This is a genomic window from Streptomyces globisporus (assembly GCF_003501885.1).
Taxonomy (GTDB): Bacteria; Actinomycetota; Actinomycetes; order Streptomycetales; family Streptomycetaceae; genus Streptomyces; species Streptomyces globisporus_D.
Map to the genome: position 1 here is coordinate 1 of NZ_QWFA01000101.1, position 47,046 is coordinate 47,046.

At 72.6% G+C, this 47,046-nt stretch carries 36 protein-coding genes and 1 riboswitch; of the genes, 14 read left to right on the forward strand and 22 right to left on the reverse strand.

Annotated features, from left to right (window positions below):
- A partial coding sequence (locus D3105_RS19325) for a sensor histidine kinase (protein WP_240646957.1) occupies window positions 1-503 on the forward strand: 503 nt, incomplete at its 5' end.
- Here D3105_RS19325 and D3105_RS19330 read toward each other — a convergent pair.
- On the reverse strand, window positions 437-2,035 hold the full coding sequence (locus D3105_RS19330; RefSeq protein WP_118904378.1) for a VWA domain-containing protein: 1,599 nt from the start codon (window positions 2,033-2,035) through the stop codon (window positions 437-439). The genes D3105_RS19325 and D3105_RS19330 overlap by 67 nt on opposite strands.
- A gap of 294 nt (window positions 2,036-2,329) precedes the next feature.
- Here D3105_RS19330 and D3105_RS19335 point away from each other — a divergent pair, with 294 nt between their 5' ends.
- Together D3105_RS19335 and D3105_RS19340 are read left to right on the forward strand one after the other, a co-directional pair.
- Window positions 2,330-4,399 (forward strand): PhoX family protein, encoded by a 2,070-nt coding sequence (locus D3105_RS19335; RefSeq protein ID WP_118904379.1) that lies wholly within the window; start codon window positions 2,330-2,332, stop codon window positions 4,397-4,399.
- 83 nt (window positions 4,400-4,482) lie between these two features.
- Window positions 4,483-4,884, forward strand: coding sequence for an RNA-binding S4 domain-containing protein (locus D3105_RS19340; RefSeq protein WP_118904380.1), 402 nt, complete (start codon window positions 4,483-4,485; stop codon window positions 4,882-4,884).
- A 50-nt stretch (window positions 4,885-4,934) separates the two neighbouring features.
- Here D3105_RS19340 and D3105_RS19345 read toward each other — a convergent pair whose 3' ends face one another.
- Together D3105_RS19345 and D3105_RS19350 are read right to left on the reverse strand one after the other, a co-directional pair.
- Complete coding sequence (locus D3105_RS19345; protein WP_065482508.1) at window positions 4,935-5,180, reverse strand: DUF2630 family protein; 246 nt, start codon at window positions 5,178-5,180, stop codon at window positions 4,935-4,937.
- A gap of 78 nt (window positions 5,181-5,258) precedes the next feature.
- Window positions 5,259-6,188 (reverse strand): hypothetical protein, encoded by a 930-nt coding sequence (locus D3105_RS19350; RefSeq protein WP_240646958.1) that lies wholly within the window; start codon window positions 6,186-6,188, stop codon window positions 5,259-5,261.
- 131 nt (window positions 6,189-6,319) lie between these two features.
- Between D3105_RS19350 and D3105_RS19355 the strand changes: the two genes are divergently transcribed.
- The 5 genes from D3105_RS19355 to D3105_RS19375 all read left to right on the forward strand — a co-directional run bounded on the left by D3105_RS19355 (window position 6,320) and on the right by D3105_RS19375 (window position 10,609).
- Window positions 6,320-6,727, forward strand: a complete 408-nt coding sequence (locus D3105_RS19355; protein WP_118904381.1) for a hypothetical protein — start codon at window positions 6,320-6,322, stop codon at window positions 6,725-6,727.
- 94 nt (window positions 6,728-6,821) lie between these two features.
- Window positions 6,822-7,391 (forward strand): NADPH-dependent FMN reductase, encoded by a 570-nt coding sequence (locus D3105_RS19360; protein ID WP_118904382.1) that lies wholly within the window; start codon window positions 6,822-6,824, stop codon window positions 7,389-7,391.
- A 75-nt stretch (window positions 7,392-7,466) separates the two neighbouring features.
- Window positions 7,467-8,438, forward strand: coding sequence for an ATP-binding cassette domain-containing protein (locus tag D3105_RS19365; RefSeq protein WP_118904383.1), 972 nt, complete (start codon window positions 7,467-7,469; stop codon window positions 8,436-8,438).
- Window positions 8,435-9,292 carry an ABC transporter permease gene (locus tag D3105_RS19370; protein WP_118904384.1) on the forward strand — a complete coding sequence of 286 codons (858 nt, stop codon included), beginning with the start codon at window positions 8,435-8,437 and terminating at the stop codon, window positions 9,290-9,292. Before D3105_RS19365 ends, D3105_RS19370 begins: the two co-directional genes overlap by 4 nt.
- 126 nt (window positions 9,293-9,418) lie before the next feature.
- Window positions 9,419-10,609 carry a MerR family transcriptional regulator gene (locus tag D3105_RS19375; RefSeq protein ID WP_118904385.1) on the forward strand — a complete coding sequence of 397 codons (1,191 nt, stop codon included), beginning with the start codon at window positions 9,419-9,421 and terminating at the stop codon, window positions 10,607-10,609.
- 94 nt (window positions 10,610-10,703) lie between these two features.
- Here D3105_RS19375 and D3105_RS19380 read toward each other — a convergent pair whose 3' ends face one another.
- From D3105_RS19380 to D3105_RS19395, 4 genes are all read right to left on the reverse strand, one after another.
- Window positions 10,704-14,249: an ATP-binding protein gene (locus D3105_RS19380; RefSeq protein WP_118904406.1), complete on the reverse strand. Its 3,546-nt coding sequence runs from the start codon at window positions 14,247-14,249 to the stop codon at window positions 10,704-10,706.
- 85 nt (window positions 14,250-14,334) lie between these two features.
- Window positions 14,335-14,757 (reverse strand): universal stress protein, encoded by a 423-nt coding sequence (locus D3105_RS19385; protein WP_030585746.1) that lies wholly within the window; start codon window positions 14,755-14,757, stop codon window positions 14,335-14,337.
- A gap of 126 nt (window positions 14,758-14,883) precedes the next feature.
- The gene (locus D3105_RS19390; RefSeq protein ID WP_118904386.1) at window positions 14,884-15,552 is read right to left on the reverse strand and encodes an FMN reductase; all 669 of its coding nucleotides are present in this window, start codon (window positions 15,550-15,552) and stop codon (window positions 14,884-14,886) included.
- 5 nt (window positions 15,553-15,557) lie between these two features.
- A complete protein-coding gene (locus D3105_RS19395) occupies window positions 15,558-16,649 on the reverse strand; it encodes an LLM class flavin-dependent oxidoreductase (RefSeq protein ID WP_003967991.1) in 1,092 nt (363 codons plus the stop codon).
- 357 nt (window positions 16,650-17,006) lie between these two features.
- On the opposite strand from D3105_RS19395, the gene trpS reads away from it, so the two are divergent.
- Entirely contained in the window at window positions 17,007-18,062 is a 1,056-nt protein-coding gene (trpS, locus tag D3105_RS19400) for a tryptophan--tRNA ligase (protein ID WP_118904407.1), read from the forward strand.
- 28 nt (window positions 18,063-18,090) lie between these two features.
- Here trpS and D3105_RS19405 read toward each other — a convergent pair whose 3' ends face one another.
- The 4 genes from D3105_RS19405 to D3105_RS19425 all read right to left on the reverse strand — a co-directional run bounded on the left by D3105_RS19405 (window position 18,091) and on the right by D3105_RS19425 (window position 28,305).
- Window positions 18,091-20,094 (reverse strand): NAD-binding protein, encoded by a 2,004-nt coding sequence (locus tag D3105_RS19405; protein ID WP_118904387.1) that lies wholly within the window; start codon window positions 20,092-20,094, stop codon window positions 18,091-18,093.
- 40 nt (window positions 20,095-20,134) lie between these two features.
- The gene (locus tag D3105_RS19410; protein ID WP_118904388.1) at window positions 20,135-25,138 is read right to left on the reverse strand and encodes a DNA repair ATPase; all 5,004 of its coding nucleotides are present in this window, start codon (window positions 25,136-25,138) and stop codon (window positions 20,135-20,137) included.
- 294 nt (window positions 25,139-25,432) lie between these two features.
- Window positions 25,433-27,550: a flotillin family protein gene (locus D3105_RS19420; protein ID WP_118904389.1), complete on the reverse strand. Its 2,118-nt coding sequence runs from the start codon at window positions 27,548-27,550 to the stop codon at window positions 25,433-25,435.
- Window positions 27,551-27,651: 101 nt separating this feature from the next.
- On the reverse strand, window positions 27,652-28,305 hold the full coding sequence (locus D3105_RS19425) for a hypothetical protein (RefSeq protein WP_118904390.1): 654 nt from the start codon (window positions 28,303-28,305) through the stop codon (window positions 27,652-27,654).
- 362 nt (window positions 28,306-28,667) lie between these two features.
- On the opposite strand from D3105_RS19425, the gene D3105_RS19430 reads away from it, so the two are divergent.
- Window positions 28,668-29,741, forward strand: a complete 1,074-nt coding sequence (locus tag D3105_RS19430; protein ID WP_118904391.1) for a PucR family transcriptional regulator — start codon at window positions 28,668-28,670, stop codon at window positions 29,739-29,741.
- A 55-nt stretch (window positions 29,742-29,796) separates the two neighbouring features.
- Here the strand turns inward: D3105_RS19430 and D3105_RS19435 are convergent, their stop codons facing one another.
- Complete coding sequence (locus D3105_RS19435) at window positions 29,797-30,252, reverse strand: tellurite resistance TerB family protein (protein ID WP_030707613.1); 456 nt, start codon at window positions 30,250-30,252, stop codon at window positions 29,797-29,799.
- A gap of 191 nt (window positions 30,253-30,443) precedes the next feature.
- Between D3105_RS19435 and hemC the strand changes: the two genes are divergently transcribed.
- The gene (gene hemC, locus D3105_RS19440) at window positions 30,444-31,376 is read left to right on the forward strand and encodes a hydroxymethylbilane synthase (protein WP_118904392.1); all 933 of its coding nucleotides are present in this window, start codon (window positions 30,444-30,446) and stop codon (window positions 31,374-31,376) included.
- Between the two features lie 110 nt (window positions 31,377-31,486).
- On the opposite strand, the gene D3105_RS19445 is transcribed toward hemC, so the two are convergent.
- The 3 genes from D3105_RS19445 to D3105_RS19455 form a co-directional block, all read right to left on the reverse strand.
- Window positions 31,487-32,773, reverse strand: coding sequence for a cation:proton antiporter (locus D3105_RS19445; RefSeq protein WP_118904393.1), 1,287 nt, complete (start codon window positions 32,771-32,773; stop codon window positions 31,487-31,489).
- Between the two features lie 2 nt (window positions 32,774-32,775).
- Window positions 32,776-33,246 (reverse strand): cation:proton antiporter regulatory subunit, encoded by a 471-nt coding sequence (locus D3105_RS19450; RefSeq protein WP_118904394.1) that lies wholly within the window; start codon window positions 33,244-33,246, stop codon window positions 32,776-32,778.
- Between the two features lie 64 nt (window positions 33,247-33,310).
- Window positions 33,311-33,868, reverse strand: a complete 558-nt coding sequence (locus D3105_RS19455; protein WP_118904395.1) for a flavoprotein — start codon at window positions 33,866-33,868, stop codon at window positions 33,311-33,313.
- Window positions 33,869-34,044: 176 nt separating this feature from the next.
- Between D3105_RS19455 and D3105_RS19460 the strand changes: the two genes are divergently transcribed.
- Window positions 34,045-34,689 (forward strand): dihydrofolate reductase family protein, encoded by a 645-nt coding sequence (locus tag D3105_RS19460; RefSeq protein WP_118904396.1) that lies wholly within the window; start codon window positions 34,045-34,047, stop codon window positions 34,687-34,689.
- Window positions 34,690-34,861: 172 nt separating this feature from the next.
- Here D3105_RS19460 and D3105_RS19465 read toward each other — a convergent pair whose 3' ends face one another.
- The 3 genes from D3105_RS19465 to D3105_RS19475 form a co-directional block, all read right to left on the reverse strand.
- Complete coding sequence (locus D3105_RS19465) at window positions 34,862-35,767, reverse strand: hypothetical protein (protein ID WP_118904397.1); 906 nt, start codon at window positions 35,765-35,767, stop codon at window positions 34,862-34,864.
- Between the two features lie 4 nt (window positions 35,768-35,771).
- Entirely contained in the window at window positions 35,772-36,167 is a 396-nt protein-coding gene (locus D3105_RS19470) for a peptidase inhibitor family I36 protein (RefSeq protein ID WP_118904398.1), read from the reverse strand.
- A 337-nt stretch (window positions 36,168-36,504) separates the two neighbouring features.
- Window positions 36,505-37,614 carry a cobalt-precorrin-5B (C(1))-methyltransferase gene (locus D3105_RS19475; protein ID WP_118904399.1) on the reverse strand — a complete coding sequence of 370 codons (1,110 nt, stop codon included), beginning with the start codon at window positions 37,612-37,614 and terminating at the stop codon, window positions 36,505-36,507.
- A gap of 17 nt (window positions 37,615-37,631) precedes the next feature.
- On the opposite strand from D3105_RS19475, the gene D3105_RS19480 reads away from it, so the two are divergent.
- Window positions 37,632-38,402 carry a cobalt-precorrin-6A reductase gene (locus tag D3105_RS19480; RefSeq protein ID WP_118904400.1) on the forward strand — a complete coding sequence of 257 codons (771 nt, stop codon included), beginning with the start codon at window positions 37,632-37,634 and terminating at the stop codon, window positions 38,400-38,402.
- A 40-nt stretch (window positions 38,403-38,442) separates the two neighbouring features.
- Here D3105_RS19480 and D3105_RS19485 read toward each other — a convergent pair whose 3' ends face one another.
- Genes D3105_RS19485 through D3105_RS19495 form a run of 3 tightly spaced genes read right to left on the reverse strand, consistent with a single transcriptional unit; the run spans window position 38,443 to window position 41,933 of the window.
- A complete protein-coding gene (locus D3105_RS19485; protein ID WP_118904401.1) occupies window positions 38,443-39,957 on the reverse strand; it encodes a precorrin-2 C(20)-methyltransferase in 1,515 nt (504 codons plus the stop codon).
- Between the two features lie 2 nt (window positions 39,958-39,959).
- The gene (locus tag D3105_RS19490) at window positions 39,960-40,586 is read right to left on the reverse strand and encodes a precorrin-8X methylmutase (protein ID WP_118904402.1); all 627 of its coding nucleotides are present in this window, start codon (window positions 40,584-40,586) and stop codon (window positions 39,960-39,962) included.
- Window positions 40,587-40,631: 45 nt separating this feature from the next.
- A complete protein-coding gene (locus tag D3105_RS19495; RefSeq protein WP_118904403.1) occupies window positions 40,632-41,933 on the reverse strand; it encodes a cobalamin biosynthesis protein CobG in 1,302 nt (433 codons plus the stop codon).
- 286 nt (window positions 41,934-42,219) lie between these two features.
- A riboswitch (cobalamin riboswitch) is annotated at window positions 42,220-42,305 on the forward strand.
- A 94-nt stretch (window positions 42,306-42,399) separates the two neighbouring features.
- On the opposite strand from D3105_RS19495, the gene cobN reads away from it, so the two are divergent.
- Window positions 42,400-46,005 carry a cobaltochelatase subunit CobN gene (gene cobN / locus D3105_RS19500; protein ID WP_118904404.1) on the forward strand — a complete coding sequence of 1,202 codons (3,606 nt, stop codon included), beginning with the start codon at window positions 42,400-42,402 and terminating at the stop codon, window positions 46,003-46,005.
- A 104-nt stretch (window positions 46,006-46,109) separates the two neighbouring features.
- Here the strand turns inward: cobN and D3105_RS19505 are convergent.
- On the reverse strand, window positions 46,110-47,046 hold a 937-nt coding region (locus D3105_RS19505; protein ID WP_276311848.1), incomplete at its 5' end, for a lysyl oxidase family protein.

The following is a 47,046-nucleotide window of genomic DNA, read 5'->3' on the forward strand; positions in this document are numbered from 1 at the left end:
GCTATCCCGTGCTACGGGGCGGGGGCGGGGGCGGCGACGGCCGGGGGGGCCGGGATGCAGACGGCGACGGCCCGGAGGTGAACGTCTCGGTGGCCGCCTGTTCCCTGCGCGGCAACCGGCTGCTGCTCGCCCAGCTGGTGGCGAACCTGCTGGCCAACGCGGTCACGTACAACGTGCCGGGCGGCTCGGTGGAGGTCGCGCTGAGCGGGGAGGGTGCCCTGCTGGTGCGCAACACCGGCCCGGTGGTCTCCGAGGCCGATGTCGCGGGGTTCTTCGAGCCGTTCCGGCGGGGCGAGGGCCGGGACCGGATGGGCCCGGGGTCGGGCCTCGGCCTGTCGATCGTCCGGTCGATCGCGGTGGCCCACGGCGGTACGGTCACGGCGGTCCCGGGCCCGGAGGGCGGCGGTCTCGCCGTGACCGTACGACTGCCGGTCGATCAGGCCCCGGAGCCGGCCTCGCGCGCGGCGGTCCAGTCCGGCAGACCGGCGAGGATCTCCCGGTAGAGCTCGGCGTCCGCGATCTCGCGGGGGGCCGGTCCGGCGTGGAAGAACCCGGCGTTCGGGGCGTCGAGCTTCCGCAGGAAGTCGAAGCCCTTCGCGTCCTGCTCGCCGAAGGCGACGAACTGGAAGAACAGCGGCAGCCGCGCCGCGTCCGCGAGGGCCTGCCGGGCGGCCTGCTTGGCGTCCGGCGGACCGTCCGTCTGGAAGATCACGAGAGCCGGACCGGTGGCCTCCGTCTTCTCGTAGTGCGCGACGACCTCCTCGACCGCGCGGTGGTAGTGCGTCCGGCCCAGTCGGCCGAGGCCCGCGTGGAGCTCGTCGACGCGGCCCTCGTGTCCGGAGAGCTCCAGGGAACCGGTGCCGTCGATGTCCGTCGAGAAGAAGACGACCTGCACGGTGGCGTCCTCGTCCAGGTGAGCGGCGAGCGCGAGCGTCCGGTCGCCCAGGTGCTGGGCGCTGCCGTCCTTGTAGAACGGCCGCATCGAGCCGGAGCGGTCGAGCACCAGGTAGACGCGGGCGCGGAGCCCGGTCAGCCCGTGTGCCTTGAGCGCCGCCTGGGCCGCCTTGTACGGGGCGGCGAGCTGCGGAGCACGCGACTTGACCCGCGCGAGCGTGGTGGCGGGCTTGCCGGGGGCGGGCTCCGACGCGGCCGGGGCCGGCTCCTCCGCTGCGGCCGGGGCCACCGGGGTCTCCGCGACGGCCGGGGCTTCCGCGGCGGCCGGGGTCTCGGGGGCCGCCGCGGGCTCCGGGACGACCGGATCCTCTGCGGCGACCGGGGTCTCCGGAGTGGCAGGAGTCTCTACGACGACGGCCGGGGGCTCGGTGGCAGCCAGGGGCTCGACGGTCTTCGGTGCCGATGCGGCCCCAGGGGTCTCGGGCGCCTCGGTGGCCTTCGGGGCCTCGGCGGCGGCCTGCGGAGCCTCGGGGGCGCTCTGCGGGGCCTTGGCCGGAGCCGCCGCTGCCGGTTCGGGCGCGGTCTCCTGGGCCGGTGCGGGCTTCGCGGCCTCGTCGAGGTCGAGGTCGATCGTGATCGGCTCCGGCGCCGCCTCGGGCTCCTCGGCCTCGACGGGCGCCTCGGCGACCACCGGCTCGTCGGCCTTGACCGGCTCCTCGGCCTTCTCGGCGGCGACCGGCTCCTCGGCCTTCTCGGCGGCGACCGGCTCCTCGGGCTTCTCCGTCTTCGGCGAGTCCTTCGGGGCGTCGGCCGGAGCGTCGTCGAGGGCGCCCTCGGGAGCCGACCCCTGCGTGGGGACGGTCGGGGACGCCGGCGCGGCGGCCGCCTTGTCGAAGGCCTCCGCCACCAGGTCGGCGGCCAGCGAGCCGTCACGGTCCGTGGATCCGGCGGCGGGGGACGAGGGCGAGGCCGGGGCCGGGATCGACGCCTTCGGCTCCGCAGCGGGCTCGACCGCCGAAGTGGTCTCCGGCTCCGTCTCCTTGGGCTGAGTGCGCTCGGCCTGGGGCGGGACGGTGGCCGTGGTCGGCTCGTCCTGCTCCGTGCGGCCGAACACCTTACGCAGCAAGCTCCGAATGCCCATGGGCGAGGCCTTTCGCATGAGTTGAGTGCGGTGAATGTCCGACCTGGGGCGAATTCATCCCTGGCCAGGACGGATACGTAAGGTTAGCGGCCGGATCCGGCCGTTCGCCGGTGCGGCCCACCCCTGCGTCAACCGAGCCGAAACCGTTCCCGGACCGAGTCCACCGCGCTGTCCACCGCCGGCCCTCAAAGGAACAGCGGTGGCCCGGACTTCACCCGCCGTTCACCGGGAGTCCCTCGGACCGGGTGGAGGCGCACCTACCGTCACGCACGACACCAGACGGAGGGAATCCACGTGCGCAATCTGCTGCCGTTCATCAGCTCGCATCCCGGTGGGCGTTCCGCGCTGACCTGCCGCTTCCGCTGTGGGGACGCCTGCTTCAAGGAGACGCCCAACAACAGCGACAACGAGTACGCCGGCGACATCATCGCCGGTGCCGTGTCGCGCCGCTCGATGATGCGCGCCGCCGCTGTGGTCACCGTCGCCACCGCCGCCGGGACCGCCGCGCTGACCGGCCCGAGCGCCCCGCAGGCCGAGGCCGCCGCGCTCGCCGGGCACGGCAACAAACCGGGCCGTCCCCAGAAACCGGGGGCGTCCGGCGCGCGTGGCCTGCGGTTCTCGCCGGTCGCACCCAACAAGGACGACAAGGTCACGGTCCCCGACGGGTACGCCCAGAACGTGGTGATCCGCTGGGGCGAGCCGATCCTGCGCGGCGCTCCCGCCTTCGACCCGGACAAGCAGACGGCGAAGGCGCAGGCGGGCCAGTTCGGTTACAACAACGACTTCCTCTCCCTGCTCCCGCTGCGCGGCGAGCGCGGCCGTCAGGTCATGGTCGCGAACCATGAGTACACGGACGAGATCCTCATGTTCCGCGGTTACGATCCGGCCAACCCGACCCGCGAGCAGGTGGAGATCGCCTGGGCGGCGCACGGACTCTCCGTGGTCGTCGTCCAGGAGGAGCACCGCACCGGCAAGCTGGGCCCGGTCAACCGGCACCCGCTGAACCGCCGGCTGACCGCGACCAGCGAGTTCCGCATGACGGGTCCGGCCGCCGGGAGCACCCTGCTGCGCACGTCCGCCGACCGCACCGGCCGCAAGGTGCTCGGCACCCTCAACAACTGTGCGGGCGGCACCACCCCGTGGGGCACCACGCTGCACGGCGAGGAGAACTTCAACCAGTACTTCGCCAACGGCACGACTGCCATGCACAAGCGGTACGGGATCGGCACGAGCGCCTCCGAGCGCAAGTGGGAGCGGTTCGACCGGCGGTTCGACCTGGCGAAGGAGCCCAACGAGGCCAACCGCTTCGGCTGGGTCGTCGAACTCGACCCGTACGACCCGGACTCCACCCCGCGCAAGCGGACCGCGCTGGGCCGGTTCAAGCACGAGGCCGCGCAGCCCCGGCTCACCTCCGACGGCCGCCCGGTCGTCTACATGGGCGACGACGAGAAGTTCGACTACCTCTACAAGTTCGTCTCCAGCAAGCGCATGAAGAAGGGGAACTCGCGTGCCGCCCGCGAGCACAACCTGACGCTGCTGGACGAGGGCACGCTGTACGTCGCCAAGCTCACCGGCGACTCGCCGGTCAACGAGATCGACGGCACCGGAAAGCTGCCCAACGACGGGGAGTTCGACGGCAGCGGTGTCTGGATCCCGCTGGCCACCGGTACCACCTCGCACGTTCCGGGCATGACCGCCGAGGAGGTGTACGTCTACACGCGCCTCGCCGGTGACAAGGTCGGCGCGACCAAGATGGACCGTCCCGAGGACGTCGAGCCCTCGCCGCGCACCGGCCGGGTCTACGTGGCGCTCACCAACAACTCGGACCGCGGCAAGGAGGGCAAGCCCGGCGCGGACGAGGCGAACCCGCGCAACGCCAACAAGCACGGGCAGATCCTGGAGCTCGCGGAGAACTGGGACGACCCGACGAGCGACGGCTTCGCCTGGCGGCTGTTCCTCGTGGCGGGCGACCCGGACGACCCGGCGACGTACTTCGCCGGCTTCCCCAAGTCGAGCGTCAGCCCCATCTCCTGCCCGGACAACGTGGCGTTCGACGCCCACGGCAACCTGTGGATCTCCACCGACGGCAACGCGCTCGGCTCGCACGACGGGCTGTTCGGCGTGGCCACCCACGGTGACCGGCGCGGTGAGCTGAAGCAGTTCCTCACCGTTCCGACCGGGGCCGAGACCTGCGGCCCCGTCATCCAGGACCGCCGGGTCCTGGTGGCGGTCCAGCACCCGGGCGAGATCGACGGGGCCTCCGTGGAGAAGCCGGCGAGCGCCTGGCCCGACGGACCGGGCAAGATCGTCCGCCCCTCGGTCGTCGCTGTCTGGCGCAAGGACGGGCGCGACATCGGCGTGTGAGGTCCGGCAGGAAGTGGACCGGGCGGCAGGCGGGGGCCCTATTGCCTCTCGCCTGCCGCCCGGTCCGCATTAGAGTCGAAGGCATGGTTTCCGGTGACGCGCCGCAGGCGGAAGGAAGCGTCCGGGTCGACGTGTGGATCTGGTCGGTCCGGCTGACGAAGACCCGTGCCCAGGCGGCCGCCGCCTGCCGGGCGGGACATGTGAAGGTCGGCGGCGACCGGGCCAAGCCCGCACAGGCCGTACGCGTCGGCGACGAGGTGCGGCTCCGGCACGCGGGACGGGACCGGGTGGTCGTCGTCTCGAAGATCGTGAAGAAGCGGGTCGGCCCGCCGGTAGCCGTGGAGTGCTTCGTCGACAACAGTCCGCCCCCGCCGCCCCGCGAGATGGCGATCCAGGTGCCCGTACGGGACCGGGGCGCGGGCCGTCCGACCAAGCGCGACCGCCGGGAGATGGAACGACTTCAGGGCCGCTCGCCGGAGAACTGAGCCCACGGTGGAACGGAACTCCGGCCCGGTGTTTCACGTGAAACACCGGGTCAGCTCTGGTACCCCTCCACCTCGTCGGCGGGGCGGACCTTCGCCGTCGAGGGGTCCTCGCCGTACTCGCTGAGCGCCCGCCGTCGGCGCAGCAGGTCCCAGCACTGGTCGAGCTGGACCTCCACCGCCCGCAGCCGGGCCTTCTCGTCAGTGGACAGGCCCATCTTCGCCACGGAGCGGTCGCGCAGGTCGCGTTCCTCGGAGACCAGTTCGTCGATGTGCTCGAAGATGTCGCTGTCGGCCATGACGCCTCTTTCGGGTTCGTTCGGCGGCGGTCGTCGCTCGGTGGCGGTCCCGGATCCCACTCTCTCCCGGGCACCGCCTCATCGCACGTCGGCCGGGGCCTTCCCACGCCGCAGGAGCACCCGGGCCAGCACCGCTCCCACCAGCAGGACCGCGCCGACCGCCAGCACCCACCACACCGTGGTCCGCAGCGAGGCGGTCAGGGCGTCGACCACCGCTGCGGCCGCGTCCCGGTCGCCGCCCGGTACCTCGTCCAGCACCCGGCCACGGCCGACCGAGACCAGCACCCGGAGCACGATCGCACCGAGCACGAACCCCGCGCCCACGATCGCAGTGGCCCACAATCCGGCCCGCAGCCCGCCCCGTACGGTCGCGATGCCCACGACCAGGACGAGGAGCACGAGCGTGGCGACGGCCGGCCAGATGCTGCAGTAGCGGAGCCAGCGGAACGAGTCCCGGAGCTCGTCGGCCTGACCGGGGCCGAGCAGGGTGATCTCCGTCCGCTCGACGGGGATCTGGTCCGCGAACGGCACCCCGTCGCGTACCAGGTCCTGTTTGACCTGGTCGATCACCGGGGCCAGATCGATCGTGACGGCCTGTCCGCTGTCGCCGTCCAGGGCGGCCGTCACCGCCTCGTGAGCGGTGCGGTTCGCGGTGTCCCAGGCGTCGCGGAAGGCCTCGGTGGTGGTGAACGACCGGACGGTCTCGTGCAGGAAGTCCCGGACCGTGTCCTGGAGCGGACCGAGATCGATCTGCCGCATCGCCTCCTCGGTGACCAGGTCCGTGACGGTGGCCTGGACCGCCGGGTCGGAGGAGAGCGGGGACACGGCGGCGACGTAACGGTCGGTGTCGTCGATCTCCAGGTCCACCCAGGCCGAGAGCGCGCTCAGCGGTACGAGGACGGCGAGCAGGACGAGCAGGACCGCCGAGAGAGCCGCCGGGACCGCCGAGATCGCCGAGGCCGGGGTGGTCGACGGCGTCGGGGAGGTGCCCGTGGAAGAGGTGCGCACTCCTCCAGACAATCCGGTCCGGAGCCGGGCCGCTCCGGACCGTACGCCATTCGAGTTGCCGGGCGACGCGGTCGGGTGTGCTCTGGAGAAACGGGGGCGTGCGACGGGGGCGACGGAAGGAGCTGTCCGCGATGGCCACACACGCAGCCATGCCCGGCCGAAGGGGGGCCCGCGCCCATGCGCGGACCCGTCATCACACCCCGCTCGCCTGGGCGCTGCCTCTGGTGCTCGGCGTGATCTACGGGTTCTACGCGGCGTTCATCCGCCGCGACGGCGGTCCCAGCACCGGCGGGCAGGTCCTGCTCGGTCTCGTCTCCGGGGTCGCTCTGGCGGCCCTCTGCTTCGCGCTGGGCCGGATCCAGCACTCGCTGCCGCGCGAGCTGCGGGCAGCCGCCTACGGCGCCCTGACCGCGTGCGCGATCGGCTTCCTGGTGAGCCTCACCGACACCAGCGTGCTGCGGTCGACCGGCCTGGGGCTGGCCGTCGGGGCCGGCGTCCTCGTCGTGTCGTACTACTACCTCTACTCGCGGGAGACCTGACGGCTCACCGCGAGGCGCGGCCGCCAGATTGAATCTGGCGGCCGCGCCTCTCCGTCTCGCGCCCAAGAGGTGAGAGCGGGAGGAGGAACGAGCGATGACGACGGACAACGCTCCGCTGCGGGTAGCGGTGATCATCGGCAGTACTCGCGAGGGCCGCATCGGCGATGCGGTCGGCCGCTGGTTCATGGAGCGGGCCCGGCACCGGAGCGAGCTGGACCTCGCTGTGCTCGACCTCGCCGATTTCGACTTCCCCGTGCACTACCCGGGGCGGGCGACCGGCCAGATGACGGAGTTCACCGAGGAGATCGCCAGCGCCGAGGCCTTCGTCGTGGTCACCCCGGAGTACAACCGCTCGTTCCCCGCCTCCCTGAAGCAGGCCATCGACTTCGCCTATGACGAATGGCAGACCAAACCGGTCGCCTTCGTGAGCTACGGACACGGTTCCGCCGGGCTGTACGCCGTGGAGCAGCTGCGCTCGGTCTTCACCGAGCTGCACACGGTGACCCTGAGGAACGGGGTCGCGCTCGACGTCCTCCAGCAGCCGCTGGAGGAGCACCCCGGCGACATCGGACGGGACCGGTCCGTGGGTCTCATGCTCGACCAGCTCGGCTGGTGGGGCTGGGCCCTGCGCGAGGCGCGCGCCGTCCGCCCCTACGTCTCATGACCGGCTCCTTCCCACGAGCAGCCGGAGCAGGGTGCGGATCACCGACTTCCACCGACGACCACCAAGGAATGGATCATGAGTACTGAACTGGCCATCGAGACCACGGGGCTGGTGAAGGTCTTCGGCGACAACCGCGCGGTGGACGGCATCGACCTCGCGGTCCCCACGGGCACCGTCTACGGCGTCCTCGGACCCAACGGCGCCGGCAAGACCACCGCCGTCCGCATGCTCGCCACCCTGCTGCGCCCCGACGGCGGCTCGGCCCGGGTCTTCGGCAAGGACGTCGTGAAGGACGCCGACGCGGTCCGCAGTCGGGTCAGTCTGACCGGCCAGTACGCCTCGGTGGACGAGGACCTGACCGGCACGGAGAACCTCGTCCTGCTCGCCCGGCTGCTGGGCCACTCCAAGCCGGCGGCGCGGGACCGGGCGGAGCAGCTGCTCGACGGGTTCGGGCTGAGCGAGGCGGCGGGAAAGCAGGTGAAGAACTACTCGGGAGGCATGCGGCGGCGCATCGACATCGCCGCGTCCATCCTCAACACCCCGGACCTGCTGTTCCTGGACGAGCCGACCACCGGACTCGACCCCCGCAGCCGCAACCAGGTGTGGGACATCGTGCGCGCGGTCGTCGCCCACGGCACCACGGTCCTGCTGACCACCCAGTATCTGGACGAGGCCGACCAGCTGGCCTCCCGGATCGCGGTGATCGACCACGGCAAGGTCATCGCCGAGGGAACCAAGGGCGAGCTGAAGGCCTCCGTCGGCGCCGGCACCGTCCATCTGCGGCTGCGGGACGCCGACCAGCGGGCCGAGGCGCAGCAGGTGCTGGCGCTCGCGCTGAACGCGGACGTCCAGCTGGACGCGGACCCGGTGGCGCTGACCGCCCGGGTCGACGGGCAGAGCACCGAGCAGGGCGCGGCGGAGCACGCCGGGCGTGCCCTGGCCGAGCTGGCCAGGTGCGGCATCACGGTCGACAACTTCTCGCTGGGGCAGCCCAGCCTCGACGAGGTCTTCCTCGCACTCACGGACAAGAAGGGAGTGGCGGCATGAGCACCGCGACCGCCAAGACGGAGCCCGAGGACGTCGCGCTCGCCGCGCCCGACCAGGAGCGCCTCTCGGCGCTCCTGGTGGGCCAGGACCGCCCGCCGAGGCCCAGCGCCCTGTCGGCATCGCTGGCCTTCGGCTGGCGCGCCATGCTGAAGATCAAGCATGTGCCGGAGCAGCTCTTCGATGTGACGGCTTTCCCGATCATGCTGGTCCTGATGTACACGTACCTCTTCGGAGGGGCGCTGGCCGGCTCCACGGAGGAGTACATCCAGTTCCTGCTGCCCGGCATCATGGTGATGAGCGTCGTGATGATCACGATGTACACGGGTATCGCGGTGAACACGGACATCGCCAAGGGCGTCTTCGACCGGTTCCGCACACTGCCGATCTGGCGGCCCGCCCCGATGGTCGGCTATCTGCTCGGCGACGTCCTGCGCTATCTGCTGGCGTCGGCGGTCATGCTCGCCATCGGCATGCTCATCGGGTTCCGTCCCGAGGGCGGGGTGCTCGGAGTGCTGGCGGGCATCGCGCTGCTGATCGTGTTCTCGTTCGCGTTCTCCTGGATCTGGACCATGTTCGGGCTGCTGCTGCGCTCCGAGAAGTCGGTGATGGGCGTCAGCATGATGGTGATCTTCCCGCTGACCTTCCTCAGCAATGTCTTCGTCGACCCGAAGACGATGCCGGGCTGGCTCCAGGCCTTCGTGAACAACAGCCCGGTCACCCACCTCGCCACGGCGGTGCGCGAGCTGATGGCGGGCAACTGGCCCGCCGCCGACATCGCCTGGACGCTGGGGTGGTCCGGGGTGCTCATGGCGGTCTTCGGCGTCGTGACGATGCGGCTGTACAACCGCAAGTGACCGACGGTGGGCGCGCCCTCCGGTGGTATCGGGAGCGTTCTCCCCGCCATCCTTGACCTTCCCTGTGGGGGAAGCCCCAGCATCGGTGGGGCCGGGCGGAAGGCGCCCGGTACGAGGAGGTACGGGGTGGAACGGGAAGGCCGTGCGGTGGGCGCCGCGAGCGGGGATCTGGTGACGATCGGGGAGTTCGCCCGGTCGTCCCGGCTCTCCGCCAAGGCGCTCCGGCGCTACGACGAACTGGGCCTGCTCCGGCCCGCCCTGGTCGACCCGGTGAACGGCTACCGGTACTACGACCCGGCGCAGGTGGAGGGGGCCCGGCTCGTGGCGTGGCTGCGCAGGATCGGCATGCCGCTGAACCGGATCGGCCGGGTGGTGGCGCTCGACGCGGGTGCCGCGGCCGTGGAGATCCGGGCCTACTGGGCGCGGGTGGAGGCCGAGACGGCGGCCCGGCGCGATCTGGCGATGTACCTCGTCGACCATCTGTCAGTGGAGGGCAGGACGATGGCGCGGATGCCGGACAACGCAGAGGACACGGGAAGTTCGGGAAGTGCGGGGGCGGGCGCGGGGGCGCTTGCGATCCGGTGCGCAGCGCTGACCGATATCGGGGTGGTGCGCACGGCGAATCAGGACGCGGCGTTCGCGGGGCCGCGGCTGCTGGCAGTCGCGGACGGTTTCGGGGAGGGCGGGGCCGAGGCGAGTGCCGCGGCGATCGAGGCGCTCAAGCCGTCCACGTGGGGCAGGGAGGGCGCGCTGTCCGCCGCGGACCTGCTGAACGCCCTGGAGGACACGGCGGATTCGGCTGCGCGGGCGGTCCGGGAGGCGGTCGCGCCCTGTGCGGCTCCGGACGGTTCGGGGACCACGCTCACCGCGATGCTCTGGACCGGTTCGCGGCTCGGGCTCGTGCACATAGGGGACTCGCGGGCCTATCTGCTGCGGGGCGGGGAGCTGTTCCGGATCACGCACGACCACAGCCTGGTCCAGTCGATGATCGACGACGGTTCGCTGAGCCCGGAGGAGGCCGCTTCGCACCCGGCGCCGGCCCTGTTGCTGAAGGCGCTGGTCGGCGAGGCACGCCCGGCGGCGGTGCCCGTTGCGAGCCGCCCGGACGTTCGCCTGCGGGAGGCGCAGGCGGGAGACCGCTATCTGCTGTGTTCGGACGGCCTGTCGACGGTGGTGGACACGGCGGACCTGCGGGCGGCGGTCGTCACGGCGGACGACCCGCAGGAGGCGGTACGCCGGTTGGTCGACCTGGCCCGCGAGGCGGGCGGGCCGGACAACGTGGCGTGTGTCGTGGCCGACGTGGTCGTCGAGGAGTGAGGAGCAGCGCCGCCAGGAGGACGGGCCCGGGGGCCGGCCGGGGCGCGGGGCGAACGGCCGGGCCGGAGCGCTCCGGAGGCCGGAGGGGCGCGGGTCAGAGCCGCCAGTCGGGGGAGTGCTCGGGGCGGTAGGCGCAGGTGGTCCCGGTTGTGACGGAGGCCTTGAGGTGGGCGGCCAGCGCGGGGTGCAGGGTGTCCAGCTTGCGCAGGGTGTCGCGGATCCGGGCGGTGACCGTCTTGCGGGCCCGCTCGGTCTGGTCGCCCAGTCGGCGGGTCCGGCCGCCGAGCCCGGCCGCGGTGCGCAGCTCGTCGAGGAGGGCCTGCCGCTCCCGGCCGTACTTCTCCACCTGCTGGGTGTCGTCCCGGGCGGCTGCGCGGTCTATCTCGGCGTCCAGCCGGTCCAGGTGTTCCTTGTAGCGGCGCTTGGCCTCCTCGTCGAGCACCGGATCGCCGCCGAGCTGCCCGGTGGCGACGACGAGGTCCCCGCCCTCGGGCGCGAGGAGCCGGACGGCCGGGACGTCGGCGCCGGGGAGCCCCAGCAGGCTGTGCAGGTCCCGCAGCCCCTTGGCGTCCGGGACGTGCACGGTCACCCCGCCCCACCGCAGCTGCCACACCGGCCCGTTCCGCCGGAATTCGGCGGGCGCCCCGTCCGGCGCGGCGGCCCTCTCCCGGCCCGGCGCCGACGCGTCCCGGCCCGGCGCCGCTGCCGTGTCCCGGCCCTCTGCCAACCCGGCCCCGCTCCCGCTCGGGTCGGGGTCCGGGCCCTGCGTCCGTGAGACGGAGGTGGCCGCGGAGGCATCGGCCGCCGCGGTGGCCGGGGCCAGGACGGCAGTGACGGTGGCGGAGGCCCTCAGGGGCGGGGGCGAACGGAGGGCGGCGGCCTCGGCCTCCACATGGGCCAGGGCCAACTCACCGGCCTCCCGAGCCACTTCGCCGAGCAGCCGACGAGCCCGGTCCGCGTCGCCGGCCAAGGAGCCTTCGCCCGCACCCGAGTCCTCGCCCGCGCCGGAGCCGTCGCCCGCGCCGGAGCCGTCGCCCGCGCCGGAGCGGGCGAGCAGGGAACGGGCCAGGCCCAGGCGGGCGCGTACGGCCCAGGGGCGGGCGCCTAGGCGGTCCGAGGAGGCGGCGGCCTCGGTGAGCGCCGCCACCGCCGCGTCCTGGTCGTCGCGTGCGGCGGCGAGCATCCCGAGCCAGAGGTCGACGGGGCCGCCGATGTCGCACCCGTACAGCGAGACGACCCACTGGCCCGTGTAGGGGGTCAGCTCGTCCTCGGCGCGGGCGATGAGACGCGGGTCGCCCGTCACCGTGGCCGTCTGGGCCAGCAGCCTGAGCCAGAGCGGCATGAACGCCCGGGGGTAGGGGGCGGCGCGGTCCGCGTGCTCGGCGATCAGGCGCAGCGCGGGTGTGGCGTCGCCCTGCTCCACCGCGGTGACCGCCTCCAGCAGCCCGGGACAGGGATATCCGGCGGCGGGAAGCTCGGCGAGGACTTCCTCGGCCTCGGCGAAGTGGCCCTGGAGCAGATGCAGCGCCCAGTGCAGATGGTGACCCATGAATCCGAAAGCCGCGTGGTCGTTGTTCTCCGGGTCGAGGGCGTCGTCCGCCAGCGCGGTGGACGCCTCGGCGAACCGGCCCTGCAGCGCGGCGATCAGGCTGGTGTCGACGGCGATACCCAGGGCGAACCGGGGCAGCGCGGTCAGCTCGGCGAGCCGGACGAACGTACGGAACTGGTCGAGGAAGGCCGGGTCGCCCAGCTCCAGCAGCGCCACCCAGCGCATGGACGCCGCGTGCAGCTCCATGTCGTGGTGCTGGGTGCGCCGGCCGACGACGGTCATCTCGTCGGTCAGCCCGAGCCGCTCCACCGCCGAGCCGAGACCCCACACGGAGTCGTGGCGCGCCCAGAGCGAGAAGGCGAGCGCCTCGTCGTCCGAGCCGCTCCGGGCCAGCGCCATGAAGTTGATGGCCAGCTCCTGGGCGAGCCGGTCGTCGGAGAGGGTCTCCTGGCCCTCCTTGCCGGTGATCCTGCGGTGCGCCTCGGCGAGGAGGCCGCTCGTGGACATGCCGGGGCCGCCCAGGGGCCCGTCGTGGTGGAGGGTGATCGCGACCCGGCCCAGCAGCTCCGGGTCGTCCAGCTCCCGGGCCCGGGCGACCGCCCCGTCCACCAGGCGCTGTGCCTCGGCGGTCTCCCCCGCGTGCCGGAGCTGTCCGGCCAGGTCGAGGCCGATCAGCACGGCCCTCCGGTGGTCCGGGTCCTCGCCGGAGGCCACGGCGAGGGCGCGCCGGTAGTGGCCGACGGCCTCCTCGTCGGCCAGCCGCCCCCCGGCGTCCCGGGCGGCCGCCAGCAGCAGGGCGATACGGCGGTCGCGCTCCAGCGCGTCGCCGGCGAGGTGGGCGTGGCGGGCCAGGGCGCCGGGCGGCACCGCGTCGCCGAGGCCGCCGTGCGCGTCCAGGGCCCGTACGGCGGCGGCATGGCGTTCATGGGCCTCGGCGTCGTCCAGGGAGGCGTACAGCGTCTCGCGCAGGAGGTCGTGGGCGAAGGCGTACTGGCCGGACGGGCGGGGAACGACAACCCGGGCGACGACGGCCGACTCCAGCAGCCGGTCCACGTGGGGGACCGGCGCCCCGTGCACGACTGCCAGCACCTGCCGGCGGAACTCCCGGCCGAGCAGGGCGGCGCTGGTCAGCAGCGACACGACCGGCTGGGGCAGCAGGGCGAGCCGCTGGCGGACCGCCTCCCGCACGCCGGGCGGAATGGTGGAGACCGGGGATCCGCTGTGCCAGAGCCGGGCGGTCTGCTCGACGAAGAAGGGGTTGCCGCCGGTACGCCGGTGGACCTCGTCGACGAGGTGCGGCGCGGGCTCACGGCCCGTCGTCACCGTCATCAGTGCGCCCACCTCGTCCCGGCCGAGGCCGGTCAGGGTGAGGGTCGCGGCGGCGCGCGAGACCAGGGGCAGGATCAGCTGCTGGAGCGGGTGACCGGGGGCCTCCACCTCGACGTCCCGGTAGGTGCCGATGAGCAGCAGCCGCTCGAACCAGGCGTGCTGGGCGGCAAATTCGAGCAACCGCAGCGAGGCCGGGTCGGAGCTGTGCAGATCGTCGAGGACGACCACCAGCGGCCGGCTCTGGGAGACCGTGACGAGGGCCGTGGTCACCGCGTCGAAGAGCCCGAAGGCCTCGGCTCCGTCCGACGAACCCCACCCCGGCGGTCCCCCGCCCGCCCAGTCACCGCCGGGCGGGCCCGTGTCGCCCTGTGCCCCGGCTTCCGCGCCGGGCTCGCCCCCGTGAGCGCCGTGAGCACCACCCGTGGCGACAGCGGCCGGGTCGCCGAGGAGCACGGCGAGCCGGCCGTCCGACGCCTCCTGGGCCGCCGCCCATTCCGCCGCCGTGGCCGACCGGCGCAGGCCGCGCAGGATCTGGACCCAGGGCCAGTAGCCCGGGGTGTTGTCCGAGTCCCAGCAGGAACCCCCGACCACCAGCGCCCCGCGCCGCCGCGCCTCGTGCGCGGCGTCGGTGACGAGGGTGCTCTTGCCGATCCCGGCCTCACCGGTGACCAGCACGAGACCGCCGTGGCTGTCCGTGGCCCGGGCGATCTCCGAGCGGAGAACGCCTGCGGGGTGGTCGCGCCCGAAGAGAGCAGGGGTCATGACCACACGATAGGAGCAGCCACTGACAACGGCCCCTCGTTTCTTGCGGGAGCGGCCCGCGGCTCGCTCCCGCCCCGCCCCTCCCTCAGTCGCGGACCACCGTCACCGGGCACGGCGCGTGCTGCGTGACGTGGAGGCTGACCGAGCCGAGCAGGGTGGCCTTGAAGCCGGTGTGGCCGCGGGCTCCCACGACGAGCAGGTCGGCGCCCTGGGCGCGGTCCAGCAGGGCCTGGGCCGGATTGCCGATGACCACGACCTTGCTGACCGCGGCGGCCCCGGCGGCGCCGAGGGCCTCCTCCAGCGCTTCGTTGAGGGAGACGGTGGCCAGGGCCTGCGGGTCGAAGTCCTCCGGCATGCCCGGCATCATCGACGCCCAGCTGGTGGCGGGGTACTCCCAGCTGTTCACGGCCTCCACCGTGGCGCCGGTCAGCTCGGCCTGCCGTACGGCCCAGTGCAGTGCCTTGATCGAGGAGTCGGAGCCGTCGACGCCCACAACGATCCTGCCCATATCTGCCTCCAGCTCGGTCGCGCTCGGTACAGCATCCGGTCTCACTGTAATCAAATAGGGCAATCGGGGCGGGTCGATGACCCGCCCCGATTGCCCCGCCGGTTTCCCCGCAACCTAGCGCCGGTCTCAGTCCAGCCGCAGGTCCGCGAGCTGCTGCTCGAAGGGGACGACCGCGTCCTCCCCGTCGTTCAGGCCCAGGGCCCGCGAGGCCCCGGAGACCGTACGGCCCAGGACCGCGGAGGCCAGCTCACCGCCCGCGCGCCGGATCCGGGACGGCAGGCCCTCGGTGTACTCGTCGCCCGAGGAGCCCCAGTCCTCCGAGGCCGCGTAGACGGAGGTGGGCACGGTGACGGCCCGCAGATAGGCGAAGAGCGGACGCAGGGCGTGCTCCAGGACCAGCGAGTGCCGGGCCGTGCCGCCCGTCGCGGCGATCACGACGGGCTTGCCGGTCAGCGCGGTGTGGTCGATCAGGTCGAAGAACGACTTGAACAGACCGCTGTACGAGGCGGTGAACACCGGCGTCACGGCGATCAGCCCGTCGGCCTCCGTCACCGCGTCGATCGCCTCGCGCAGCCCGGCCGACGGGAACCCGCTGACCAGGTGGTTCGCGATGTCCACGGCGAGATCGCGCAGCTCGATGACGCGGACCTCGACGTCTCTGTCGTTTCCTTCCTGCTCGGCCGTGAGGCGCTCACGGGTGGCGGCGGCCAGCCGGTCGGCCAGCAGCCGGGTGGAGGACGGCTGGCTGAGCCCGGCCGATACGGCGACGATGCGCAGCGGTGTGGTGGCGAACATCGGGGTCAGGACTCCTTTCCGGAGGCTCGGGCGGCGGCGACCGCCGGGTGGACGGGCGCGGACTCCGGCACACCGGCCGGCCGCAGGTTGGCGAACTCCTTGCGCAGCACGGGCACGACCTCCTCGCCGAGGATGTCGAGCTGCTCCAGGACCGTCTTCAGCGGGAGCCCCGCGTGGTCCATCAGGAACAGCTGGCGCTGGTAGTCGCCGACCGCGTCCCGGAACGTCAGCGTCCGCTCGATGACCTCCTGCGGGGAGCCCACGGTCAGCGGGGTCTCGCGGGTGAAGTCCTCCAGGGACGGGCCGTGGCCGTAGACCGGCGCGTTGTCGAAGTACGGGCGGAACTCCCGTACCGCGTCCTGCGAGTTCTTCCGCATGAACACCTGGCCGCCGAGCCCGACGATGGCCTGTTCGGCGGTGCCGTGCCCGTAGTGGGCGTAGCGGCGCCGGTAGAGGTCCACCATCTTCCTGGTGTGCTCCATGGGCCAGAAGATGTTGTTGTGGAAGAAGCCGTCACCGTAGTAGGCGGCCTGCTCGGCGATCTCGGGGGAGCGGATGGAGCCGTGCCAGACGAACGGCGGGACGCCGTCCAGCGGGCGCGGGGTGGCGGTGAAGGACTGGAGCGGCGTACGGAACTTGCCCTCCCAGTCCACGACATCCTCGCGCCACAGCTTGTGCAGCAGGGCGTAGTTCTCGATCGCCATCGGAATGCCCTGGCGGATGTCCTTGCCGAACCAGGGGTAGACCGGCCCGGTGTTGCCCCGGCCCATCATCAGGTCGACGCGGCCGTCCGCGAGGTGCTGGAGGGTGGCGTAGTCCTCGGCGATCTTCACCGGGTCGTTGGTGGTGATCAGCGTCGTGGACGTGGACAGGATCAGGTTCTCGGTACGGGCGGCGATGTAGCCGAGCGTCGTCGTCGGGGAGGACGGGACGAACGGCGGGTTGTGGTGCTCGCCGGTCGCGAAGACGTCCAGGCCGACCTCCTCGGCCTTCTGCGCGATGGCCAGGGTCGCCTTGATCCGCTCGTTCTCGGTGGGGGTCCGGCCGGTGGTCGGGTCGGTCGTGACGTCCCCGACGGTGAAGATCCCGAACTGCATGGCGTCCGCCTTCCTGAGTCCCGGCCGGGGTCGCGACCCTTGACCGATTTGGTTGAACGTTGAACTACACCCTACAACGGGACCCCTCTCCGACCTATTCCACGTCCGCCTCCGGGCACCTGTCAGCCGGGCGTGGGGCCGCTACACTCGGCCCATGACCTCCGTCCCCTGCCGAAACTGGTGGCGCTCCTCATAGGAGCGGCCACAGCATCTGCACGGAACCAGGGCCGTTCGACAAGGACGGCCCTTTTCGCTGCCCTCGTACGGCGCGGACACGGATGACGGAGCGCAGCGGCGCTCACCGGCGGGGCCGTCCCTCACGTACCAGTCACGCGAGGAGAGGCACCCACCATGACCATGACCACGACCACCGCCGAGCCCCGATCCACCGAGCCCCGCACCGCCGACCTGGAGCGCCGCATCGCCCAGGACCCCGGCGGCTTCCGGGTCCTCACCGGGGACCGCCCCACCGGCGCCCTTCACCTCGGCCACTACTTCGGCTCCCTGCGCAACCGGGTCCGCCTCCAGGATCTCGGCGTGGACGTCATCGTCCTCATCCCCGACTACCAGGTCATCACCGACCGGGACACCGCCGAGCGGCTCGGGGAGTACACCGACGGGCTGCTCCTGGACTACCTGGCCCTCGGTATCGACCCCGCCCGGTCCACCGTCTTCTGCCACAGCGCCGTCCCCGCGCTCAACCAGCTCATGCTGCCCTTCCTGAGCCTGGTCTCCGTCGCGGAGCTGAACCGCAACCCCACCGTCAAGGACGAGATCGCGCACTCCCGGCAGTCCACGGTCAGCGGGCTGATGCTCACCTACCCGGTCCACCAGGCCGCCGACATCCTGTCCTGCAAGGGCAACCTGGTCCCGGTCGGGCGCGACCAGGCGCCCCACCTGGAGGTCACCCGGACGATCGCCCGCCGCTTCAACGAGCGGTACGGCCCCGTCTTCCCGGAACCGGACATCCTGCTCTCCGCCGCACCCCTCCTGCTCGGCACGGACGGTACGAAGATGAGCAAGAGCCGGGCCAATTCCGTGCCGCTCTCCGCCACCGCAGACGAGACCGCCCGCCTTCTCAAGGGCGCGACCACGGACGCCGACCGGCGCATCACCTACGACCCCGACACCCGCCCCCACGTCTCCTCCCTGGTGCTGCTGGCCGCCCTCTGCCTGGACCAGGACCCGCACGAGGTCGCGGCGGAGATCGGCGACGGCGGGGCGGCGGCGCTGAAGCGGACGGTGACCGACGCGGTCAACAGCCACCTGGCCCCCTTCCGGGCCCGGCGGGCGGAGTACGCGAAGGACCTGACGTACGTACGGTCGGTGCTCCGGGCGGGCAACGAGCGGGCGAACGCCCTGGCGGAGGCCACGCTGGACGAGGTACGGGAGGCGATGGGCGCGTTCCGGTAGTCGGCCGGGCAGCGGGGAAGCCCGCCCCCTACCGCCCCGGCACCGCCGACCGCTGTCGTCGCAGCAGCTCCGCGAGGCCCCGGCGGGTGGCGGCGATCACCACCCGGTCCTGGGCGCGCAGGACGTAGCCGGGGTGCAGGTCCCAGACCAGGCCGGAGGGCGGCGGTGTCGCGTCACCCTCCGGGTCGAACGGGGGCAGGGCGGCCAGGTCCGGGTTGCGGTCGGCGGGCGGGGTGGCGTCGATGGCCAGCACCCGCCAGGCGCCCGCCCGGAAGGCCTGCTCGACCGTGTGGCCCTCCAGCTGCGGGTGCCCCGCGACCTCCAGGGCGGCGAACAGCATCACCTTGCGCTCGACCGGGATCGCGCCGAGGATCTGGCGGCCCATCATGGCGCCTGCGAACGCCGGAGCGGCGAGATGGGAGACCGAGCGGGAGCGGGTCAGGGCCTGGGGGTGCGCGGTGCGAAGGGTGCGGTAGACGGCGGTGGCGAACTCGTCGTCGTACAGCCGCAGCGCGACCCTCAGGTCGGGTTTCACCGAACGGGCGTACAGCGTCGCTTCCAGGTTCGTCGTGTCGACGCTGGTGAGCGCGAGGAGAGCGTGGGCTCGGTGGACCTTGGCCGCTTCGAGAACGCCTTCCTGGGTGACGTCGCCGATGACGGTCGGCACGTGCATGGACCGGGCCAGCGGGATGCCGCGTGCCTCCGTGTCCTCCTCGACGACGACCACGGGAATGTCGAGTTCCCTCAGGCGTACGAGGACGCGCGTACCGATCTTGCCGAGCCCCAGCAGCACCACGTGCCCCGAGAGGCCGCGGGGGGGACGGCGCAGGGAGGAGGCTGTGCGCAGAGTGCCGAACGCCTCCAGGAGGGCGGCGATCAGCAGCGGCAGCAGGAGCAGACCGGCGATACCGGAGAGGATCTGGATGATCTGCCGGGCCGGCGGCGCGCCCTCGGCCGGGTCGTTCATGCCCAGCAGGTCGAGGACGGTGAGGTAGGCGGAGTGGAGCGCGGAGTCCTTGGTGGTCAGCAGCGAGGCGATCACCAGCGCCACCGCGGCGAGCGCGAAGCCGAGGGCGGACCAGCGCAGCCGCCGGGAGAAGATCTGGGCGAGCGGTGCGCCCCTGCCGCCCATCCGGGTCGCCGGACGGTCCGGATCGGCCCGGCTGATCGCTTCGAGGACCACCGTGCCCCGGCCGGTCGCCTCGGCGACGGCGCGTTCGTCGGGCAGGAGCTGCGGGGCCTCGTCGCCGCTGCTGTCCGAACCTTCGGCACCCGCGGGGTCGTTGGTGGTGGAGGAGAGCAGGGCGAGGGTGCACAGACCGGGGTCGGCGCTCTCGCCGGGGCGCGGCGGCGGGCGCTCGGCGGCCCGCAGGAGCAGCCCCTCGGCCTGGATGATCTTGCTGCTGCCGGTGAGGGCGGTGGCGGCGAGCGCCGGGGCCGCGGTGTCGGCGTCGGACAGGACGGTGGTGGAGGCGTCCAGCAGCGCCGGGTCGATACCGGGCATGGCGACGGCCGCCGCCTGGTCGAGCAGCTCTTCCAGATGCTGGCCGAGCTTGCGGTTGTAGAGCCGGATCACCAGCCGCAGACGGGGATTGAGGCGGCGGGCGGTCAGGGCGGCGCGGATGTTGCGCTCGTCGTCGTCGTAGACGAGGGCGAGGGCGGCGGCCCGGTCGATGCCCGCCTCCTCCAGGACGTCGTCGGAGGGCTCGGGCGCCTCCATGATGCGGACGGCCTCGACCCCGGCGTTGGTGTCGCCGCTGCCGCCGGTGGTCCCGTTGCCGTTGCCCGCGCGGTTCATCGCCGCCGACATCCGGCCGAACAGGGCGGCCGCCCGGCCCCGTTGGGTCAGCGGGGTCTCGGGGTTGTTCGCGTCCCGGCCGGGCGGCAGGAGCAGCGTGACCCGTTCCCCGTAGATGAAGCGCAGCTCCACCGCGAGCCGCCGCGCCAGGGCGTCGTCACCGCAGACGATCATGTGGCCGGAGGACGGCGGCCGTCCCGGCTGCTGAGGAAGTGGAGGCACGAAACCCAGCATGCCGTGATCCTTCCGGCTCGGTCTTCCCGATCAGGCCCGATCAATGTGGAGCGTTTGTGATCTTCGCATGACGGCCGGGGGTGGGCCGGTCGTTGACCGTTCCGCCGTTGGCGCCTCCCTGGGCGCCCGCGAACAGGTGCCGGGGATCCGCCGCCCGCCGGATCGCCGTCTCGACCGCGGCGATCCGGTCCGCGAGCAGCCCGAGCGCGGCCACGGCCCGGGTCATCGGGTCGCCCTCCGGCCCGCCGAGCGCCTGCGTACGGACGTAGGAACCGCGGATCGCGGCCCACCGCTCCGCCTGTTCGACGGTGAGCGTCCCGCGCAGGGCGGCCAGCTTCAGCAGATTCGCCTCGGCCCCGGTGGTGAGCGTCTGGGCCTCGCCCGCGTAGTGGTCGTCGATCACGGCGGACAGTTCCTCGTCGTTCATGACGGGCACGATCCGCTCGGCGATCTTGTTCATGTTGCGGTAGGAGCCCTGGAGCCGGAACGGCGGCTCGGTGCGGGTCGCGTCCGTCTGCGCGGCCGACGCGATGTACGCGGCGTTCACCGCGAGCACGGTGTCCCGGGCCGTGAGCAGATGGCGCAGCACGGCCAGGATCCGGTCCAACTCGGCAGCACTGTACGAGTGTTCCAGGTGCTCGGCGCGCGCGGCCGGGTCGCCGCCGCCCGCCAGCCGCACCAGCAGCGCCAGATCGTCGCGTGAGCGCCCGGCCAGCGGGGCGAGGACCGGGTTGGCGGTCAGCGCGTTCTCCACGAAGCTCAGCGCGAAGACGTCCTCGCGACCGCTGAGCACCTCGCCCAGGTTCCACACGTCGGCCCGGTTGGCGAGCATGTCGGGGATCCGGAACTGCTCGCCGGACTCGGTGTACGGGTTGCCCGCCATGCACACCGCGAACCGCTTGCCCCGCAGGTCGTAGCTGCGCGGCTCGCCGTCCCGCACGCCCTCGATGCGGCGCGTGGCATCGCACAACGGGATGAACTTCTGGAGTAGTTCGGGCGAGGTGTGCTGGATGTCGTCGAGGTAGAGGAGCGTGTTGTTGCCCGCCTCCAGAGCGAAGTTGATCTTCTCGATCTCCTGCCGCGCGGTGGCGCTCGGGGCCCGGTCCGGGTCGAGCGATGTCACGTCGTGGCCGAGGTTCGGCCCGCTGATCTTGACGAGGACCATGCCGAGCCGGTCCGCGACGTACTCCATCAGCGTCGTCTTGCCGTAGCCGGGCGGCGAGACGAGCAGGAGCAGGCCCTGCGAGTCGGTGCGCCGGTCGACGTCGGCGGTGCCGAGCTGCTTGGCCAGGCTGTCGCCGATCAGCGGCAGGTACACCTCGTCGAGCAGCCGGTTGCGGACGAACGCCGACATCACGCGGGGCCGGTGGTCGTCCAGCCGCAGCCGGCCGCGCTCGGCGGTCACCAGGGAGGTGCGCAGCCGCTGGTAGGCGCGGAACCCGGGCACGGTGTCGTTGCGGAACTCGGCGGTACGGGCGAGGAGTTCGTCGATCCGTACGGTGAGGGCCCCGCCGCCCGCGATGCGCGGGTGGTCGCCGAGGAGGCCCTCAAGACGCTCGGTGAGCGGCGCGTCGCACGCGTACCGCTCCAGCTCCGGGCAGAGCTCCACCGCGACGGCCTCCGCCAGATCGCCGCTGCCGAGGTCCGCCCCCGTGGCCTCGGCGTACGGGGTCAGCCAGCCCTCCACAAGCTGCTTGCGGGCGGCCAGGTCGTCACCGAGGACCGCGAGGTCGTCCCCGTACGCGTCGGGGCCCGCCGCCCGGCGGAAGGCGTCCAGGAAGGTCCGGATGGAGGAGCCCACGACGAACCCGGCGGGTCCGGTGGTCAGCTCCTCGAAGAGGTACGCGGCGACGGCGTGAGCCGGCACGGAGGGGGACGGGGAGCCGATCGCCGACGCCCACTCCTCCTGGAGCACCGCGATGGCCGGGGCGAGCCCGAAGGTGTCGCGGGCCCGGGCCAGGGAGACCGCGCGCCGGGTCCAGGAGGTGCGCCGCGCCTCGTCGGAGCCGTACGCCCAGAAGAGCTGGGCCGCCGCGCGGACGGCCGGCTCGTGCCGCAGCAGCCCGGCGTCCGGGTGCAGGCGCAGCAGGGCGGCCAGGATCGCGCTGGCGTCCTCGTCGTGGACGCCCCGCGTGTACCCCTCGTCGTACGCCTCGGCTGCCGACTCCCGTACCAGCCGGGCCAGTTCGTCATCGGGCAGCGCGGTCAGACGGCTCGCCCCGTGCTCGTCGAGCAGGCGGGCGGCGAGGTGCTCGGCGCGGTAGACGGCGGCGTTCTCCGAGGGGAGCAGCTGCTCCCAGTACGGCCGGGCCGCCGCGAACGCCGGGTCGGTGACCGGGGCCCGGTAGTCCGTCCCGGTCAGCGCGAAGACGAGGCTTTCCCCGGAGGGCACGAGCGTCAGGTCGAACGGCTGGGTGTTCACCGCGAACCGGTGGCGGCCCAGCTTGATCACGGACCCGCCGTCCGCGTACAGCTCGGTGCGGTCGCGCAGGGCGCGGCCCGCCTCCTGCCGGGCCGCCTTCAGCCGCCCGTCCAGCTCCTCCGCCCGTACGGGGTCGCCGAGTTCGCGCAGCTCGTCTGCGGTCCGCCGGATCTTGGCGACCATCGGGTCGGAGGCGAAGTACGTGTGGACGGCGTCGAGGTCGTCCAGCGCGGCCACCCGCCGGGCGATGGTCTCCAGCACCCGGTCCGCCGACCCGGCCAGCCGCTCCGCGCGCCGCGCCCGCTCGTCCTGGAGGGTCTGCTTGCGCGCCGAGAACGCCTCGTACACCTCGGTGCGGCGCTCGGCCAGCTCGGCGAGGAAGTCGTCGAACTCCGCGAACCGCGACTCCAGGTTCTCCAACTGGAGCAACAGCCGTGCCAGTTGGTCATCGCATGCCTCCGGCGAGCCGGCGGCCGCCAGCGCGCCCGTCACCGCCTGCCCGAGCAGCGCGAACTCGGCAGCGAACTCGGCCCGCCCCTCCTTCGACAGCAGTTCGCGGCGGCGCGCGTCCAGCGTGGCGCGGGCCCGGTTCGCCCCGCCCAGCACCTCCGCGATCCGCTCCAGGATCGACGTGCGCACGGTGGCGTCGCCGATGTCGAGACCGGCGACGACGTCCGTGACGGTGGCGAGCCCCTCCGTCATCGCCGCCAGCCGGTCCGTCACGGCGGAGGCGTCCCGTACGGTCTCCAGCGCCCCCGCGGCGGCCACGAGCCCCGCGATGTCCGCGTGATACCCGTCGAACGCGTCCTCGCGGGCGAGGAAGGAGACGGCCCGCTGGGCGGCCGACGCGATGTCGTCCTCGGTCCGGGCCGACAGCTCCGCGATCCGCTCGACGTCGGCGTACCGCATCTCGCCGACCGTCGCCAGGTGCCCGTGCGCCTGCCGTAGTTCGGTCAGCCGCTCGACCCACGCGGACGCCGACCCGGGCGCCTCGCCGCGGACCCGCCGCACCAGCGCGGTGATGCGCCCGGCGGTCTCCTCCAGCGCGTCGGCGGCCCGCCGGGTCAGATCCTGTACGGCGGTGAACTCGGCCAGCACCTGCTGCGCGGTGGCCCGCAGCTCGGCCAACGGCTCACCGAGTGCGCCCAGTTCCGGGTCGGACAGCCAGTGGTAGCGGTCCTGCGCGCGGGCGCAGTCGGCGGCGAGCTGCCCGTACACCGCGGTCGTCGGCGTCATGTCCCGCACCCCGTGCGCGAGCGCGAGGCAGTCCGAAATCCCGCGTACGAGATCGGCGTTGCCGGTCCGGGCGAGCGGGCCGGTCCCGGCGGGCCGGGCGGCGGCGTAGGTGTCGGAGACGTACGGGGTCTGCCAGCGCTGCAACGGGTGCACGCGGGCCGGCCCGTCCGGGTTGTCCCGGAGCAGGATCAGCGTCCCGTCGTCCAGCAGCGCGTGGCCGCGCCCGGTGAGCGGGGTGGCGACCTCCTGGCGGATCAGGTTGTAGGGGAGGAGGAGGCTGCGGAGGCCGTCGCGGGAGCGGAAGACGTAGAGCACGTCCTCGCCGTTGGGGGAGCGGACCGCGCCCTCGAAGACCGGCTCGGTCAGCTCCTCGGCGGTGTCGAAGGTCTTCGCGGTGCCGGTGGTGAGGTAGTAGCCGCCGGGGAAGATGATCCCCTGGTCCTCGGGGAGGCGGTGGCAGGCGGGCCCGATGGAGTCGAGCCGCTGGACGCTGGAGAGCAGCGAGTTGAAGACGAGATACCGCCAGTCCGTCTCCTTGTACGGCCGCACGCGCAGCAGCGTGAGCGGCCCGACCTCCGCGTACTCCACGTCGGCGTCGGCCAGCGACTGCAGCGGCTCGTCGACGGGCTCCTCGTAGATCCCGTCCGGCGACTCGGTGTCGTCGGTGACCTTGACGGTGAGGGTGCCGCCGAGCGTGTCGACGAAGAGGCTGCCGCCCTTGCCGATGGCGATGTGCGGGTGGCGGCCGGGGCGGTGGGCCTCGCGCCCGGCGACGATCCAGTCGAAGTCGTGGGATGCGGGGAACACATGGTCACGCTCGCCCTGCGCGTCCAGGAACGCCCCGGGTGACCCGTCCGCGCCCAGCGCCCAGCGCAGCACCCGGATGTCCTCGGCGTTCTCGCCCGTACGGAAGACGGCGAGGAGCTTGCCGCCGGCCCGGCGCAGGCGGAGGAGGCGGGCGTCGCGGAAGTAGCGGTGCAGGGAGGAGAACTCGCGCCGGAACCCGTCGTCGTCGAGGAGGGTGTTGTGGGGTGGCGGGGTGGTGTCGTCGTCCTCATCGGCATCCCGTACGAGGAGGACGTCGTCGACCCCGGCCTCGCCCCGGGCCCCCGGTCCCCGCTCGAACCCGAAGAGGAGTCTCCCGCCGACGGCGACGAGGTCACGCGGTACGGAGGCGTGCTCGGTGCGCACCTGCTCGGTGGCCAGGAGCCGCAGACCGGTCGACCCGAACTCCTCGGTCCGCCGGGCGTTGAGCGCCTCGGCCCGCCGCACGAGCTCCCCGGCCTGCGCGGAGAGCCGCCGCCGCAGCACCTCGTAGGCACCGGCGTCCACATCGCCCTGGCCGCCCTGGGGCGAGGTGGCGGTGTCGGTGATGTCGCTGTCCATGCGTACGGCTCCCTCTGTGCTTCGTCATGTGCCGTGGGCCCGAACTCCAGCCCGTCCGGCGTTCGAGGACGGAACCGTCGGGCTGCTGGGCCCGCTCCCGGCGTGCGGCGCGGACCCGGAGATCCAGCCCGCCCGGCGTTCGAGGACGGAACCCCCGGCCCGGAGGGCCCGCCCTGCCGGGCAGGCCAGGCCCTGGTGCGCCCACCCCCGTGGGACGCACACCCAGACCTTCCGGCCCCCCGGGCCAAGGGTTCCGTCCTCAGCGCCGGACGGGCTGTGGTGGTGCGGGCGGGACTACCCCTTCGCGCCGGCCCCGTTCAGCGACACCGCGGGAGCAACCTTCGTACCGCCCGACACCGCCCCCAGCGGCAGATCCGCCAGCCCCAGCTCCTTCGCCGCCGCCAGCAACTGCTCCACCTGGCCCGACGCCGCACCCGACGACCCCATCAGCCGCATCAGCAGCGCCGACACCGTCAGGTTCTGCACGTCACCCGTGGAGACCGACCCCAGCACCCGGCTCAGGTCGTCCGTGAAGGACGACGAACCGTCCAGCCACGACCCTGCCAACGCCTGCGCCGTCTGCGAGTTGTCCACGAACCCGTCCACCGCCTTGCCGAGCGAGACCGACGACACGAGCCGGTCGAAGAAGACGGACTCCCCGCCGACGATGTCGATGTCGGCGTTCTCCAGACCCGTCGCCAGGACCTTCGCCTGCGCCTCGGCGACCTGCCGCTGCACGTCGAGCCCCGCCAGCCGGATCTCCTTCTCCGCGTCGAGCCGCAGGCGGTACTCCTCGTGCGTACGGGACGCCTCGTCCAGCGCCGCCATCGCGGCCGCCTTCTCCGTGAGCCCCGCCGCCTCCGCCTTCAGCTTCTCGCCGATGACCGCCGCGTCCGCCGTGGCGCGGGCCTGCGTACCCTCGGCCTCCGCGAGCGCCTTGAGCCGCGCGCCCTCCGCCTCGGCCTTGAGCCGGGCCGCCGTCGCCTCGGCCTCCGCGAGACCGGCCTTCTCGGTGACGTCCGCCTCCGCGTCGCGGACCTGCACGGCGGCGAGCCCGGGCGCGGCCGTCTCGGCCTGGACGCCCTCCGCCAGCCGCAGCTTGGCCTGTGCGTCGAGGTCCGCGGTCTTGAGCCGCGCCTCGGCGAGCGTGAGCTGCTCGGCCGCCAGGTGCGCGGACGCCGCCTCGGCCGCCTCGGCCGCCTTGATGTCCTTGACCAGCTTCTCCTGGGCCTCCGCCTCGGCCGCGATGATGACCGACCGGCGGGCCCGCTCGGCGTCCTCCACGGCGCGCAGGGTGAGGATCGACTCCTCCTGCTCGGCGACCGTGCGGTCCACCGCGATCCGCTCCCGGATGACGTCGGCGACCTCACGGCGCTCGGCCTCGACCTCCTTCGTGGCGGCGATCCGGTTCAGCTCGGTCTCGCGCTCGCGCCCGATGACCTCCAGCATCCGGTCCTTCTCGATGCGCTCGCTCTCGACGGCGATGACCCGCTCGCGGTTCTTCTGCGCGACGGCGATCTCCCGCGCCTGGTTCTCGCGCTGGATGCCGAGCTGCTCCTCCGTCTTGATGAACGCGGTCTGCGCGCCCAGTCGCTCCTCCTCCTGCACCCGGGCCGTGGCCGCCTCCTCCCGGGCCCGCAGGCTCTCGACCTCGCGGCGCTGCTTGATCTCCGCCTCGGCCTGCCGGCGCTCCAGCTCCAGGATCGTCTCGCGGGCGTCGACGTCCTGCCGGGTGATCTCCTTCTGCTCGGTGCGCTGGAACTCGTTGGTGCGCACGTGCTCGATCGCCGTCAGCTCGGTGATCTTCCGGATGCCCTGGGCGTCCAGGATGTTGGAGCCGTCGAGCTGCGCCATCGGAGTCTGCTCGAGGAAGTCGATCGCGGCGTCGTCGAGGTGGTAGCCGTTCAGGTCGGTGCCGATGACCTGGATGATCCGGTCCCGGAACTCCTCGCGCTTGGTGTACAGGTCGACGAAGTCGAGCTGCTTGCCGACCGTCTTGAGGGCCTCGGAGAACTTCGCCGCGAAGAACTCCTGGATGGCGGCCTTGTCGCTCGCCCGCTGCGTACCGATGGACTGAGCGACCTTGATGACGTCCTCGACGGTCTTGTTGACCCGGACGAAGAAGGTGATCTGGATGTCGGCGCGGATGTTGTCCTGGCAGATCAGACCCTCGCGCCCGGCGCGGTGGATCTCGATCTTCTTCACCGAGATGTCCATCGTCTCGGCCTTGTGGAGCACGGGCAGGACGACGGCACCGGTGAAGGTCACATCGACCTTCTTGGTCTTGGAGATGATCAGCGCCTTGCCCTGCTCGACCTTGCGGAACAGCCGGGTGATGACGAAGGCGATGGCGATGACGACGATCAGGACAACGGCGACGAGCACGCCGATGCCCAGGGAGATGGCATCCATAGAAGAGTCCTTGGCGGCTGGTTGGTACGCGGAAGGGGAACAGCGGAGCGGCGAGGCCGCCGGCGGTCACGGGGACGGGGCGGGGACGTGCCGGACGGACGTCAGGCGTTCGGGCCCGGATCGAGCGCGGCGTCGTAGGACGCGACCCAGAAGAACTCGCCGTCCTCGTCGTACGCGTAGAGGAGCCCGGTGCCGCCCATGACGAGCGGCGCGTCCTCGGCGCCCGGTCCCGAGGGCCGCGAGGGGGGCGGGAGGGGCTCGGCCCGGCGGACCTGCACGATGGCCGTCGACCCGTCGCGCGAGACGACCTCGGCCTGGCCGAACGTCGCGGTGACGGTGCCGGTGCGGATCGTGCAGACGCTCCCGACGAAGTCCAGCCGGGATGGTGGAGGTTCCGCCGGGAAGGACCGGCGGAAGCGGTGTACGAGGAGGCGGACGGCCGCCCAGGCGAGCAGGAGCGACCCGGCGAGCACGGCGACCGAGAGCACGGCGCGGGTGGCGCCGCCGATGTGGCTCTGGCGGAGTAGGACCGTACCGGTCAGGCTCCCGAACCAGGCGAAGACGATCAGCAGGGAGACCGAGACGGCGACCGGGACACCGCCGAGGCCGACGGGACCGGTGTCGAGGTCGGCGTCGAAGGAGTCGTGGCCGGCGGCCCCGACGAGCACGAGCAGCCAGAAGCAGACGATGACCACCAGAGCGGCGCCGAAGATGACGGCGGGGAATCCGATCGCCGCGCTCAGGAACTCGTCCATCGATCCCACCCCCTGCGGTTCGGCGCACGGGCCCTGAGGCGTGCGCTGCCGTGATCCGGTACGGGGAAGGCGAGCGGCCGGCTGAGGAGCGCCCGGTCGGCCGATGGCCGGCAGGCGCGAGGGGGTCCGGCAGCCGCGGCGTGGTCGTAACCTGCCGCAGCGGCCGGGTCGTTCCCCCTGCTCCCCCGTGCTTCCCCCGTGTGCTTCCCCCGTGTTGTTGCTGACCTGATCCTGTCATCCGGGACGGGCCCGATGCATTGCCGGATCCCGGCAATCTTTACGCTTTGCTGATGCCGGGCACCGGCACCGCCCCTTATGCGTTGGGGAAATGACAGGACTGTTGCAAGGCTGAAGGGGAGCGCGTGGCCGAGCCGAGGATTCCCGAGGAAATGCTGGGCGACTATGCTCACATTCTGGGCGAAGTCGCCCTCACCGGCCGACGTCTGACCCGTGACGAACTGGAGGAGCGCCGGGCGCTGGGCCGTGCGGCGGCGGACGCGGGCCATCAGCTGCGGGCCCTGGTGACGATGCATCTGACGCAGACCCGTGAAGCCTGGCCCCCGGCCGCTGCCGGAAACTCCCCCGCCGTCACCGATGCCGTCCTGGCTGCCGTGGAGCAGGCGATCGACGCGTTCGCCGAGGGCTTCGAGCGGGCCCAACGCCTCACCGTACGGCGGGAGGAGGCGGCACGCCGGGAGTTCATCGACGACCTGCTCTACGGGCGCAGCGACCTGGTCCGGCTCGCGGAGCGGGCGACCCGATTCGGCCTGCGGCTCTCCCGGGCGCACGCGGTCGCGGTGGCGTCGGGCCCGGAGGCGTACACGGAGACGGACGCGGCGCCGCGCAGCGTGGAGGCGGCGCTGCTGGCGCGGTTCAGCGGCCGCAAGATCCTGCTGACGACGAAGGACGGCCGCATCGTCTGCATCGCCCCGGGCAGCCAGCCCGACGTCCTGCGGTACTTCGCCAAGCAGGCGCACGCGGCGACGGACGGCGGGCAGGTGGCGGTCGGCCGCCCGCACAAGGGCCCCGGCGGGGTGGTCCACTCGTACGACGAGGCGCTCGAAGCCCTCGACCTGGCGGACCGGATGGGGATGGAGGACCCCGTGCTGTACGCCTCGGACCTCATGGTCTACCCGGTGCTGACCCGGGACCGGCAGGCGATGGCGGATCTGGTGCGCAGCGAGCTGGGCCCGCTCCAGAAGGCGAGAGGCGGCGCGGAACCGCTGCTGAACACGCTGGCGGTCTACTTCGACGCGGGCTGCGTCGCCGCCGAGACCGCCCGCAGGCTGGCGCTGAGCGTACGGGCGCTGACGTACCGCCTGGAGCGCATCCACCAGTTGACCGGGTCGGACCCCTCGGACCCGATGCACCGCTACACCCTGCAGACGGCGGTCATCGGCGCCCGGCTGCTGGACTGGCCGGCCAAGGAGCTGTGACGCCCTGGCCGGCCGCTGACGCGCGTACGCCTCGCATCCCTGCAGGTCGAAATCCCTACAGGTCGAACTCGTGCGGCGGCAGGTCGAGTGCGAAGCATGCCTCCCGCACCACGGCCTGCTCGGTCGCGTCGAAGTCACCGTCGGCGCCGCCGATGACGATACCGATCTGGATCACGGCCCGGGCCTCGGCCGGCTTCTTCTTCGCCTTGGCGATCTCCTGGACCACGCCGACCTTGCCGAGGGCGAAGTCGGCGGTGAGCTGGTCGACGTAGGCGTTGAAGCGCCGCTGGAGGTCGTCGGCGGGGAAGTTCCGCAGGACGTCGTTGGACGCGATGAGCGCCGCGACGCGCTGGCGCTCGGACGGGTCGACGGAACCGTCGGCGGCGGCGACCAGGGCACACATGGCCATGCTCGCGTCCCGGAACGACCCCGACTTCAGCTCGTTCTTCTTCGCCTCCAACTGCGTCTGCATCGACGACGCGGATTCCTTGATGCGATCCCACAGAGCCATGACATCTCCCTACGTTGCGGTACGAAGCCGGGACTGAGACAGCAACTCTACAGACGTGTAGAGAATACAGGTGAACGCCGGCCCGGGTGTTCTCGCACATCTGATCGACGCTCAACGTCCGTGAGGGAAAAGGGAGATGACAGCCGAGTCCGGTCGTGGGGACGGGTGGCCGACCCTCTATCGTGGGCGTCATGCCCGCCGATCCGATCCGCATCGTGTCCCGTGACTCCCCGATGGCGCTCGCTCAAGTGGGGCGCGTGCGAGCGGAGTTGGCGGCCGCCCACCCCGGCATCCGCACCGAGGTCGTCCCGGTCCGGACGACCGGCGACAAGTGGATGGGCGATCTCAGCGCGGTCGAGGGCAAGGGAGCCTTCACCAAGGAGGTCGACCAGGCGCTCCTCGCCGGAGAGGCCGATCTGGCGGTGCACTGCGTCAAGGACATCCCGGCGGACCGGCCCCTGCCCGCGGGCACGGTCTTCGCCGCCTTCCTCCGGCGCGACGACATCCGCGACGCCCTGATCCACCCCGGCGGTCTGACCCTCGACGAACTCCCCGCCGGGACCCGGGTCGGAACCTCGTCCGTACGCCGCTCCGCGCAGCTCGCCGCGTCGCACCCGCACCTCGACTGCGTACCGATGCGCGGCAACGCCAACCGCCGGCTGGAGAAGCTGGCGGGCGGCGACGCGGACGCGCTGCTCCTGGCGGTCTCCGGTCTGGAGCGCATCGACCGTACGGACGTGATCAGCGAGATCCTGTCGCCCGAGGTGATGTGCCCGCCGATCGGTGCGGGGGTCCTCGCCCTCCAGTGCCGCGAGGGCGACGACGCGGTCATCGACATCGTGAGCGGCCTCGGCGACCCGGCGGCGTACCGCGAGACGATCGCCGAGCGGATGTTCCTGCATGTGCTGCAGGGCCACTGCAACAGCCCGATCGCCGGGTACGCGCAGGTCGAACGGAACGGTGACCTCTCCCTGCGGGCGAAGGTGTTCACGCCCGACGGCAAGACCGTTCTGAACGCGCACGAATGGGCGGGCCCGCTGGACCCGGCCACCCTGGGCACGTCCGTGGCGGTCGCGCTGCTCCGCCAGGGAGCACGGGAACTGATCGACGGCATCGCCCACTGAGACGTACGCACGCAGGACGATCAACCGACTGCGACGAGGAAGCCCCCGGACACGAGGTACGTGTCCGGGGGCTCGGCCGTGGTCCGCGGGCGTCAGCGGCAGGGCGGCGCCTACTCGTGCTTCTCGCCCGCCGGTTCCGGGGTGAGGTCGTCGTGCGAGCCCAGCCGGCGCTCGGGAGCGGACTTCGGGACGGGTTCGGCCTCCGCGGCGCTGACGCCCACGGCCTTGTCGCCGCCGCCGCCGCCGCGACGGGCCTCGATCTTCGCCGCGATGGGCTGCGTCCACCGGGCGGTGAGCGGGCCGACGATGACGAGGATCAGGACGTACGCGGTGGCGATGGGGCCGATGCGCGGCTCGGTGGCGACGGCCAGACCGGCGATGACGATGGAGAACTCACCGCGCGCCACGAGGGTGCCGCCCGCACGCCAGCGACCGCGCGAGCCGACTCCGGCGCGGCGGGCCGCGTAGTAGCCGGTGCCGATCTTGGTGAAGGTGGTGATGATCGCCAGGAGGGCCGCGGGCAGCAGCACCGGCGGGATGTCGGCCGGGTTGGTGGAGAGCCCGAAGAAGACGAAGAACACGGCGGCGAACAGGTCCCGCAGCGGCGTGAGCAGCTTGCGGGCGCCCTCGGCGACCTCACCGGAGAGCGCGATGCCGACGAGGAACGCGCCGACGGCGGCCGACACCTGGAGCTGCTGGGCGACACCGGCGACCAGGACGGTGAGGCCGAGGACGACCAGGAGCAGCATCTCCGGGTTGTCGGAGGAGACCGCGCGGCTGATCAGGCGGCCGTGCCGGAGCGCCAGGTAGAGGACGAGCCCGACGGCCCCGAGCGCGATGACGAGCGCGAGGCTGCCGCCGGCCAGGCTGACCCCGGCGAGCATGGCGGTGAGCAGCGGCAGGTACACCGCCATCGCCAGGTCCTCCATGACGAGGACGCCGAGGATGACGGGGGTCTCGCGGTTACCGAGCCGGCCGAGGTCGGTCATGACCTTGGCGATCACCCCGGACGAGGAGATCCAGGTGACACCGGCGAGCGCGACGGCGCCCACGGGCCCCCAGCCGAGGATCAGGGCGGCGACGGCGCCGGGTGTCGCGTTGAGGACGAAGTCCACGGCACCGGAGGGGTATTGCGTTTTGAGACTGGTGACCAGCTCGGACGCGCTGTACTCGAGGCCCAGCAGCAGGAGCAGGAGGATGACGCCGATCTCGGCGCCCACCATGGTGAACTCTTCGCTGGCCTTGAGCGGAATCAGCCCTCCGTGCCCGAACGCCAGCCCGGCGAGCAGGTACAGGGGGATCGGCGACAGCCCTATCCGCCCGGCGAGCCGCCCCACGAGGCCGAGACCGAGGATGACGGCCCCCAGTTCCACCAGCAATGCAGTCGTGTCGTGCACGGTCAGCCCTCCGCAATGATCTCGGAGAGCGCGTCGACGCCCTCACGCGTGCCGACGGCGACGAGCGTGTCCCCGATGGCCAGTCGAAAATCCGGTTCCGGAGACGGGTGCGCGCTGTGGGTGCGCAGCACCGCCACGATGGACGCCCCGGTCCGGGTCCGCGCCCGCGTCTCCCCCAGCAGCCGCCCGCCGTACGGGGAGCGGGTCCCGAGCGGGATGTGTTCGGTGACGAGGTCGATGCCCTCGGTCCGTACGGCGTCGATGGGCGCCGGATCGATGAGGTGCGCGAGGGCGGTGGCCTCGGTCGTCGTCAGGGGGACGGAGAGTTGGCACGCATCAGGGTCGTCCTGTTCGTAGAACCCGATGAACCGGCGTCCGTCGCGGTGGACGACGACCGAAATGTGCTGTCCGGTCTCGGTCGTGAAGTCGTACTGAGCACCGACTCCGGGCAGTGATGTACGGCGGGTTCCCATGGCTTCCTCCCGGGACGTGCGGCAGCGGGGACGCACTTGGTGATCTCTTTATCCGGCCATTACCTTATCGGGCGGCCGAATCCGGCCCTTGGGCGAGCAGCTCCAGGGCCTCTTCCCAGGGGAAGTCGGCGGTCTCACCGGACTTGGGGGTGTGCGGGGCGCGGGTGCTGACCCGGACCCCCGTGCTCCGCAGCCTGGCCAGACTCTCGGCGTACGCGGGGTGCTGGGCGAGGAGGGAGTTCACGGCCGGGAGTACGGCGGTGGGCACGCCGAGACCGTACGCCTCGCAGAGGATGCCGAGGGCCAGGGTGTCCGCGATCCCGGCCGCCCACTTGTTGATGGTGTTGAACGTGGCGGGCGCGACGGCGATGGCGTCCGGGTCCGGGAACGGGCGGGGGTCGCCCGGGGCGCGCCAGCCGGAGCGGATCGGATACCCGGTCCGCGCCTCGACGGCCGCCGCGTCGAGGAAGCCGAGCCCCTGCGGGGTGGCGACGACGCCGACGTCCCACCCGGCGTCCTGCGCCGCGACGAACAGCCGGTCGACGTCACGGGCGACGCCGGCCGCGCAGACGACGACGTACAGGAACGGCTTCCGGCCAGGCCGGTCGGTCTGATCGCTCATGGGCGGGGGCTCCCCTGTTGATCGCTGAGGCGGTGCGGCTCAGCAGAGTACGGGGGGGGCGGACGGAGATAGTGGGGGAGAGGGCTGCGGGCGCGACCGGACCGATGAGTTGAGGCGCCGATCCCGGTCCGACAACAGAGAACCCTCGGACCACGGAACACAGGAGGACGGACGGCATGACTCAACTTCTGCGAGTTCAGAACTTCACGGTGTCGAGCGACGGCATCGCCGCCGGCGAGGACCAGACACTGGAGCGGCCGTTCGGCCACGTCGACCCGGGCCGGCTCTTCTCCTGGGCGGGAGCCACGGCGCACTGGCCGAACCGCACGGACCCCGGCGGGACTCGCGGCCTGGACGACTACTTCACACGGGACTTCACGCAGAACATCGGTGCGGAGATCATGGGCCGCAACAAGTTCGGCCCGCAGCGGGGCCCGTGGGAGAACCACGAGTGGCAGGGCTGGTGGGGCGACGAACCCCCTTTCCGCACCCCGGTGTTCGTGATGACCCACCACACGCGCCCCTCGTTCACGCTCTCCGACACCACGTTCCACTTCGTCGACGCCGACCCGGCGACGGTGCTGGACCGGGCGCGGGAGGCGGCTGGCGGCAAGGACGTCCGGCTCGGTGGCGGCGTCACCACGATCCGCGAGTTCCTCGACGCCGGCCTGATCGACACCCTCCACGTGGCGGTCGCCCCGGTGAAGCTGGGCACGGGCCTGAGCCTGTGGGACTCACCGGACGACCTGCGCGACCGGTACCACCTGGACGTCGTCCCGAGCCCGAGCGGCATGACGCACCACCTGTTCTGGCGGAAGTGACGTCGGGGGGGGAGAGAGAGCGAGTAGCGGGGTCCGGGAGGCGCGGGAGCGGGCGGTGCAGGCGGCGAACGAGGCGGTGGCGGCCGCCAGGTGGCGCTCGCGGTGCCCGCACAGCCCCCGCCCCGGCCGCCACCCCACGCCAGGCGGGCGGCCTGTGAAGCAACCCGCCCGCTCACTCGGCGGCACGGTCCACTTTGACCAGTGCGGAAGCCTTCATGGCGCGGTACTCCTCGATCTCGCGCCGCCACGGCCCGCGGCTCTTGGCCTCCACCTTCACCTGGGCCTCGGCCACCGCCCGAGCCAGGTCCGTGTCACGCTGGCACGCCAGGTCGTCGCGGGCGAGCGCCAGCTCGTCGCGGCCGACGGACCGCTGCGCGACCGCGTCCTGGCCGGTCTTCTCCAGTCGCCGTCCTGTCTCGGACCGCGGTTCCGACAGCTTCCGGAACTCGTGTCCCTGCTCCGCCATGCAGTCCGCCCACGCCAGCTCCGCGTCCCGGAAGCCGGGGGTGTCCCGTACGGCGGTGGCGATGTCGTTGGCGAGGTTCTCCATGAGGTAGCGCAGCTCCGTCCAGCGCTTCCCGTAGACCGCGCTGCTCGCGACCTCGACACAGGACCGGGGGTCGTATCCGATCTCCGTGCCGTCCGGGAGGGTGAGCGTGCGGTGGTTCTCCTCCACTCCCAGCAGCGCCTCTTCCCAGGCCGCACGCTCGGCCTTCGGCAGGGAGGAGACGTACGAGGCGTTCGGGTCCTGGGGCCGGCCGGCCACCTGCTGGGCGGTGATGCCGTAGCCGTCGTCCTCGGCCCAGTCGGGGTCCAGCAGTCCGTAGGGGTTCTCCGCGGCGAGTCTGCGCGGGTCGGAAACGGGGGCCGTGCGGTAGACGTGACCTCGTTCACGCATGCAGGACCGGATCTTCTCCTCCTCCAGCCCGCGCAGGGCATCGGCCTGGTCGGCGGAGAAGTGGACGGCCCCCGACAACGGCCGGGGAAGCTCTCCGCCGGCAGGGCCCTCGTGGCCGGACGCGGTGCATCCGGCCACGAGGAAGCCTGCCGCGGCGGCGAGCAGGAACAGCCGCCGCATCAGATCAGCACACCCACTTGTTCGCGGCGATGCCGTACTTGAACCTGCCGTCATCGAAGTAGGTCTTCAGCGCGGCGATACTGGAACCGCGCTTGAGGAGGTAGGTCCGGCCTTCGTAGTCCTTCAGCGTGTAGAGCCGGACGTCGCAGGAGTTGCCGTTGTTGTAGACCGAGGCGGCGTTGTTGAACTTGTTGTACTGCCGCAGGTCCGTGTTGTTTCCCCACACCTGGCCCGGAGTCCCCACGTAGGAGGTGCTGAGCCAGGCGCACAGCGCCCCGGAAGAACAGTCCGACTTGGCTGCCTGCGCCGGCGAGGCCGTCGCGGCCACCCCCAGGCCTGCCAGCAGTACAGCCCCCGACGCGATGGCCGCCTTGGTTCTCACACCCTGGAACTTCCTCATGCGTTGTCCCCCTTCAGGGTTCTCAGGAACGTCCACGGACGGATTCGAAAGCACCTTCAGGGCCCCCGAGCGCCCGTGTTCGGCGTGAGTCACTATTCCGCTCTGCCGACCGGGCCGGCCACGCTTTTGCAGCTGACCGAAAAGGCAGAGGTGAACGCGGTGAACGCGTTGCTCCGCCTCCGTTTCGACCTGACACCGATGAGGCCCGCGTGCCGACAGTGAACCGGCCGTTGGTCCGGGGGTTGGCATTCAGCACGGATGACCGGCGGTCTTTCATGGGGTGCCCGCGGTATGCGGTAGCCGCCCGAGGGCACCGTGAAGCGGGCTTCCCGTGGGACTACCCCCGCCCCACCACCACCCCCGCCCGGTCGATGCACAGCACGTCCACCGCGACCGGCGCGCCCCGGAGCACGGACAGGGCCTCGTCCCGGGCGCGGGCCGCCACCAGGTCGCCCAGGGGGACGCCCGTCGCCTCGCACAGGCGCAGCGCCTCCAGGCCCGTGTTGGCGGTGGCGATCCGGGAAGCCAGCTCCTCGTCCGCGCCGCCCAGGCGGGCCAGGTCGGCCAGGAAGGCCTTGTCCACCTGGGAGCGGGCCGAGTGCAGGTCCAGGTGGCCCGCCGCGAGCTTGGACAGCTTGGCGAAGCCGCCGCAGATCGTGAGGCGGTCGACCGGGTGCCGGCGTACGTACTTCAGCACCGCGCCCGCGAAGTCCCCCATGTCCAGCAGGGCGATGTCCGGCAGGTCGTACTCCGCGCGCACCGTGCGTTCCGACGTCGAACCCGTGCAGCCCGCCACATGCGTCAGGCCCGCCGCCCGCGCCACGTCCACGCCCCGGCGGATCGAGTCGATCCAGGCCGAGCAGGAGTAGGGGACGACCACCCCGGTCGTGCCGAGGATCGACAGGCCGCCGAGAATCCCGAGGCGGCCGTTCCACGTCGAGCGGGCGATCTCCTCGCCGTGGTCGACCGACACCGTGATCTCCACGTCGCCCGCCGCACCGTGCTCCGCCGCCACCCGCTCCACGTGCTCCCGCATCAGCCGGCGCGGCACCGGATTTATTGCGGGCTCCCCGACGTCCAGCGGCAGACCGGGGAGCGTCACCGTACCCACGCCCGGGCCCGCCCGGAACACCACACCGGAGCCGGGCGGCAGCTTCCGTACGGTCGACCGCACGAGGGCCCCGTGCGTCACGTCCGGGTCGTCGCCCGCGTCCTTCACCACCCCGGCGCTCGCCCCCTGTGCCGTCAGCTCCTCCACCGCCAGCGCGAACGCCGGTGTCTGGCCCTTCGGCAGCGTGATGGACACCGGGTCCGGGAAGTCGCCGGTCAGCAGCGCCGTGTACGCGGCCGTCGTCGCCGCCGTCGCACAGGCGCCGGTCGTCCAGCCGGGGCGCAGACCGGTGTGCTTGAGTTGTGCACTGCGACCGCCCTGCGCCTCAGCGTTCATGAGAAGAGTCCGTTCCGATGCCTGTGCCTGCTGCCGTGCATGTTCTCGTTCTGGGCGGTACGACCGAGGCGCGCCGGCTCGCCGAGAGTCTGGCAGGTGACCGGAGCGTCCGGGTCACCACCTCGCTCGCCGGACGCGTCGCCGCCCCCCGGCTGCCACCCGGCGAGGTGCGCGTCGGCGGGTTCGGAGGGCCCGAGGGGCTCGCCGCCTGGATGCGTGAGCACGACGTGGACGCCCTCATCGACGCCACCCACCCCTTCGCCGCCGCCATGAGCCGGAACGCGGCCGAGGCCGCCACCCTGGCCCATGTTCCCCTCCTCGCCCTCCGCCGGCCCGGCTGGGTCGCCCAGGACGGTGACCGCTGGCACTCCACCGGCTCTCTCACCGAGGCCGCCGGGCTGCTGCCCGCACTCGGCGAGCGGGTCTTCCTCACCACCGGGCGGATGGGGCTCGCCGCCTTCGCGGGGGCGGGCCTGGACGCGCTGTGGTTCCTCGTGCGGTCCGTCGACGCGCCGGAGCCGCCCTGCCCGGCCCGGATGGAGGTGCTCCTGGACCGGGGACCGTTCGACCTCGACGGCGAGCGGGACCTCCTCCGGCGTCACCGCATCGACGTCCTCGTCACCAAGGACAGCGGCGGGAACGCCACCGCCCCCAAGCTCACCGCCGCCCGCGAGGCCGGGATCCCGGTCGTGGTCGTCCGGCGGCCACCGGTACCGGAAGGGGTGCCGGTGGCCCGTACGCCCGACGAGGCCGCGCACTGGGTGGCGCGGCTCCACGCCTCCGGATAGCAGGCCCGCGCCTCCCGGGAGCGGCCCCCGGGCATCGGCTCTACGCCTCCGGGTAGCGGCGCGGCGTCCAGACGATGCCCTGACCGCCGTCCTCACCCCGCTTCACCCACCGCGTCTGCGACGAGCCCACGATCAGCAGCGTCCGCATGTCCACCTCCGCCGGGTCGACGTCGGCCAGCCGCACCGTACGCACGGACTCCGTCGGGCCGCCCACGTCCCGGGCCAGAACGACCGGGGTGTCCGGCGAGCGGTGTTCCAGGAGCAGGTCGCGGGCCTGGCCGACCTGCCACGTACGGGACTTGGAACCCGGGTTGTACAGAGCGAGGACCAGGTCCGCCGAGGCTGCCGCGCGGAGCCGCTCCGCGATGACCTCCCACGGCTTGAGCCGGTCCGAGAGGGAGATCGTGGCGTAGTCGTGGCCGAGCGGCGCACCCGCGCGGGCGGCGGCCGCGTTGGCCGCGGTGACGCCGGGCAACACACGGACGGGGATGTCCGCGTAGTCGTCCTGCGAGGCCACCTCCAGGACCGCCGTCGCCATCGCGAAGACCCCGGGGTCGCCGCCCGAGACCACCGCGACCCGGTGGCCCCGCCGGGCCAGGTCCAGCGCGAACTCCGCCCGCTCCGACTCCACCTTGTTGTCCGAGCCGTGCCGCGCCTGGCCCGGGCGGACCGGCACCCGGTCCAGATAGGTGGTGTAGCCGACCACGTCGTCCGCAGCCGCCAGCGCGCCCCGCGTCTCCGGCGTCAGCCACAGCGGGCCCGCCGGACCGGTGCCGACGACCACGACCTCACCGCCGGTCCGTCCGGATGGGCGCGGCGCGTCGACCCGGCTCGGCAGCACCGCCACCGAGAAGTACGGGACCGACTCCGGTTCGATGTCCGCCAGTTCGCCCGTACGCTCCCCGGCCATCGTGGCCCGCTCCACGTACCGCGCCTCCGGCAGCCGCCCCGACGCCTCGAACGCCCCGCGCACCGCCGGGAACGTGCGCCCCAGCTTCATCACCACCGCCGTGTCCGTGGCGGCGAGACGGGCCGTCAGCTCCTCCTCCGGCAGCGTGCCGGGCAGGATCGTCAGGATCTCCTCGCCCTCGACGAGGGGAGTGCCGAGCCGGGCGGCCGCAGCACTCACGGAGGTGACACCCGGGATGACCTCGGTCGCGTACCGGTCCGCCAGGCGCTTGTGCATGTGCATGTACGAGCCGTAGAACATCGGGTCGCCCTCGGCGAGCACCGCGACCGTGCGGCCCGCGTCCAGATGCGCCGCGAGACGGGCCGCGGCCTTCTCGTAGAACTCCTCCAACGCGCCCCGGTAACCGCCCGGGTGGTCCGTGGTCTCCGTCGTGACGGGGTAGACCAGGGCCTCCTCGATGTGGTCGGGTCGCAGGTGCGCGGCGGCGATGGAGCGCGCGATCGAGCGGCCGTGCCGGGCGCTGTGGTACGCGACGACGTCCGCCTCGCCGATGGCCCGGACGGCCCGCAGGGTCATCAGGTTCGGGTCGCCGGGGCCGAGCCCGACACCGTAGAGACGGCCCGTGCTGTCGCTGGACTCGCTCATCACTACTCTTCCTCGCTCGCGATGGCGTTGAGCGCCGCCGCCGCTATCGCGCTGCCGCCGCGACGGCCCCGGATGATCAGGTGTTCCAGCCCCGACGGGTGCTCGGCCAGGGCCTCCTTGGACTCCATCGCGCCGACGAAGCCGACTGGGACGCCGATCACGGCGGCCGGGCGCGGGGCGCCCTCCTCGATCATCTCCAGCAGCCGGAACAGGGCCGTCGGGGCGTTGCCGACCGCGACCACCGCCCCCTCCATCCGGTCCCGCCACAGCTCCAGGGCCGCCGCGCTCCGCGTCGTCCCCATCTTCGCCGCCAGCTCGGGCACGGACGGGTCGGACAGCGTGCACACCACGTCGTTGTCCGCGGGCAGCCGCTTGCGGGTGACCCCGCTGGCCACCATCGCCACGTCGCAGAGGATCGGTGCGCCGGCGCGCAGAGCGGCGCGGGCGTCGGCCACGGCGTTCGGCGAGAAGGCGAGGTCCGTCACGAGATCGACCATGCCGCAGGCGTGGATCATCCGGACGGCGACCTGGCTGACGTCGGCGGGCAGCCCGGCGAGATCCGCCTCCGCGCGGATGGTGGCGAAGGACTGGCGGTAGATCGCCGGTCCGTTCTTCTCGTACTGGTGCACAGTGCTGTCGCTTTCTTCTGCCGGTAGGGGGGAGGGGGAGCGTGCTCAGGCGCGGGCCGCGGCCACCGCCGCCGCCAGCGCGGCCGGGTCGTCCCGGACCGTCCGCGGGGGATCCCGACGCTCTCCGCGTACGTGCGATATCCGGTGCCCGTCGGGGGTGACCACCACGTCGATCCACTCCCCGTGGGGGTGGCCGCAGCGGCGTTCGCACCCGGACCAGTACACAGGGAGCCGCCCGACCGGTCCGACGGCGGCCCCCGCTTCGGCCCGTACGTCGGACAGGGACTTCGCGCAGCCGGGGTGGCCGATGCACGCCCCGACCCCGGTCCACGGGGAGTCGGGGGCGGTGATCAACCCGGCCGCAGCCAGGGTGTCGAGCGCGGCGGCCGCATCGTCCGGCCGCCCGAACGGTCCGGGGACGACGATCCCGCGCCACGGGGTGAGCCGCAGCTCGTCGCCGTGCCGGCGGGCCGTTCCGGTGAGCAGCCGCCACTGGGCGGAGGTGAGCCGCCCGAGGGGAACATCGACGCCGATCGCGTCCGGGGAACCGTGCGGGCCCGGGGCGGGGGGCGTGGCCGTACGCGGACGGGGGCGGTGGACGGCCGGACCTGCGGCTGCCTCGATGGTGCGAACCAGCTCGGCCCGTACGTCGGTGCGCACTCCGGCCCGTACGTCGTCGGGCAGGTCCTTCACCCGCCACGCGCCCGAATCCCGGGCGGCCCGCAGGAACGTCTCGGCGGCCAGAAGCGCGGCGCGCGGGCCTTCCCCGCTCGGTACCCGGAACACCTCGTCCTCGGCCCCGATGCGCAGGAGGAAGCTGTCACCCTCCGCGATCAGGGTCACGTCCGCGCCCAGTGCGTCCACGTCGCCGCGGCCGTCGTCCAGGGCGAACAGGAAGCGGCCGGAGAGCGAGGCGGCGGCGGCCGATCCGCAGACCAGGCCGTCCAGTTCGGACAACCAGGCGCTGACCGGGGACGATCCGTCCAGCCCGGCGAGCGGCGAGGCCACGATGTTGCGGGCCCGCTCGTGCGCGGCGGACGGCAGCAGCCCGGCGGCGGTGAGCAGTTCGGCGAGAGCGCCGCCGCACGCCGCGTCGAGGCCGCGCAGCTGGACGTTGCCCCGCGAGGTGAGATGCAGCTCACCGTCCCCGAACCGTTCGGCCGCCGCGAGCAGCGCGTCCGCCCGGTCCGCGCTCAGCACCCCGCCGGGCACCCGGACCCGGGCCAGCGCACCGTCGTCGGCCCGGTGCAGCCGCAGCGTCCCCGGGCAGGCGTCGCCGCTGCCGCGGAGGGCTGGGCCGCCCACGGAAAGGGGCGAGGGGGCGGATTCGGGCATGGCGGCGAGCATACCGACCGGGCCGGTCCCGGCGATGGGCCCGCAGCTGTGACCTGCGGGACAGCGGGCCGCGGGGGAACGGCCTGCCCCGCGACAGGAACCACAGCGCACCGGGCGGCGGCCACCACCGCCCGTCACCGCAGGCGGTGATCGCCACGCGCGCCCACCCACACAGGGGTGGCCACCACGCCAAACAGTGATCACCACCGCACCCACGCCCCCTGCCCCGCCCCCACCTCCGCCGCTTAGGATGCAGGCGGTGGTCCGTTCAGGCCGCCATCGCCAGACGGCGACAGGGGAGGAAGCCCGGTGAGATTCCGGCGCGGTCCCGCCACTGTGAGTCGGGCCGCCGCCACCACCGGCTGCCGGACGAGTCAGGAACTCCCTTCCCCGAGTGCCCGGTAGCCACCGGACCGCCCGGGGAGACCCTCCGACACCCGCCCGGGGCGTGGACACCCCGAGGAAGGCCTGACGCAGCATGATCCTGCTCCTGTCGACGTCCGACACCGACCTCCTGAGCGCCCGCGCTTCCGAGGGGCCCGTCAGCTACCGGTACGCCAACCCCTCCCGCGTCGACCTCGACGGACTGCCGGAGCTGCTGGACGGCGTCGACCTCGTCGTCGTACGGCTCCTCGGTGGCGTACGGGCGTGGCAGGAGGGCCTCGACGCGGTGCTGGCCACCGGCCGCCCGGTCGTCGTGCTGACCGGTGAGCAGGCCCCCGACGCCCAGTTGATGGCCGCGTCCACCGTGCCGATCGGCATCGCCGCCGAGGCGCACGCCTACCTCGCGCACGGCGGGCCCGCCAACCTGGAGCAGCTGGCCCGGTTCCTCTCCGACACCGTGCTGCTGACCGGCCACGGCTTCGAGCCGCCCGCCCCGGCCCCCGCCTGGGGCCCGCTGGAGCGGGAGGCCCGCGCGGTGCCCGAGGGCGCGCCGACCGTCGCCGTCCTCTACTACCGCGCCCACCACATGAGCGGGAACACCGCGTTCGTGGAGGCGCTGTGCACGGCGGTCGAGGACGCCGGGGGCCGCCCGCTCCCGCTGTACGTCGCGTCTCTCCGTACGCCGGAGTCCGACCTCATCGACCGGCTCCGCACCGCCGACGCCATCGTGACCACGGTCCTCGCGGCGGGCGGCACCAAGCCCGCCGAGGCGTCGGCCGGCGGCGACGACGAGTCGTGGGACGCGGGTGCGCTGACCCAGCTCGACGTGCCGATCCTCCAGGCGCTCTGCCTCACCAGTCCGCGTACCGCCTGGGAGGAGAACGACGAGGGCGTCTCCCCGCTGGACGCGGCCACCCAGATCGCGGTGCCGGAGTTCGACGGCCGCCTGATCACGGTCCCGTTCTCCTTCAAGGAGATCGACGAGGACGGCCTCCCGGCGTACGTCCCCGACGCCGAGCGCGCGGCCCGGGTCGCCGGGATCGCCGTACGCCACGCGAAGCTGCGGAACATCCCCAATGCGGAGAAGCGCATCGCGCTGGTCCTCTCCGCCTACCCGACGAAGCACTCCCGCATCGGGAACGCGGTCGGCCTCGACACCCCCGCCAGCGCCGTGGCCCTGCTGCGCCGCCTGCGCGCCGAGGGGTACGACTTCGGGCCCGAGGAGGAGATCCCGGGCCTGGTCTCCGGCGACGGCGACGAGCTGATCTACGCGCTGATCGACGCGGGCGGCCACGACCAGGAGTGGCTGACCGAGGAGCAGCTGGCGAAGAATCCGGTCCGCATCCCGGCCGCCGACTACCGCCGCTGGTTCGCCGAGCTCCCGCAGGAGCTGCGGGAGTCGGTGGAGGAGCACTGGGGCCCGGCCCCCGGCGAGATGTTCGTCGACCGCTCCGCCAACCCGGAGGGCGACATCGTCCTCGCGGCCCTGCGGCGCGGGAACCTCCTCATCCTCATCCAGCCGCCGCGCGGCTTCGGCGAGAACCCGATCGCGATCTACCACGACCCCGATCTCCCGCCGTCCCACCACTACTTGGCCGCGTACCGCTGGATCGCCGCCTCCGCCGAGGACAACGGGTTCGGCGCGGACGCGATGATCCACCTGGGCAAGCACGGCAACCTGGAGTGGCTGCCCGGCAAGAACGCGGGCCTCTCCGCCGCCTGCGGCCCCGACGCGGCCCTGGGCGATCTCCCCCTGGTCTACCCGTTCCTGGTGAATGACCCGGGCGAGGGTACGCAGGCGAAGCGCCGCGTGCACGCCACCCTCATCGACCACCTCGTCCCGCCGATGGCCCGCGCCGACAGCTACGGCGACATCGCGCGCCTGGAGCAACTCCTCGACGAGCACGCGCAGATCGCCGCGATGGACCCGGCGAAGCTGCCCGCGGTCCGTGCCCAGATCTGGACGCTGATCCAGGCGGCGAAGCTCGACCACGACCTCGGGGTGGAGGACCGCCCGGAGGACGAGGGCTTCGACGACTTCATCATGCATCTGGACGGCTGGCTCTGCGAGATCAAGGACGTCCAGATCCGCGACGGCCTGCACGTCCTGGGCAACCCGCCCGCCGGGAACGACCGGGTCAACCTGGTCCTCGCGGTTCTCCGCGCCCGCCAGATCTGGGGCGGTACGGCATCCCTCCCCGGCCTGCGCGAGGCGCTGGGCCTCGACGAGTCGGCGGCCACCCGCACCGACGCCGACGCGATCGAGGAGCAGGCGCGCGCCCTGGTCCAGGCGATGGACGACGCGGACTGGAACCCGGAGGCAGTGGCGACCGTGGCCGCCGGTCTGCCGGAAGCCGTGGCCGACATCCTGACCTTCGCGGCGACCGAGGTGGTCCCGCGCATGGCGGCGACGACCGACGAACTCACCCACGCCGTGCATGCGTTGAATGGCGGCTTCGTCCCGGCGGGCCCCTCCGGCTCCCCGCTGCGCGGCCTGGTCAACGTGCTCCCCACGGGCCGCAACTTCTACTCGGTCGACCCCAAGGCGGTCCCCTCCAAGCTGGCGTGGGAGACGGGCCAGGCCCTGGCAGACTCCCTCCTCACCCGCTACCGCACCGACAACGGCGACTGGCCCACCTCGGTCGGCCTCTCCCTCTGGGGCACCAGCGCGATGCGCACGGCGGGCGACGACATCGCGGAGGCGTTCGCGCTGCTCGGCATCCGCCCCGTCTGGGACGACGCCTCGCGCCGGGTGACGGGCCTGGAGCCCATCCCGTACGAGGAGTTGGGCCGCCCCCGCATCGACGTCACGCTCCGCATCTCGGGCTTCTTCCGCGACGCGTTCCCGCACACGGTGGGCCTCCTCGACGACGCCGTACGCCTGGCCGCCTCGCTGGACGAACCGGCCGAGCGCAACTACGTACGGGCGCACACCCAGGCCGACCTGGCCGAGCACGGCGACGAACGCCGGGCCACGACCCGCATCTTCGGCTCCCGCCCCGGCACGTACGGCGCGGGCCTCCTCCAGCTCATCGACTCCCGCGACTGGCGCACCGACGCCGACCTCGCCGAGGTCTACACGGTCTGGGGCGGTTACGCCTACGGCCGCGAGCTCGACGGCCGCCCGGCCCGCGAGGAGATGGAGAGCGCCTACAAGCGCATCGAGGTCGCTGCGAAGAACACCGACACCCGCGAGCACGACATCGCGGACTCCGACGACTACTTCCAGTACCACGGCGGCATGGTGGCCACCGTGCGTGCGCTCAAGGGAACCGCCCCGGAGGCGTACATCGGCGACTCCACCCGCCCCGAGACGGTCCGCACGCGCACCCTGGTCGAGGAGACGTCCCGCGTCTTCCGAGCCCGCGTGGTCAACCCGAAGTGGATCGAGGCGATGCGCCGCCACGGCTACAAGGGCGCGTTCGAGCTGGCGGCCACGGTGGACTACCTCTTCGGCTACGACGCCACGACCGGCGTGGTCGCCGACTGGATGTACGACAAGCTCACCCAGACCTACGTCCTGGACCCGGAGAACAAGCAGTTCCTCCAGGAGGCCAACCCCTGGGCCCTCCACGGCATCGCGGAACGCCTGCTGGAGGCCGAGTCCCGCGGCATGTGGGCCAAGCCGGACCCGGCGGTCCTGGAAGCGCTGCGCCAGGTGTACCTGGAGACGGAAGGCAACCTGGAGGGCGAGGACTGACGGGCCCGGCCCCGGCAACCGACCGGCCCCGGGAGAGCGAACTCTCCCGGGGCCGACGGATCAAACGGTGGAGGCGGTGCGGATCAACGCATCGCTGACGCGCACTAGTTGGCGTTCACCAGGTCATGCGCGGGAACCTTCACGGTCCGGGCGCCCTTCTTGCCGCCGAGGACGACCTTGCGCAGGGCGCTGTTGTTCTTGTGGTTGGTCTCCTTGAGCCGGTTCTCCGGGTTGGCGAGGACCTGGATGTAGTACGTGCCGTTGGGCAGCCCCGTGATGTCGAAGGACTGGCCCGGCAGGTCCTGGGTGTAGGTGTCACCGGAGCCGACGTCGAGCACCTCACGGACGGAGATCGAGTTCTCCTGGCCGCACGCGGTGGACAGGTCGGTGTTGTCCGGGTGCCAGTTGGCGTTCTTCACCGTGTAGTCGACGGCGTCGGTGTTGGCCAGGCAGAACGCCTCCTTGCCGCTGCGCACCGACTCCTTCTTGTCGGCCTTCAGCAGCCGGTAGCTGGCGAAGTCCGTGAAGTGCCAGTGCTCGTGGCCGGGGCGCGGGTCCCACTCCATGGTGCCGGTCGGGGTGTAGCCGACCTGCTTGCCCTTGGCGTCGTAGAAGTACTGGTAGGCGTCCATCAGCTCCTTGCCCGGGGTGCGGAAGCCGTCCACGACGAGCTTGGCCGGGCCCGCGTTCCACACGTTGGCGCTGAAGGCGAGGTAGTCCCGGCCGGCCTTCTCCTCGTAGCCGTCGTTGACGGTGATGCCGTACGCGGGCAGCGAGCGCAGGTCCGGCTTGGGCACGTCGGGCACGGTGGCCTTGCCGGTGGGCCGCTTGGCGTTGGGCTTGGCCGCGGGCGCCTGCCGCGACCCGTCGGTCTGCCCGGGGCGGTCGCCGACCTTGGCGGCCGAGAAGGCCTGCCGCTGGAGGGACTCCTTCTTGAGCGCCCAGGGCAGGGCGGGCGGAGCGGGCGGGTAGGGCCCGTGCCCGACGTTGAACGTGGGGGCGGCGCCGGTCGTCCGGGCGGGCGGGTTGCCCAGGACGTGC

Coding starts and splice junctions, on each gene's coding strand:
- D3105_RS19330 (WP_118904378.1), bottom strand. CDS start 2,035: ATGGGCATTCGGAGCTTGCTGCGTAAGGTGTTCGGCCGCACGGAGCAG.
- D3105_RS19340 (WP_118904380.1), top strand. CDS start 4,483: ATGGTTTCCGGTGACGCGCCGCAGGCGGAAGGAAGCGTCCGGGTCGAC.
- D3105_RS19345 (WP_065482508.1), bottom strand. CDS start 5,180: ATGGCCGACAGCGACATCTTCGAGCACATCGACGAACTGGTCTCCGAG.
- D3105_RS19355 (WP_118904381.1), top strand. CDS start 6,320: ATGGCCACACACGCAGCCATGCCCGGCCGAAGGGGGGCCCGCGCCCAT.
- D3105_RS19360 (WP_118904382.1), top strand. CDS start 6,822: ATGACGACGGACAACGCTCCGCTGCGGGTAGCGGTGATCATCGGCAGT.
- D3105_RS19365 (WP_118904383.1), top strand. CDS start 7,467: ATGAGTACTGAACTGGCCATCGAGACCACGGGGCTGGTGAAGGTCTTC.
- D3105_RS19370 (WP_118904384.1), top strand. CDS start 8,435: ATGAGCACCGCGACCGCCAAGACGGAGCCCGAGGACGTCGCGCTCGCC.
- D3105_RS19380 (WP_118904406.1), bottom strand. CDS start 14,249: ATGACCCCTGCTCTCTTCGGGCGCGACCACCCCGCAGGCGTTCTCCGC.
- D3105_RS19385 (WP_030585746.1), bottom strand. CDS start 14,757: ATGGGCAGGATCGTTGTGGGCGTCGACGGCTCCGACTCCTCGATCAAG.
- D3105_RS19390 (WP_118904386.1), bottom strand. CDS start 15,552: ATGTTCGCCACCACACCGCTGCGCATCGTCGCCGTATCGGCCGGGCTC.
- D3105_RS19395 (WP_003967991.1), bottom strand. CDS start 16,649: ATGCAGTTCGGGATCTTCACCGTCGGGGACGTCACGACCGACCCGACC.
- trpS (WP_118904407.1), top strand. CDS start 17,007: ATGACCACGACCACCGCCGAGCCCCGATCCACCGAGCCCCGCACCGCC.
- D3105_RS19405 (WP_118904387.1), bottom strand. CDS start 20,094: ATGCTGGGTTTCGTGCCTCCACTTCCTCAGCAGCCGGGACGGCCGCCG.
- D3105_RS19410 (WP_118904388.1), bottom strand. CDS start 25,138: ATGGACAGCGACATCACCGACACCGCCACCTCGCCCCAGGGCGGCCAG.
- D3105_RS19420 (WP_118904389.1), bottom strand. CDS start 27,550: ATGGATGCCATCTCCCTGGGCATCGGCGTGCTCGTCGCCGTTGTCCTG.
- D3105_RS19425 (WP_118904390.1), bottom strand. CDS start 28,305: ATGGACGAGTTCCTGAGCGCGGCGATCGGATTCCCCGCCGTCATCTTC.
- D3105_RS19435 (WP_030707613.1), bottom strand. CDS start 30,252: ATGGCTCTGTGGGATCGCATCAAGGAATCCGCGTCGTCGATGCAGACG.
- hemC (WP_118904392.1), top strand. CDS start 30,444: ATGCCCGCCGATCCGATCCGCATCGTGTCCCGTGACTCCCCGATGGCG.
- D3105_RS19450 (WP_118904394.1), bottom strand. CDS start 33,246: ATGGGAACCCGCCGTACATCACTGCCCGGAGTCGGTGCTCAGTACGAC.
- D3105_RS19455 (WP_118904395.1), bottom strand. CDS start 33,868: ATGAGCGATCAGACCGACCGGCCTGGCCGGAAGCCGTTCCTGTACGTC.
- D3105_RS19460 (WP_118904396.1), top strand. CDS start 34,045: ATGACTCAACTTCTGCGAGTTCAGAACTTCACGGTGTCGAGCGACGGC.
- D3105_RS19465 (WP_118904397.1), bottom strand. CDS start 35,767: ATGCGGCGGCTGTTCCTGCTCGCCGCCGCGGCAGGCTTCCTCGTGGCC.
- D3105_RS19470 (WP_118904398.1), bottom strand. CDS start 36,167: ATGAGGAAGTTCCAGGGTGTGAGAACCAAGGCGGCCATCGCGTCGGGG.
- D3105_RS19475 (WP_118904399.1), bottom strand. CDS start 37,614: ATGAACGCTGAGGCGCAGGGCGGTCGCAGTGCACAACTCAAGCACACC.
- D3105_RS19480 (WP_118904400.1), top strand. CDS start 37,632: ATGCCTGTGCCTGCTGCCGTGCATGTTCTCGTTCTGGGCGGTACGACC.
- D3105_RS19485 (WP_118904401.1), bottom strand. CDS start 39,957: ATGAGCGAGTCCAGCGACAGCACGGGCCGTCTCTACGGTGTCGGGCTC.
- D3105_RS19495 (WP_118904403.1), bottom strand. CDS start 41,933: ATGCTCGCCGCCATGCCCGAATCCGCCCCCTCGCCCCTTTCCGTGGGC.
- cobN (WP_118904404.1), top strand. CDS start 42,400: ATGATCCTGCTCCTGTCGACGTCCGACACCGACCTCCTGAGCGCCCGC.